This is a genomic window from Bradyrhizobium acaciae (assembly GCF_020889785.1).
GTDB classification, from domain to species: Bacteria; Pseudomonadota; Alphaproteobacteria; order Rhizobiales; family Xanthobacteraceae; genus Bradyrhizobium; species Bradyrhizobium acaciae.
Window position 1 is genome coordinate 1 of record NZ_JACMYK010000024.1, and the last position, 56,586, is coordinate 56,586.

Genomic DNA, 56,586 nt, shown 5'->3' on the forward strand with positions numbered 1-56,586 from the left:
CACCCATAACCACAGGGTCGTGTCGTTGAAGCGAGCTGCGGCCCCAGCTCTGCATAAACAATTCGCATTGGTGGTTATGGGTCCCGGGTCGCGTTTCGCTTGCCCCGGACGACGTGGGGATCAACGCCGATTCACATCCCAAGCAGCGCAGCTCGAGGGTGGGTTGGAGAATCGTAGCCCGCTATCGTTCCGCGATGAGGATGGCGTTGGTGCGTTACGCCTTCCGCCGACCCCACCCTACGCCTCCGCCACGGGAAACACGAGCCTGCACAACAGCCCCGGCGCGTTGTCGCGCAGTTCGATCCGCGCGCCGTGCAGGCTCGCGACCGCAGCAACCAGGCTGAGACCGAGTCCATTTCCCGGCGTATAGCGGCTCTGCTCGAGCCGATAGAAGCGCTTGAAAACCCGATCGTGCTGCTCGGCGGGAATACCGGGGCCGTCATCGGCGACCGAAATCACCGGCCCGCTCTCGTCATTGTCGCAGGTTACCGTCACCCGTCCGCCCGGGCGGCCATGCTTGATGGCGTTGTCGACGAGATTGGCAATGGCATCGAACAGCAGGTCGCGGTCGCCGGTGACCAGCACCGCCGGATCGCCGGCAAGAACGAGGTGCGTGGTGACCTGTTCGGCCGCGGCATCATAGAGCTCGACCACCTCGCCTGCGATCTCGACCAGATTGACCGTGCGAAACGCCCCCTTGCGGGCCCGCGTCTCGATCTCGGAAATCCGCGTGATCGATGCGAACATCCCGAGCACCGCATCGAGATCGGCGATGGTGTCGCCGATCAGCGCCGCATCCCCTTCCCCGTTGCGTGGAGCATGGTAGGCCTTCTCCAACCGGCCGCGCATCCGGGTCAGCGGCGTGCGCAGATCGTGGGCGATGTTCTCGCTGACCTGCTTGACGTCCCCCATCAGGGATTGGATGCGATCCAGCATCAGATTGAGGTTCTCGGCGACGCGATCCCATTCGTCATGGCTGCCGTGGAGCGGGATGCGCTGGTCGAGGCCGGAGAGCATGATGGCGCGACTGGTCGCATTGATCGACTCGATCCGGCTGACCGTTCGCTGCGTGACCCCGATGCTGGCAGCCGCCGCAAGCCCGATGATCAGCACAATAGCCGCGATGCCCGCGGCCCTGATCTGCGCCATGAAACCATCGAGATCGCTGATGTCGCGGCCGACTAGTAACCGATCGCCGTTCGACAGGGTCTCCGTCGCAGCTCGCACCAGAGCGGGTTCCGCGGAGAGCCGTGGCAGCGAGGCGCGGAATTCAGCCCATCCCTGCGCGGCAGCATCGTTTGGCCATTGCCCCAGATTTCCAGCGAGTACCGCGGAGCCGGGGCCAGCCAACAGATAGACATGATCGGCTACGTCCTTGTCCGCAATGCGCTGTTCGATCGACGCGGCCAGGCCATCACGGCCGGATCGCGCATAGGCAGCATCGAGGCTCGCCTGCTCAGTCATGATTGCGCGATCGGACCTGTCGCGCACGTAGGACAGCGTCGACCAGTAGACGTAAGCGAAGATGGCGGACACGATCAGGCCGAAGATGCCGATGGCGATCAAGGCCAGGCGAAACGTCGATGACCCAAGGGTTTTAGCCAGGAGCACGGAGGCAGTACCCGATGCCGCGGATCGTGTGGATCAGCGGATAGGCTTGCTGGTCGTCGACCTTGCGGCGCACGCGCCCGACATAGACGTCGATGATGTTGGTCGAGGGATCGAAGTGCAGATCCCACACGTGCTGCAACAGCATGGCGCGCGACACAACACGGCCTTCATTCCGCGTGAGATATTCGAGCAGCTGGAATTCCTTCGGCAGTAGCGGAATCTTCCGGCCGCGGCGGCTTGCCGTCCGCGCGATCAGATCGACCGCAAGATCGCCGACCCGCAGGATGGTCTCCTTGGCAACGGTCTCGCTGCGGCGACCGAGCGCCTCGAGCCGCGCCAGCAGTTCGACAAAGGAAAACGGCTTGACCAGATAGTCGTCGCCGCCGGCGCGCAAGCCTCGCACGCGGTCGTCGACCTCACCGAGCGCGCTGATGATCAGAAACGGAACTGCGATGCCGTCGTCGCGCATCTGACGCATCACCGTGATGCCGTCGATATCGGGCAGCATGCGATCGATCGTGATCACGGCATAGTCGCGCGCCGCCCCCTGGCTCAGCGCCTCGCGGCCGTTCGCCGCAAGGTCCACGTCATAGCCGCTGGTGGTGAGCTCTTCGACGAGTTGACCCGCGGTCTCCGGATCGTCCTCGACGACGAGAATGCGGCGGTGAACTCCGGTCATTGTGTTCAACTCTCCGAGCGCCCGCCCCGCGACGATCGCCGCCAGACTATCCCATTCCGGGGCTGGATGGAACGTCTGGCGACGACCGCGACAACGGTGCGGTTGGTTGGGCGATCACCAATAGTCACCGCACACATTGACCCATTGCAGACCGTAAGCCGTCCATACCCGGCGGTAACAGCCATCGTAGTAATCGGCATAGACGTAAGGCCCGCCGAAGAATGCGAAGCGATGGAAGCGGTGGTGATGGAAGAAGCCGCCGTGATGGAAGAAGCGTCCGCCATGGAATCCGGCTCCGGCAAATCGCGGTCCGAACGCAGGAGCGCCGGCAAAGCGCGCGCCGCCGAAGTGCCCGCCGGCAAAATGGCCGCCGCCGCCCATCGCGGCGAATGCCATGCTTCCGCCACGCATACCGCCACCGAAACCTCCGCCATGCATTCCGCCGCCAAAGCCGCCACCGTGCATGCCGCCACCCATGGCGCCAGCGAAGCCACCGCCGTGGCCGCCACCGAAGCCACCACCGCCACCATGTCCGCCACCGCCACCGCCGCCACCTCTGGCCAGGGCTGCGGGTGCAAGCGCGACGCTGACCGCGAGCGTCGCCGCCGTGAGACATTTGAGAAGCCTGTTCTTCATGAAATCCTCCCTGATTGGGACCGCGGCAAAATCTCGTATCGCCGCACGCGAGCATGATCAGAAGACGCAAGCGGACCGCCGACTTCAACTTACAAATGCGCCAGATTCTGACAGCGGATTTAGGATCGGCACGAGGCTTTCTACTTGCCGTGGGCCTCGCGTGTCCGGTTCAAATTCCGACGCGATCTTCGTGTCAATCATGACCGCTCGCCTTCAGGCTGTGCACACCGCCGGCGCAGCCCTTGATTTTGCGCGATCCCCGTGATAGCCAAGCGACATGATCAACGTCGTGCGCACCGCGAACCGTAAAAACATGACCCACTTTTGCTGGGCCGTGGAAGGAGTCGTGCACTAGGAATTCGACGACGCGATCTTTCACCAGGCCCCGCCGGCATCGGACGGGGCCTTTTGTTTGGCCACACTCCTGCCGGCACACCAGTAGGAGCGTGCGATGCCACCTCAACAGACGAACTTCATAGCCGAGCCCGGGCGCGCAGGGCTCAGCCGCGCCATCGCCTTGGCGAAAGATACCCCGGGCGATGCTGTGGCCGAGCCGTGCCCCGACGCCTCCATCGCAGCACGGAGAGACGCTTTCTCGGAAAAGCAAGCGGCTGGACCACCCGTCGCATCGACGCGGAGCGTCCCAGGTTTACTTCAGCGGTGCTGGCGTGCGTTCCGCACCTGGCGGCGACGCAAGAGGTTACGCGTGAGTTTGCGCGACCTGAGTGACAGACAACTGATGGATATCGGCCTGACGCCCAGCGACATCGACTACATCGCGGCCCACCGAGCTCTCGAACGGCTCAGGGATAGCACCGCGCACCAATGGCTCTCTCGTGGTCTGACGTAACTGACGGCAGGTCACCAGCAGTTCTGTGGCGTTCCATGGCAGACAACCGGGCGGATCCGCGAAGCGTGATCCGCCACAGTTCTGCAATCGCCGCGAGATGGCCGATGGCGCCAACGCGGCTCAGGTCGGCTTGCCGCGCCCGCTCTTCTCGGCTGCGCGGCGCAGCGCCTCCGCGAGCGCGCCGCCGCCGGACTGCTCCTGCGGGCGGCGCGGGGCCGACGACGTCATCTTGGCCGAACCACGTGAGAAATCGCGCGGCGGACCCGCATTGTCCTTCTTCGGACCGATCTCATCGTCAAGCCGCAAGGTCAGCGCGATGCGCTTGCGTGCGACCTCGACGTCCAGGACCTTGACCTTGACGATGTCGCCGGGCTTCACGACCTCGCGCGGATCCTTGATGAAGTTCCGCGACATTGCCGAGATGTGCACCAGCCCATCCTGATGCACGCCGATGTCGACGAAGGCGCCGAAGGCCGCAACGTTGGTCACGGTACCCTCGAGGATCATGCCCTTCTTGAGATCCTTGACCTCCTCGACGCCCTCCTTGAACACCGCCGCCTTGAACGCCGGGCGCGGGTCGCGGCCGGGCTTTTCCAGCTCGCGCAGAATGTCGGTGACCGTGGGCAGGCCGAACGTGTCGTCGACGAAGGTTTGCGGCTTCAGCCCGCGCACCACATCGGCGTTGCCGATCAACGCCTTGATGTCGCTCTTGGTCGCCTCGAGGATACGGCGCACCACCGGATAGGCTTCCGGATGCACGCCGGACGAATCGAGCGGATCCTCGCCATTGCTGATGCGCAGGAAGCCGGCGCACTGCTCGAACGCCTTAGGTCCGAGCCGCGGCACTTCCTTGAGCGCCTTGCGCGACTTGAACGGGCCGTTGGCGTCGCGATGCTGCACGATGCTCTGCGCCAGCCCCGCGCCGATGCCCGACACCCGCGATAGCAGCGGCACCGAGGCGGTATTGGCATCGACGCCGACCGCGTTCACGCAGTCTTCCACCACGGCATCGAGCGAGCGCGCCAGCTTGGCCTCGCCGAGATCGTGCTGGTATTGGCCGACACCGATCGCCTTCGGATCGATCTTGACGAGCTCGGCCAGCGGATCCTGCAGGCGCCGCGCGATCGAGACCGCGCCGCGAATGGTGACGTCGAGATCAGGCAATTCGTTCGAGGCGAAGGCGGAGGCCGAGTAGACCGACGCGCCGGCTTCGGAAACCACGATCTTGGTCATCTTGCGCTCGGGCAGCCGCTTGACCAGCTCGGCGGCGAGCTTGTCGGTCTCGCGCGAGGCGGTGCCGTTGCCGATCGCGATCAGCTCGACCCCGTGCTCGATCGCGAGCTTGCCCAGAGTAGCGAGTGCCTCGTCCCATCGCCGCTGCGGCTCGTGCGGGAAGATTGCGGTGTGCGCCACCACCTTGCCCGTCGCATCGATCACCGCGACCTTGACGCCGGTACGATAGCCGGGGTCGAGCCCCATTGTGGCACGCGGGCCGGCCGGCGCTGCGAGCAACAGATCGCGCAAATTCGAGGCGAACACCCGCACGGCCTCGGTCTCGGCCGCGGCCCACAGCCGCATCCGCAGATCGATATTGAGGTGAATCTGGATCTTGGTGCGCCAGGCCCAGCGCACCGTCTCGGTCAACCACTTGTCGCCCTTGCGGCCCTGGTTGGAGATCGCAAAGCGGTTCATGATCTTGAGCTCATAGAGGCCGGGTACGCCGACGGCGGGCGCCTCGGCCTCCGGCTTGATCGCCAGGTCGAGAATCTCTTCCTTCTCGCCGCGGAACAGCGCCAGGATGCGGTGCGACGGCAGCTTCGGCAACGGCTCCGAGAAATCGAAATAGTCCTTGAACTTCTCGCCTTCGGTCTTCTTGCCGGCGCGAACCGTCGAGGCCATGATGCCGTTCGACCACATCTCCTCACGCAACGCGCCGATCAGATCGGCATCCTCGGCGAAGCGCTCAACCAGGATCGCGCGCGCGCCGTCCAGCGCGGCGGCAACGTCAGCGACCTGCTTCTCGGCATTGACGAAGGGAGAAGCGGCCTCGTTCGGATCGTTTTGCGGCTGCGTCAACAGCTGATCGGCAAGCGGCTCGAGCCCGGCCTCCTTGGCGATCTCAGCCTTGGTGCGGCGCTTCGGCTTGTACGGCAGATAGATGTCCTCGAGCCGGCCCTTGCTGTCGGCGGCCATGATCTGGGCTTCAAGCGCGGCATCGAGCTTGCCCTGCTCGCGGATCGAATTGAGCACCGCGGTGCGGCGCTCCTCGAGTTCGCGCAAGTACGTCAACCGCTCTTCCAGCGTGCGCAGCTGCGCGTCATCGAGCGCGCCGGTGAGCTCCTTGCGGTATCGCGCGATGAACGGCACCGTGGCGCCGCCGTCAAGCAGCGTCACCGCCGCCTCGACCTGCTCGTCGCGAACCCCCAGCTCCTGCGCAATCTGATGATGAATCTTTGCCACGCCTCTCTCTCTGATCCCGTTGCACCGCCGGACCTGGACAGTGCGGACGCCGCTTATGAACCATCCCGGATTGATTCATCAAGGCGCGCTGTGGATCAAATGAGGCGCCGCCTGCAATCTATTTCCGGGATGTCGGCCGCCCGCGACTTGACAAATAGACCCACGCCGCATTGCCGCCGAAAATCGCAGCTCTTGCCTCACTTGACAAATCAGCCAGCAAGGTCTCCGCCGCCGCGAACCAGTGCGCATAGCCGCCGGCGAGATTGACGACGGGCCAATCGCTGCCCCACAGCATCCGCTCCGGCCCGAAGCAGGCCATCGCGTGATCGACGGCCTCGCGCAAATCCTTGACCTGCCAGTTCGGCGCCGCCTCCGTCGCAAGCCCCGAGAGCTTGCAGACGACGTTGGATCGTGTTGCAAGGTTTGCAATGTCGTCTTTCCAGGCCGCAATGTCGCCGGTGGCGAGCTGTGGCTTGCCGCAATGATCGAGCACGAATTGCAGATCCGAATGCTGATCGACCAGCTGGATGAGCCGCGGAAAATGGCGCGGTAGCACCAGCGCGTCGAACACCAGATCATGCCGCGCCATGGCCTCGAGCGGCGCCGCCAGCTCGGGCCGCAACAGCCAGTCGTCATCGGCGATGTCCTGCACCATCGGGCGCAGGCCGACCAGCAGCTCGCGCCCGGCGACGGCATCGACGCGCGCCGCGGCATCGGGCGCATCGAAATCGATCCAGCCGACCACGCCGCGCACCAGCTCGGTGCCCTTGGCGACGTCGAGCATGAATGCCGTCTCGGCCTCGGTCGGCGCGGCCTGCACCAGGATCGTGCCATCGATCCCGGCTGCGGCGAGATGCGGCGCCAGATCGGCCAGGCCGAAGTCGCGATAGATCGGACCGCGCTCCGGCGTCAGCCAGCCGTAATCGGCGCGCGCCAAGGTCCAGACATGGTGATGGGCGTCGATCCGCATCATGCCGGCACCGGCGCATGCTGGTCGAGCAATCCCTCGGCTTTCAAATCGCGCCATAGCGCGGCGGGCACGGGCAATGACAGGGCGGCGGCGTTGCGCTCGACCTCCTGCGGGGTCTGCGCACCGAGCACCAGGCTCGCGACCGCCGGATGGCCCAGCGCGAAATGCAGCGCAGCGGTCGGCAGCGCTACGCCGTGGGCGCGGCAGACGCGCTCGATCGCGGCGACCTTCTGCATCACGTCGGGCGGCGCGTCCTTGTAGTTGTACTTGGCGCCGGCAACCGCGCCGGTCGCCAGGATGCCGGAGTTGAATACGCCGCCGAGCATCATGCCGATGCCCTGCTTCTCCGCCAGCGGCAGGAACTCGGCGAGCGCCGGCTGCTCCAGCAGCGAGTAGCGGCCGGCGAGCAGCATGGTGTCGAACGAGCCTGCCTTGGCGAAGCGCACGCACATCTCGGCCTCGTTGACGCCGATGCCGATGCCCTTGACCACCCCCTGGGAACGCAGATTGTCGAGCGCGACATAGGCGCCCTCCATCGCCTCGCGAAACCGCGCCTCGATGGCGTCAGCACCATGGGTCCAGACGTCGACGTCGTGGATCAGGAGCAAGTCGATGCGATCGGTGCCGAGCCGCAGCAGCGACTGCTCGACCGAGCGCATGGTGCCGTCATAGGAATAATCGACCACCGCACGGTGCGGCTGCCCGCCCGCGAAATTGGAGCCGTCACCGCGGCCGTGAAACGGGTCCATCCAGCGCCCGACCTTGGTGCAGACGACGATGTCATCGCGGGCCACGCGGCGCAGCGCCGTGCCGCTGCGGTGCTCGGCGAGACCATGGCCGTAGAGCGGAGAGGAATCCAGCAGGTTGACGCCCAGCGCAAACGCCCGCTCCGCCGCTGCGATCGCGGCGGTGTCGTCGAGCCGCGCAAAGAGATCGCCGAGCGGTGCCGTGCCAAAACCGAGAATGGAAACATCGAGCCCGGTGCGACCGAGCCTGCGGCGCGGCAGTGCGGGTGCTGGATCTGAAGATTGGTATTGGTTCACCGTGTTGGCTCCCTGCAGTCTTCTTGCTTGCAGAGAGACTAGCCTCGCGGGCACGCCACGCACAAGCCGAAGCGTGCAGAGCCTCCCGCGAGCGATGCTCGCAATCCGGCCAGTGGTCGAAGGTTCCACAAGGGCCGTAGAGTCCAGTGTTACAGCGCCTTAGCTACGCGTCGGCGAGAATTTGCTCGGCGACGTTGTCGACCACGACAGGACTCTCGAAATAAGTCACCGTCGGATCGGCGCCGTATTTCTCCCGGGCGCGGGCGCGCCATGCGTCGGTGTACAGCGCTTCCGCATCCGGCCTCGAGTTCCAGAAATAGACACCGCCGGCCGTCATCCCGTCCTCGGAAATCATATAGGTCTTCCGAAACAGCCCCGACACGCCGCGATAGAACGGCGCCGTGCTCAGAAAGATGCTGCGCGCTTCCTCGCGGGTGATCGGCTTCGGCAATCTGAACGTCGTGACGGCGGTAATCATCCTGATCTCCTGTGGCATCATCCTTGACATGATTGTTAATCTTGACGATGATGTCAAGAATGAACGGGTGGAGCGAACCGAGATGGCAGGTGTGCGTCAGTTTGATGAGGATGAGGTGGTGGCAACCGCGCTCGACGTGTTCTGGCGCAAGGGCCTGCACGACGCGACCATGCAGGACCTCGCCGCCGCGACCGGCGTCCAGCGCGGCAGCCTTTACAACGCCTATGGCGACAAGGAAGCGATCTTCCTGCGCGCCTTCGATCGATATGCCGAGCAATTCCTCGAAGCGGCCGGCAACGCGCTGGCGCAGGGCGATGCGGCGAGCGGGCTCAAGAGCTTCTTCGACATGATCATCGTCAACATGACCGACGGTTCGCCGCCGCGCGGCTGCCTGACCACCCGTACGGCGCTCGACGCGGCCATCTCAAGCACGGATGTGCAGCAGCGCGTGCAGGGCGTGCTCGCCCGGCTCGAACAGCTGATCGGCAAGGCCATAAACAGGGCCCCAGGCAAGCGGAGTGTTGCCGATGCGAACCGGCTGGCCCGCGTCATCGTGACGTTTACGCGAGGGTTGGCCGTGATGGAGCGAGCCGGCTACAGCCGCAAGCAATTGAGGGAGTCCGCCACGACGTTCATCGAGGCGGTCGTGGGCAACGCCTGAGGCGCCGTTGCGCTGTCGCGGACGCGACGAAAGGCGGTTCAGCCTGGCGGCTTGCGCGACCATGCGCCGACAAAGGTCGGGAGTGCAAAGACGCCCTGCATGCCGACCACCTCGGTGCGCAAGCGTTCGGCAAAACTGTCCAGCGCCAGATCCGCTTCGGTCGCGATGCCGAGCTTGACGATATGCGGCAGATTGCTGCGCAAGCCGCTCGCCATGTAGTCGTAGCCGTCGAAATCCGCTCCACCTCCCGCCGGCGCGAACAGGCTCATGCGCGGCGCGGGAAGCCCGGACGCGACGAAGGCGCCGTGCAGCGACAATCCCATCCGGTTGTTCAGCCCCGCCCGTGCGAACATCTCCTTCACATAGCCCCACGCCTGCGACAGCAGCGGCGACGGCGGAATGGCGATCGGCCCCTCGCCCCAGTCGAGATCCTGGAACGCGACGATGCCACCAGGCTTGACGTGCCCAAGCAATTGCCGAAGCAGCGCGGCTGGGTCCTTCACATAAATCAGCACGAGCCGGCCGATGACCGCATCGAAATCACGCTCCAGCGCGATCGTATTGATGTCGCCGGCCCGAAACGAGACCTGATTCAGGCCGAGCGAGCGCGCCGTGCTTGCGGCTTCTTCGACGATGGCGGGGTTGCTGTCGACGCCGACGACCGCGCCGCTCTCGCCGACAACACCTGCGGCGATAAAGGAGACGTTGCCGGCTCCGCTTCCGACGTCGAGCACTTTCATGCCCGGCGAAAGTCCGGCCTCTTTCAGGAGCTGCCATGTCGACGGGTCGTAGAGCTGGGACTGCCGCCTGAGCCTGTCGGTCTCCGCGGTCGAGCGGCCCATCACGTAGTTCGGATCGTAGCCGGACGTCGCTTGCATGGGTGTACCCGTCTTCGGTTCATGAATGTGCGGTGCCGGATTGCCGGACGTCGTCACGGCATCGTTGTTGCGCGCGCTCATTTCGACCGCAGGCCCGACAGGAAAGCTTCCAGATCCGCCGCGAAGCGTTGCGTGAATGCGATGGCGCGATGAGGTGAATGGCCGCACCCCTCGTAGCGAACGATGTCGGCACGCGGATTGCCGTGTGCGAAGCGCGACTCGTGGCCTTCCAGCAAGGCCGCGCCAGAGCCGGGATCGGCCTGAATAATCTTGACCGGGCACAAGAATTCCCGCTCGGTCGGAATCGCCGCAAGAACCGAGCCCGCAACGTCTCCGTCCGCCCAGCATCGCCCGTCTTGCCGCTGCAGCGCAGACGCATGACTGAGCAGATGGCGGGAGCCGAAATGATCGCTACCGATTCCACCCATCGGCGTTGGAGAGTCCGAAACGAACGCAAGGTACGTCCCGAGCGGCGCGCGCGCTTGCTGCCATGCGGCCTGACGCGCGCTGACGATCGCAAACAGTTTTGGGAATGCCGATTTTTCCCACTCTCCCGGCTGCCCGAGAAACCACGGCGGATCTTCGAGAAAGGCTGCACACACGCTGGCGTCACCGCTCTGCGCCAGCACACCGACAACGCAGCCGCCGAGCGAGTGCCCAACAATCACGGCCGGGCGCCCGATTGCGGCCAATGCCGTCTGCGCGTCCGAAACATAGTCGGCGAGAGCGTAGCTTGCAGCCCGGTCCGAGTGGCCGTGCCCCCGGAAATCAAGGGTCCAGACCCGATAGCGTTCCCTGAGCCGATCGCCGATTTCCTGCCAAGTGTCCCGGCTCAGCGACAGGCCGTGTAGAAACAGGATCGGTTCACCGTCCGTTGGGCCAGCAACGGACGCAGCAAGCCTGATGCCATTATTGTCGAGCGATAGATCGGTCACCGAACATCTCCGTTGTGAAATACGATCAACACCATGCACTGGCCTTCCGGATTGCAGCTCGGCATGACCTGCCGTCCGCCGGTTTCAGCGTCCGATCTGCTTGAACTTGTCTGTGAGGCCATCGAGATAGCCAACCCAGGTCGAATTGATCGGCTGATTCTCGATCAGGGCGTGAAAGCGGATCATCATACAGATCAAGAACAGCGGCTGGATGAACGCCGCGCGCACCGTCACCGCCAGCAGGGTCGCGATGAAGACCGTGACCGAGGCGCCATACTCCCTGACAGCGTCCGGCAACCAGACCGTCACCACGCCCGCGGGGACCAGCAGCAGCAGGCACAGCAGGATACTCAGGACCCGCTCCACGATGACCATCCAGACCGACGTCGTCAGGATCGGCTTGGCGTTCTGGCAATAATAGACCAGGCCGTCCTGGATGTTGCGCCTGGGATCATCGCCGCCGCGCGCCAGATCGTAAGACAGCACCACCTTGTCCAGATAGCGAGTCGCGGCCGACAAGATGGTGTTGAGCAGACCGACGATCGCCTTCATGCCGGGCGCCGGCAGCCATTCGCCAAGCGTATCGAGCGCATTGTGAAACGCACGGAGCACGGCGCGGATCAGCGCATTGAGCCCGAACAGGACCGCGACCTCGCCGAACCGGTTCATCACGATCCGGCGGCCGTAGGCGAACTGCCCTTCGGTGCCGTTGCCGATGCGGCCGTGCATGATCAGTTCGGTCAGCACCGCGACATGGCCGCAGGCGATCATGTGAAGGGTGTAGCGCAGGACGGCGCCCCAGATCCAACCACCGAGCAGCAGGATGCCGAGCAGCCAGCAATAGCCGAACACGCTAGCAACGTGAGTGCCGAGCCACACTGCGCCGCCCACGGCGACAATGGCCCAGACCAAGCAGGCCGCGGCAAAACCCAGCAACACGCCCCATCGCGCCAGCGCGTAAGGCAGGGTCTCGAGCAACAGTTTCAGCGCGGTGCCGAGACCGTGATCGCGCACCAGCAGCGGATAGGAATGCGACGGTCCTTGCGACGGCCCGTTGCCGCGCCATTCGGCTGAACCGCCGCCACCCCGACCGCCGTTATTGGTCAGACTCATGTCAGACATCTGGTGCTCTCTTCGTTTATCGGGATTGATTGCCGGATCGGTTCAACGCGACGGCCCTCAACGCGGATTCCCGGCTCGGCCGTCTTCCCGCTTTGCCGGCAATCGCGCCGGCAGGCGGATCACCGCACTGCCAGGCGTCACAGCGCCAACACCTCGGGGCTGGCAGAGGGTTGATCCGTTGGCGCTGTGAGCCGGCGCAGCCGCGACATCGAACAGGGGAGCGTCGATGTCGCGGCCCAGCGATCATTGACCAGCCGGCAGTTCGGCGTAGTTGCCGTCCTTGTCGCGGCGGTACACGACGTAGTCGATCAGGGTGATGTCACCCTTCGGCGTGTAGCTGATGTTGCCGAGCACGGTGTCCCAGCTGCCGGCCTTGATGGCGGCTGCGACCTTCTTGGCATCCGTGGTTTTGGCACGGGTGACGGCCTGGCTCCAGATCTGGAAGGCCGCATAGCTGTAGAGCGTGTAGCCGTCGGGATCGATGCCCTTGTCCTTGAACTTCTTCAAGGTCGCGGCCGCGGTAACCTTCTTGCGTGGATCGGGCGAGAAGGTAAACAGCGAACCCTCGGCGAGCGGGCCTGCGATCGCCGCGAACTGCTTGTCGACCAAAGCGTCGCCGCCCATCAGCACGGCATTGACGCCCTGCTCGCGCATCTGGCGCAGGATCAACGCGGCTTCGGCATAGTAGCCACCGACATAAACGAAATCGATCGACTCCTTCTTGAAGCGGGACACCAGCGCGGCAAAATCCTTGTCGCCCTTGGTGTAGGCTTCATAGAGCTTCTCTTTCACGCCCGCGGCGTTGATGGCGTTCTTGGTTTCGTCGGCGAGGCCTTTGCCGTAGGTCGTCTTGTCGTGGATGATCGCGACGTTCTTGGTCTTGTAGTTCTTGATGATATAGGCCGCAGCGACCATGCCCTGCTGGTCATCCCGGCCGCAGACGCGGAATGTGTTCCACAGCCCGCGCTCGGTGAACAGCGGGTTGGTCGAGCCCGGCGTGATCTCCAGCACGTTGCCCTCGGCGTAGGCGTCCGAGGCGGGAATCGAGGTCGACGAGCAGAAGTGCCCAACGACGAACGGGATCTTCGCGCCGGCCATCTTCTCGGCGACCGACACGGCCTGCTTCGGATCGCAGGCGTCGTCTCCGACTTCCAGCTTGAGCTTCTTGCCGAGCACGCCGCCCGCCGCGTTGATGTCGGCAATCGCGAGATCGGCGCCGTTCTTGAACTGCTGGCCGAAGCTCGCCTCCGAGCCGGTCATCGGCCCGACCACGGCAACACTGACATCCTGTGCCATGGCAGCACCGGACAACGCCAGGCTCGTGCCGAGCGCAAGAAAATATCCTCGAAGTGCAAACGTCATCACATTCTCCTCGATGGTCTTAAGTCGCCTCAATGCATCGCAATCGACTCATGTCGCCGGCTGCGACGATCACCGGGGGCTGCCTTTTATGCGCGCGGTAGCCGGCAGGCTCGGACTGAGGCGACGGGGGATTGGACATATGCGACATCGTGCAACAATGTGAAACACGTTGCCGTGCATTGGTTTGTGGAATCGTCGACGGGTACGATCGGAGACGATCCTGTGTGCGCGACAGCACATGGCTGATGTATTCGATCACGGCCGCACCAGCGGCTCGGGCTGTGCGGGCTTGGCGTCCGCTCCGACCGGTGCGGCCGCCTCGACAGCGCCTTTCAACTCGATCTCGTAGTAACCACCGACCTTGATCGCGCCCCATTGCGTCGAGACCGCGAGATTTATTCTTTGTCGCGCCGGCAAATCGGCGTCGGTGTGCCGGTGGGCGACGCCGCCCTGAGACAGGACTTCGATATGGGACAGCCGAGCGCCGTCCGCGTTCCAGAAATCGAAGTTGAGATGCTGCGGCAATGGACGGCCGAATACGCCCATCTCCTTGAAAGCGAGCTCGACATCGACATGGCCCGGCCCCGCCATGAACGTGTAGTAGTGTCCGCGGACGTCATTGGTGATGTTGGCACGATTGACGCCAAGGCCAAGCACCGTCGGAAGACGAGGATCGGTGGACTGCGCCGGTGCCCGGCCGGCCAATGCGCCCGTCCAGAGAAGCAGGCAGAGCGCCGGCTTCACGACCAGCACGAGGATGCAGGCGATCGGCCGCTCACTGAGCAGGAGATACGGAACGCGCTTCATTGCGATCATCCGAAAACAGCAAAGGCGTCGACCGCATGTCCGCGCCGAGATACGCCTCACCGGCCATTTGATAGTTGGCCGATGCCAAAGCGAGGTGCTGGACGGCAGCATGGACGTCGCGCATGCAGCGTTCGAGCCCACAACTCACGTCGAGCGAGGCCGAGCCGCCGGCACCGAACATCAGCTCGGTCGCCTGCTTGGCGGCGTTCGCCGCATGGGTCGATGCCAGCCACAGCGTGGCGCGCTCGGCAACGCTGAGCACCTTGCCGGCACTGACGGCCTGCCACGCCTCTCCCAGCGTGCCGTAAAGGAAAGCCCGTCCCGAGCCAAGCAAGGCCTCGGCACGCCCGAGATCGGCCTGGACCAGCGTGTCCTCACGGAGCAGCTTGCGCGAGCGCGACGCGACCTTTCGTCCGACAAGCTCCACCAGAATGTCGATCGCATGGCGGGCGATGCCGAGCGGCACGGCGGCGAGCGCCGCCCCGAACAACGCAATCGTCGGAAACGCATAGAGCGGCCCCTGCTCCACCGGCGGCTCGCGAAACGAAAGTGACAGCGCGGATGGCACGAAAGCGTCCGCGATCGCATAGTCATGGCTGCCCGTGCCGCGCAGCCCGACACTGTGCCAGGTGTCGAGGATCTCGCACTGCGCAGTCGGAAACAGCATGAAGCGTAGCACCGGGGTGCCATCGGGATGCAATCGCGGTTGATCCCCGTCGAAGATCCGGCAATTGCCGATCATCCAGCCGGAATGCTGACAACCGCTTCCGAGCGGCCAGCGGCCCGTGACGCGATAACCACCATCGACGACCCCGGCGGTGCCAAACGGCCGCAGGGCGCCCGCGGTTCGAACCAGCGGATCGCTACCGTAGATATCGCGCGCGGCGTCCTTCCCGAGATAGCCGCCGAACACGCCATGGGCGCCACCGATGGCCATACACCAGCCTGTGGCACCGTCGGCACGCGCGATCTCCTCGACCACCCGGACGAGGGTCATCGGGTCGGCCTCCTCGCCGCCGAATGCGCGCGGAATCCAGAGCCGGAACAGCCCTGCTCGTGCCATCGCTTCGATCAGCGGGACAGGCAGCCGCCGCGAGCGCTCGCTCTCCTGCACGGATGCCTGAACCTGCGGCGCGAGGGCCGCGGCAGCATCGACGAACGATGAAGTGGTGGTGTCAGTCATTGGTGGCCTCGCAGTGTCGCCATCTGTAATTCCCTCCCGCAGCGTGATTCCGCGGGGGCCGCCTTTTAGGCGTCTCAACGATGCGAGGCTCGGACAAATGTGACGGGGAATAGGACGTACGCGACATCACGCAGTCATTTTCGCAATCATTGCATTTCCTGCCCGCGCTAATTCGGGTTCGGAACAAAGATGACTATCTTCAGGTCTCGCGACGGCTTGAAGTTGGTATGCCGAACCTCGAAGCGCGTCGGGCCGGTCTTCTTGACGCCATCGGCGCAGAAGCTGACGAAATTGTTGGGCTCGCCCTTGTCGATGGTGAGGTGAAATTCGCCGATCGGCGCCGCCCAGTTGGCGCCGGTCGAGAGCACATAAGCGATTGACCGTTCACTGAACGGCGGATAGGGAGCGCGCCTCGTCGCGCGCGCCCGCTCGATGCTGCGGATCAGGTCATCGTCGATGCAATAGGATGCGAGAAACGCCGGCGCTTCCGGGTTGCTGCGCCAGTTGTCGGCGCCGATGATCGTCTGCACGGAGCCGCCGACGCTCGGACGATAGGTCTGCTCGAAGATGATCTCGCGGCCCGCGGGAAAGGTCTGCGTCCAGGTATAGGCCGAACGCAGCGTCCAGGTCGGCACCAGATGATCCTGCATCGGGCCGCCCGACCCATAGGTCTCGATGGCGCCGACGCCGAGCTTGACGAGCTCCGGCCAGTTCGACTTCGGCAGCTTGTCCAGCAGCACGCCCGTGGGGCCCCTGATCGGCATCAGCGGAATTCCGAGCTTCCGCAGCAGCGCCGTCTGATCCACGTCATTCGCCAGCGCCGTCTGCTCGAGATGCGGCACGGCCGACTTGCCGTCGACGGTGACGTGGAAGTCAAAGATGTTTTCGGGATCGTCGGTCGGGAGTCCTATGTTTTCGTCATCTTGCTTGCCGGCGATGTCGGGCATCGGGAACGCGATCATGATGGTCTTGTCGGCCGCCGAGGTGTTGAAAAAGCGATAGACGATCCGGACCTGCTTCTCGGAGATGAACAGATCCTCGGAGCGCATCACGATGTCGGGGTCCTGCTTGAAACGGAGGCCCCCGGTTTCCAGCGCAGCGGACGTGTCATTCGCCCGCGCGCACCAGGGCATCAGCCCGGCAAGCAGGACTAGAAAAGCCCCTTTGGCGATCGGAGGCATGGTCATTCCTTCTCTCTTGATTGGGGGCCAAACTCGCGGCAGTCAGTCGCATCCGTCCTTGACCGGGAAGAAATCGGAGACGTCGACGTGCGTCGTCTCGATCGGCAGCACGACCCAACTGTCCATCTCGAGATGACCGCAAAGCTTTACGACAGCGATCGATTTCCGGCCCTGCCAGGCCGTCACCGTGAATCCGATCGGGACAGCACTGCGCTCGAAAACATGCAGCTTGGCAATTCCGGCGGCAGCGCCGGCCGCAAGCGAGACCGTGATTTCTCCGGCGCTGGTGCCACCAGGCCGGATCGGCGATTGCCGCGGTGGCCCAAACGAGAGCTCGCTCCCGGCCGAGACCGCGACGGTCTGTTGGAACCCGTTCTCGATCCTGAGCACAGGTTTCGCACCCGCGGCCTCAGTGGCGATCGGCGCTATTCCCGCCAGAAGGCAGAGAATCACTGATGCTGATCGAGCGGACGAAATCGACATGAGCGCAATCCTTCCTGAATGAGTGCGCGCAGAGCCGAGCAGGTTCGCCGGGTCGTGATCTTTCTCCGACGACAATATTGATGCACGCACACGTGCGCCTTCGCTGCGAACGATATTGAATGGCAAGTACTCTTCCTGTCGCAATCAGACGGAAGCTGCCTTTTATGTGCTTCGCGGATATGCGGCACGGACCGACGCGACACCGATTTGGACATATGCGACATCGGTCGACGACGTGAACCGAATTTGTCGCCGCATGTTGCATCGCTGTCCGGCGGCAAGGTTGTATGCCGGCCGGCCGCCCGTTAATGATTGCCCGCCTCGGACGCTCCTGTGTCGAAGGACGGACAAGCGGCATGCGCGGATCATATCGGCGGATATCCCGACCGCTCCCGTTGATTGGCGCGGCTCTGATCGTGACGGCCGCCACGACATCAGCACCCGAAAGCACGATCCGCTGGGATGCGAAGAACGCCTACCTCAAATGCGACGGCGCGATCGACGGCAGCATCACTTGGCCCGCCGAACCGGAGGCCGCGTGCGTCGCCATGTTGATGTGCGCGAATGAGCGAGCTTTGTCGGCAGAGCGTCAGCAGCGGCTGATCCAACAGATCCGGCGGGTGCGCGGATGCGACGAGCCGTAGGCCACACATCGCGCGACCGCGCGACTAGGGCCGCTCAGGAACGCCGCGGCACCGCGCGGATATCCGATGGCGTCGCGCCGTAGTGCCGGCGGAAGGTACGGTTGAAGTAGGAGAGATCACCAAACCCGACTTCGAACGCAATCGTGCCGATGGTGCTGCGGCTGTGGCGCGGATCGGTCAGCAAATGATGCGCGCGCGCCAGCCGCTGGCCGAGCACGAATTCTGAGAATGTCGAGCCTACGCTCTCGAACAGCCGCTGGATATTGCGCGGCGTGAGCTTCAGCCGCGCCGCCACCGCAGGCAGTGTGAGGTCGCCATAGCTCAGATTCTCGCTGATGTCGGCCTTGACCGCGGCAAGCCGCGCGGCCGCCAGCCCGCCATCCTCCGCGGCAACCGCCGCGTCGCGATTGGCGCCGATGATCAGCGCCCCGAGATCGGTCAGATGCTTGACGACCGCGTTCCGCAGCTCGGGAGTCGAAAGCTGATAGCTGTCGTCGAGTTCCCTGATGTAAAGCGCAAGCAGCCGCATCGCCTCGGTGTTCGCCGGCAACGGGCGGATCAGCATGTCTTCGGGATCGTGAACCAGCGAGGCGAGCGCCTTGCGCGGCAACCGGAGGCCGACGAAGCGGCTCGGCGACACCGGGACCACCATGTTGGCGGCTTCCGCGCTCGACTGCAGTACGGCTTGACCCGGGCTGAGCTCGATGTCGCGGCCACGCTGTGACGCGCGCACGTTGCCGCTCGTGATGATCGTCAGCACGAGGTCGTCATTACCGTCGAGCAATTCGCGCGGCCGCGCGATCTTGAGATTGCTGCACGCCCAGGATCCGATCCCGAGCCCCGACAGTTCGCGCACACTCGCTTCGGCATGGAACGCGCCGTCGTCGAGCGGTTCCGGATCGAGCTTCACGATCATCCGCCCGATCTGCTCGCGGAAGATCGGCAAGCGGTCTCGCGCACCGAAGTGCGCGGTCGAGAATCGGAACCCGGTCATGTCGCCTGACTGCACTGTCATCGGACCGCCTTCATGGCGGCGGAAATCGCCGGTGATATAAGGCCGATTTGTGGCAGCACACACCAATCATGGTGGCCATGCAGCGCGGCTGTAAACGTGAACCTTTCTCGGGTTCCGCCGATACCTCGATCTGACAACTGTCAAGCGCCGCGGATAACCATCGCAAATACGCGGTCTGGTGCAGCGAGCGAAATTGCTTCGATCTTGATGTGTGTTTGTCGCGCCCGAATTCGCGATCGGGACTAGAATTGGCTCCGATCGGCCCGAAGACGCCGCCCGCACTGCCGCATGGATAATTATAATTGACTGACCGGACGGTCAATAGTAATCCGATCGCAGGTCATGCGACCTTCGCTCATAGAAGGCGCAACGGGAGGTCATCATGGTCAGCGATCTGGTGTTGACCGATATCCGCGCCGGATATCGCGTCCTGACGCTCAACAGGCCCGACCGCCTGAATTCCTTCAGTGCCGATCTGCACGCCGCATTGATGGTCGCGCTGATTGCGGCGGAGCAGGACAAGTCCTGCCGCGCGCTGATCCTGACCGGAACTGGGCGCGGCTTTTGTGCCGGGCAGGATCTTTCCGACGGCGTCTTCACGCCGGGCGAAACGCCCGATCTCTCGGCCCCGATCGAAAAATACTACAACCCGCTGGTGCGCAAGCTGCGCAGCATTCCGATGCCGGTCGTGTGCGCCGTCAACGGCGTGGCCGCAGGTGCCGGCGCGAACGTCGCCCTGGCTTGCGATATCGTGATCGCCGCGCGGTCGGCCAAATTCATCCAGGCCTTTGCCAAGCTCGGCCTCGTCCCGGATTCGGGCGGCACCTGGTTCCTGCCGCGGCTCGTCGGCGGGGCACGGGCCCGCGCCCTGGGGATGCTCGCCGAGCCCATCTCGGCGGAACGGGCGGAAGCGTGGGGCATGATCTGGAAGGTGGTCGAGGATTCCGACTTGATGACCGAAGCCCACGCCCTCGCCGCCTCGCTCGCAACGCAGCCGACCGACGGTCTTGCGTTGATCAAGCAGGCACTCGATGCCTCCGAGACCAACACGCTCGATACGCAACTCGAGCTCGAGCGTGACCTGCAGGGCCGCGCAGGCCGGTCGGCGGACTACGCCGAAGGCGTCACCGCGTTCCTCGAAAAGCGCTCGCCACGCTTTGTCGGACGAGTTCAGGATTGAACGTTCTGATTGAACGTTCAGCCGGCACGGCAAGACGCAACATAGATCACAGGTCAAAGGATTCAATTTCGATGACACAGCCTCAATCCGGCGGCGCGCAGACCGCGGACACAGTCATGAAACTCGACAGCTTCGTCCGCGGGAAGTGGAGCGGCGTCGGCGAGCCTGCGGCCGAGATTCGCAGTGCGGTGACCGGCGACGTCGTGGCGCTCACGACCAGGAGTGATCTCGCCATGCGTGAGATCCTCGCCTACGGCCGCACCGTTGGCGGCCAGAATCTCCGAAAACTGTCGTTCCACCAGCGCGCGGGCCTGCTGAAGACGCTGGCCGACACTCTGAGCCAGCACAAGGACCGGCTCTACAAACTGTCATTCCATGCGGGAGCAACCCGCACCGATGCGATGATCGACGTCGATGGCGGCATCGGCACGTTGTTTGCCTATGCCAGCAAGGGCCGCCGCGAGCTTCCGAACACCAAATTCCTGCTGGACGGCAATGTCGAGGGGTTATCCAAGGGCGGCGCGTTCGCCGGCCAGCACATCGTCACGCCGTTGCACGGCATCGGCGTGCACATCAACGCGTTCAACTTTCCGTGCTGGGGCATGCTGGAGAAGCTGGCGCCCGCGCTGCTCGCCGGCGTTCCCGTCGTCACCAAGCCTGCGACGGTCACATCCTATGTCGCCTACGAACTGGTGCGGATGATCACCGAATCCGGCGTGCTGCCGGAAGGCGTCCTGCAATTCATCGTCGGCTCGACCGGCGATCTGTTCGACCATCTCACCTGCCAGGACGTGGTGTCCTTTACGGGCTCGGCCGACACCTCGCAAAAGCTGCAACGGCATCCGGTCATCGCGCGCGAGGCTGTCCGGTTTATCGCCGAGCGGGATTCGCTCAACGCGGCGATTCTCGCACCGGACGCCGTGCCGGGAAGCCCTGAGTTCGACCTCTTCATCAAGGAGGTCGCGAAGGAAATGACGGTCAAGGCGGGCCAGAAATGCACCGCGATCCGCCGTGCGCTGGCGCCATCAGCGCAACTCGATGCCGTCATCACGGCGCTGCGCGACCGTCTCGCAAAGGTTACGATCGGCAATCCTGCGAACGACAAGGTCAGGATGGGACCGCTGGTTGGGCTCGCCCAGCGCAGCGACGTGCTTGCCCATGTGGCCCGGCTTCGCGCCGAGGCTGAACTGGTGGCCGGCGATCCCGACAACGTCCCGCTCGTCGATGCCGACGCCAAGCGCGGTGCCTTCGTGCCGCCGCTGCTGCTGCATTGCGCGAAGCCGCTCGCCGCAACCGCGGTGCACGAGATCGAGGCGTTCGGGCCGGTCTGCACCGTGATGGGCTATGACGATCTGGATCAGGCCATCGCGTTGACCAATCGCGGTGGCGGCAGCCTCGTGGCATCGGTCTACACCCACGACATCCCGACCGCGACCGAGCTCACCTTCGGCATCGGCAGTTTTCACGGCCGTGTCGCGATCATCGATCGCGATTGCGCGACCGAGCACACCGGACACGGCTCGCCGATGCCGCAGATGGTTCATGGCGGCCCGGGCCGCGCCGGCGGCGGCGAGGAACTCGGCGGCATCCGCAGCCTCCAGCACTACATGCAGCGCACCGCCTTGCAGGGCTCGCCTCGCATGCTGAGCGGCGTCACCGGCCGCTGGTTCAAAGGCAGCCCGGTGCTCGAGGGCGACCTGCACCCGTTCCGCTATCACTACGACGATCTCGAGATCGGGCGCACGCTGGTCTCGAAGTCGCGGCAGATCACGCTCGACGACATCGAGCATTTCGCGCACTTCACCGGCGACACTTTCTACGCCCATATGGACGAGGAAGCGACCAAGGGGCATCCGTTCTTCCCGGGCCGCGTGGCGCATGGCTATCTGCTGCTGTCGTTCGCGGCCGGCTTGTTCGTCGATCCCGACTACGGACCGGTGCTGGCGAACTACGGCCTCGACTCGCTGCGCTTCGTCAAACCGGTCCAGCCGGGCGAACAGATCCAGGTGCGGCTGACCGCGAAGGAGAAGACGCCGCGCAACAAGCAGTACGGCGAAGTGCGCTGGGACGTCGAGATCACGACCGGCACCGGCGAGACCGCGGCGACCTACGAGCTGCTGACCATGAATGCGATGCGGACGTAGGCATGATCCGGAAACCTGCGAGCGGCTTCTCCAAGAGATGATGCTCGGAGAACGAGCAAAGCGCGATGACGATGTCATCGTGCTCTAGTGGCCCGCTTCAGAGCAACTCGGCCTGCCGGCTCCGCCGGCCGATTTCGCCTTGCTGCGCGGCCGTATGACGGCCGCGCCCTCGGCACCGGCCAACACCAGCTGCGCGACGAAGTCGGCATATTCGGCGCGGGTCATCGGTCCGCCCTCACGGAACCACATGTAATGCCAGTTCAGCATGCCGAAGACGCTCATCGTCAGCGGCTTGAGAACGCGCTTCCGTTTCGCAGCCGGCACCGCCGCGGCGAGCGCATCCGCCATGATCCCGACCAGGATCCGCTCGCTCGCAAGCAACGGCTGCTGCTTGTCCTTCGGCAACAGCTTGAGGCTTGAGATCTGGACCTGATGCTCGGCGTCGGCGTGCCGGTATAGCTCGAGCAGGGTCGCAACGATCGTCCTGAAGCACTCGACCGGATCGCCGGTCGAGGCACTCGCCTTGCGAACCGCCGCCACCAGCTTTTCGAGATGCGACGACAGGAGATCGAACAGGATCGCTTCCTTGTCGGGATAGTAGTGATACAGCAACGCCTTCGAGACCCCGCACGCATCAGCGATGGTGTTCATCGAAGTGCCGACATATCCCGAGGCGGCGAACAACTCGGCCGAGCGATGCAGCATGGAGAGGCGCTTGTCGTCATAGTCCTTGGCGCGCGATCGGGCCATGTCTTTCCGTTTCCACCAGTCGGCCGTGAAAGTTCTGGAACCACCGCCCTGCCGACGGGCCGCGTCCGAACCGCCATTTATTGACCATCCGGTCGAACAATTCCATGGCTGAGTTGGAATGGCGCCTCTGTCGCCAAGTCGCGCCAGGACGAACGAAGGCCCCCAATGCCAAGCGCATTGAGGGCCGGGTCGCCCGCCTCACATGCCTTTAGCTGTTAAAGCCCGCCGGGATGAACGCCGGCAGCTTCTCCTCGATGAAGTGCTTGACCTCCGGCGAGTTGAAGACCTGGATGAAGGCCTTCAGGCGCGGATCATCCTTCTTGTCCGGCCGCGCGGTGAAGCGCAGCACGAGGCCGTCATCGACCGTGCGGTCGATCAGCAACGCCGACTTGGGATCGCCGCCGGCCGGGATCAGATAGGTGATATTGACCAGCGCAAGCGTGACGTCGTCGAGCGACCGGTAGGTCTGCGCCGGATCGAGCTCGACGATCTTCAAGTTCTTGGGATTGTCGATGACGTCGAACCGGCTGACCGCGAAGCCCTTGCCCGGCGCCAGCTTGATCAACCCGGCGCGTTCGAGCAGGATCAATCCACGCGCGCCGTTGAGCGGTTCGTTCGGGATCGCCACGCTGTCGCCGGACTTGATCTCGTCGAGCGACTTGATCTTTTTCGAGAACAGCCCGACCGGCGCGATCACGCCGACCTTGTCGACCTGGATCAGGTTGAAGCCGCGCTGCTTGTTCTGGATCGCGAGATAGGTGCCGTGCTGGAACAGATTGGCGTCGACGTCGCCGCTGTTGACCACCTCGTTCAACGCGACCCAATCCGATAGCTCGACGATCTTGACGTCCTGGCCCTTGTCCTTGGCGAGCTTGGCGGCAAACGCCGCCAGCTGACCGACCGGTCCGGCGCTGGTCGCGATCTTGAGAGGTTCGTCCGCGACGGCGGCCGCTGTCATCGCAAGCAGCACACCGGCTGCCTGTGCCAGGCGCAATAATGTCTTCATGGTCTCGGTTCCAACTCCGTCTTTCGGTGATCGATCAGGCGGCCTTGCGGCCGCTACCGCTTGCCTCGGCCTGGGCCAATGCCTGGGTGAGGTCGGCGAGGATGTCGTCGGGATGCTCGATGCCGACCGAGAGCCGCACATAGCCCGGCGTCACGCCTGCCGCGAGCTGCTCCGCGGAGCTCAGCTGCTGATGGGTGGTCGACGCCGGGTGGATCGCCAGCGACCGCGCATCGCCGATATTGGCGACGTGATAGAACAGTTTCAGCGCATCGATGAAGCGACGGCCGGCTTCGACGCCGCCCTTCAGCTCGAAACCGACCAGCGCGCCATAGCCACCGTTGAGATACAGATCGGCACGGCGCCGGTTCTCACCGCTTTGCAATCCGGGGAAGATCACATGCGAGACGGCGGGATGCCGTGCCAGGAAATTCGCGACCTTGATCGCGTTCTCATTGTGCTGGCGCAGCCGCAGCGGCAGCGTCTCCAGCCCCTGGATGAACTGGAATGCGTTCTGCGGCGCGATCGCGGCACCGAGATCGCGCAGCAGCTTGACACGCGCGCGCAGGATGTAGGCGATCGGGCCGAGCGGCTTGGCGGCCTCGGTCCAGATCGCGCCGTGATAGGCATCGTCCGGCTGCGTCAGCAGCGGGAAACGCTCGGCATGCGCGGCCCAGTCGAAATTGCCGCCGTCGACGATCGCACCGCCGATCGAGGTGCCGTGGCCGCCGATATATTTCGTGGCGGAATAGACGACGATCGCAGCACCATGGTCGAACGGGCGCGCGATGAGCGGCACGGCTGTGTTGTCGAGAATGAGCGGCACGCCGAGCGAACGCCCGATATCTGCAACCTCCCGGATCGGGAACACGTTGAGCTTGGGATTCGGCAAGGTCTCGGCAAAGTAGGCCCGGGTCTTGGTGTCGGTCGCACGGCGGAAATTCTCCGGATCGGCCGGATCGACAAAGCGAACCTCGATGCCGAATTGCTTCAGCGTCTGCGACAGCAACGTCCAGGTGCCGCCGTAAAGATCGGTCGACGAGACGATGTTGTCGCCGGCTTGCGCGATGTTGAAGATCGCATAGGCCGTCGCCGACTGGCCCGACGCCACGGCCAGCGCAGCAACGCCACCCTCGAGTGCGGCCAAGCGCTCCTCGAATGCGTCAGCCGTCGGGTTCTTGATCCTGGTGTAGATCTGCCCGAGCGCTTCCAGAGCGAACAGCCGCGATGCGTGATCGGTGCTCTCGAACTGGTAGGACGTCGTCTGATAGATCGGAACCGCCACGGCACCGGTCGCCGGGTCGAACCGGTACGAACCGCCATGCAAGGCGAGCGTCTCGACATTCTTGCTTTCGATCGGCATTTCCAAATCTCCTGAAATCCGTGGACGAGCATCAAAGGCAACGAATGATGCGCAGCAGCGTCCGCGGCTGTCGAGACATCGAAGAAAATAGCAATGAGCGTGCTGGCGGTGCATCTGATGGCGTCGCTAATTTTCAGCCCATGCACCGATCGCGTAGCATTTGTTTCGCTGCCCCAGCGCGCGCGGTGGATCAGCGGCACGACCAGCTTCCGGCCGATCGATTTCGCAAATCACCGCACGATGCCGGACACAACAGTCATTCCGAACAGTGCGACGACGTCGAACGAACCAATCTCTGCTGCGCCGGAACAGAGTCGGAGCACGAATTTGATCTTGCCTCGCCGAATAGAAAATAACGCCGCGCAGGTGACGTGATAAATCACCTTGCAGTCCTCAACTGTCGGAAGTGCGCGATGACCAGACCGAAAGAACTTCGCTTCAATGCGTTCAACATGATGGCGCCGAGCCACAACTGGGCCGGCCTGTGGTCGCATCCGCGCGACACGTCGCTAAACTACAACACGCTCGACTACTGGGTGGACTACGCCCGGACGGCCGAACGCGGCCTGCTCGACGGCATCTTCCTGGCCGACGTCTTCGGTATCTATGACGTCTACGGCGATAGCCCCGAGACCGCACTGCGTCATGCCGTTCAGCTGCCGAACGCCGAGCCGACCCTGCTGGTCTCCGCCATGGCACACGTGACGAAACATCTCGGCTTCGGCATCACGTCCAACCTCACCTACGAACATCCTTACCAGCTCGCCCGCCGCTTCTCGACGCTCGATCACCTTTCTGGCGGCCGGATCGGCTGGAACATCGTCACCGGCTACCTCGACAGCGGTGCCCGCGGCATGGGTCTTACGGTTAACCGCGCGCATGATGAGCGCTATGAGGCGGCCGAGGAGTTTCTCACTGCGACCTACAAGCTCTGGGAAGGCAGCTGGGAGGACGGCGCGGTCCGCCGCGACCGGGCCGCGCGCATCTTCACGGATCCGGCAAAGATCCATCCGGTGCGGCATCAGGGACGCCACTACCAGGTCGACGGCATCCACCTAGCCGAGCCGTCACCACAGCGCACACCGCTGTTGTATCAGGCAGGAACCTCAAAGCGCGGGCGCACCTTCGCGGCCAGGCATGCGGAAGCGATCTTCCTCAACGGCCAGACCAAGCCGATCCTGGCCCGCGCCGTGCGCGAGATCAGGGAGGCCGCCCGGGACTTCGGACGCGATCCCTACGACATCCGTCTGTTCGCCGGCGCGACCGTGATCGTTGCGCCGACGCGCGCCGAAGCCAACGACCTGCTCGAGGAGTACGCGGCGCATGTCGATCAGGCCGGCCAGCTCGCCCTGCTGTCGGGATGGACCGGCATCGACTTCTCGAACTATCGCCCCGACCACGCGGTGCAGTATGTCGAGAGCAACGCGATCCAGTCGATGGTCGAGAATTTCACGGTGCGCAGCGACCGGCCGGTCAAGGTCGGCGACCTCGCCACCCTGAGCCGGGTTGGCGCGCGCTCGCCGTTCGTGGTCGGCTCGCCCCAGGATGTGGCCGATGAGCTGATTGCCTGGGTCGATGAAACCGATGTGGACGGCTTCAACCTGTTCCGCCTGGTCGCGCCGGAATCGCTGACCTCATTCGTCGACCTGGTCGTTCCGGAACTGCAATCACGCGGCGTCTACAAGACCGCCTATCGCGAAGGCACGCTGCGTGAAAAGCTGTTTCCCGGCCGCGGCCCCCATCTTGAAGCCACACATCCCGGCGCCGACTTCCGCCGCGCCCCGTCAACAGCGCGTGCTGAGGCCGCCGAATAGACTGAATTGCGGACCTCATCGGTGATGGACGATCAGCCCGTCACCAGGTCGCGATATAGGTGCCCTTGAAGCGCTTCTCGAGGAACGCCTTCACCTCGTCGGAACGATAAGCGTCAGCCAGCTGCTTGACCCAGGGCTTGTCCTTGTCCTCTTCACGCACGGCAAGGATGTTGACCCAGGGACCATCGGCCGCCTCACGCGCGATTGCATCGGTGGCGGGATTGAGCCCGGCCTGAACCGCATAGTTGTTGTTGATCGAGACCAGGTCGACGTCCTGCAGTGAGCGCGGCAGCTGCGCGGCATCGAGCTCGACGAAACGCAGCTTCTTCGGATTGTCAGTGATGTCGGCGATCGTCGAAGCGACGTTATTCGGATCCTTCAATTTGATCACGCCGTGCAGCGCCAGGATCATCAGGCCGCGCGCGCCGTTGGACGGATCGTTGGCAATCGCTACCCGTGCGCCATCCGGAAGATCGGCCAGCTTCTTGTACTTCAAGGAGTAGACGCCCTGCGGCGAGGCAATCGTGCTGGCGACCTTGACGATCTTCCAGCCGGTCTTCGACAGCTGGTTCTTCAGGTAGGGCTCGTGCTGGAACGAATTGGCCTCGAGATCCCCGAGCGCGAGCGCCTGGTTCGGGATCACATAGTCGGTGAATTCGACCACCTTGATGTCGAGCCCGCGGCCGGCGGCAACCTTCTTCACGACATCAAGGATTTCGGCATGGGGTCCAGCCGTGACGCCGACGCGGACGGTCTCGGCCCTGGCCGCGCCGGTCAAAAGCACGACGACGGCAAGCGCGGTCATCAGGATACGCATCAATCTTTCCTCGGCAGTTGAATCGGTGATTACCAGCTCGGCAACACCGCGCCCTTGAACTTGGTCAGGACGAATTCCTTGATCTCGGGCGAGTGGTAACTATCGACCAGGATCTTGACCCAAGGCTTGTCCTTGTCGGCGGAGCGAACCGCGATCAGATTGACGTATGGCCCCTTCGGATCCTCGCGCAGGATCGGATCCTTGACCGGATCAAGGCCGGCTTGCGTCGCATAGTTCGTGTTGATGACCGCAGCATCGACGTCGTCGAGCGCGCGGGGCGCCTGGGCAGCATCGACCTCGATGAATTTCAGCTTCTTGGGATTGTCAGTGATGTCGATAACAGTCGGCTTGAATCCGACGTCGCTCTTCAGCTTGATTGCGCCCTTGTCGCGCAGCAGGAGCAGCGCGCGGCCGCCGTTCGTGGGATCGTTCGGGATCGAGACCTTGGCTCCGTCAGGGAGGTCCGTCCAGCTCTTGTGCTTGCGTGAATAGATGCCGATCGGGAAATTGACAGTCAGTCCCACCTGCTCGATCTTGTAGCCGCGATCGGCTTTCTGGTTGTCCAGATAGGGCTGGTTCTGAAAGGAATTGGCCTGGATGTCGCCGGCGTCGAGCGCGGCGTTGGGCACGACATAGTCCGAGAACTCGATCAGCTGGAGATCGAGCCCGCTCTTGGCCGCGATCGGCTTCACCGCCTCGAGGATTTGCGCATGCGGCCCGGGCGTAACCCCGATCTTGATCATTTCAGCCGCAACTCCGGTCGACCAGATCGCAACAATGCTCGTTAGCGCGAGAAAGGATCGAAACAACATCTTGGTCTCCGTGGAATAAGAATGACTATGGGGTCAGCGATTGCGCAGGCGGCGATTGACCCGGCGCGCCAGATAGTCGCCGGCCGTCTGCACGGTCTGGACCAGCGCGATCAGAACGACGACGACGGCCAGCATCATTTCGGGCATGAAGCGCTGATAGCCGTAGCGAATGCCGAGATCGCCGAGACCTCCGCCGCCGACCGCCCCGACCATCGCGGAGTAGCCGAGCAGGCTGACCACCGCGAGCGTCAAGGCGAGCACCAGGCCCGGCAATGCCTCCGGGATCAGGACCTTGAACACGATCTGCAGCGGGCTCGCACCGAACGAGGATGCCGTCTCGATCAGGCCGGCGTCAACCTCGCGGATCGCGGCCTCGACCAGGCGGGCGATGAACGGCGTCGCCGCGATCGTGAGCGGCACGATGGCTGCGCCCGAGCCGATCGAGGTGCCGGCGATCAGGCGCGTGAACGGAATGATCGCGACGACCAGGATGATGAACGGCGTCGAGCGCGCAGCATTGACGATCACGCCGAGAATGCCGTTGGCCGGCGGTGCGGCGAACAACTCACCCTTGCGGCTGGTGGCCAGGAAGATCCCGAGCGGCAGGCCCAACACGGTCGCAACCAGGGCTGCGACCGAGACCATGAACAGGCTCTCGCCGGTGGCCTGAACGATCAGGTTGATGAGTTCACGCGACATAGCCGAGACGCTCCACCAGAATGTCATGCTGAGACAGATAGGCCAGGGCTTGCCCGGCTGCAGCTTCGCCGCCGGGAATGCCCAGGATCAGCGAGCCGACATGCTGGCCGCCGATCTCGTCGATCCGCGCCGACAGCAACGCCACATCGTGGGACAGCTCGCGCGACAGCCGCGCCACCACCGTGTCGCCGGCTTCGGTGCCTCGCACCTGCACGCGAAGCACCGCCTTCCCACCGGCAACCGGCTGCAGCGAAATGCGGCTTGCCAGCGAGACCGGAACGCTGTCCCCGATCACCTCGGACAGGAAGGCCTGCGTGACCGCATGCCGGGGATGCGTGAAGATGTCGGCGACATGACCGCGTTCGACGACATGGCCACCGTCGATCACCGCGACCTCCTTGGCGAGCTGGCGGACAACCGACATCTCGTGGGTGATCAGCACGATCGTGACACCGAGCTCGCGATTGATGTTGGCCAGAAGGTCCAGGATCGCGCGCGTGGTCTGCGGATCGAGCGCCGAGGTCGCCTCGTCGGACAGCAGCACGTTCGGCCGCGTCGCCAGCGCGCGCGCAATGCCGATCCGCTGCTTCTGGCCGCCGGACAATTCGGAGGGATAACGATCGTATTTGTCGGCGATGCCGACGAGCGCGAGTAACTCCTCGACCCGAACGGCAATGTCAGCCCTGGACCAGCCGGCGATTTCGAGCGGCAGCGCGATATTGTCCGCCGCCGTTCGCGACGACAGCAGGTTGAAATGCTGGAAGATCATGCCGATCGACCGTTGCGCCAGGCGCAGCTCGCGGCCGGCCAGCGCGGAGATCTCACGACCGTCGACGACGACGCGACCGCTCGACGGCTTCTCAAGCCCGTTGATGAGGCGGACCAGGCTCGATTTGCCGGCGCCGGAACGGCCGATCACGCCGGTGATGGAGCCGCGCGCGATCGCGAAATCGATCGCCTGCAAGGCATGCACGCTCGGCTTGTCTCGATAGGCCGGATAGACCTTCGAGACGCCCTCGAAGCGGATCATGGCATCGCTTGCGCCTGATGCGAGCGAGATCGACGGCAGCGGCGCGACAGGCTGCGCCGTCGTCAGGGATTGATGTACGTTCATTCAGTCGGTCCAACTGGGAAATGGCTTCGGTCGCCGGGCACAGCCCGAACTCAATGACCAAAGAGCAGATAGCTGCGGTCGATGCCGCGGAGATCGCGCGTCTCGTCGGTCCAGCCGACCGCGCGGCGGTAACTGCCCAATGCGGCGGTTTCGCGTAGCGCGACTACGTCGGTCGGGCAAGGGGTATCCGCATGGGGCGCGACGTAAAGTGCGTCCTCGGGACAATAGAGTTCGCAGAGAAAGCAGGTCTGGCAATCGCTCTGGCGGGCGATTACCGGAATTCCATCCGTCTTGTCGAACACATTGGTCGGGCAGACATTCACGCAGATGTCGCAGGACGTGCAGCGTTCGGCGTCGATCACCTCGATCATTCCGCAGCCTCTGCGTAGCTGGCGTCAGCATGCGGCCGGACCGCGGTCCAGACCTCGTCCAATCCGCCGCTGGTCACGTAGTGGCGTTGCCGGTCGTCCTGATCCGGATAATCGTCGCGGCGATGCATGCCGCGGCTTTCGTAACGCGCCAGCGCGCTGCGATACATCCAGCGCGACGTCGCGAGCATCGCCGCGCTCTCGCGGGCGCGCAGCAGATCATCCTTGCTCGCCGCGTCGGCCGCCGATACGTCGACCCACGCCGCATCAAGCCGCGCCAGCGCGCCGTCGAGACGCGACGCATGCCGGAAGTAATTCAGCTCATACGGATAGACCTCGTCCTGAACCGCCTTCGCCAGCACGGCCGGCTCAAGCGGGCGGTTCGACCGGCTTCGGAACGCAACGGTCCCCGCGGAGGCCAGGTGTCGTTGCCGGGCCGGGCCAAGCTGCCGGGCAAAGTCTGCAGCGCCCCATCCGGCCCAGGTCCCTGACGACATCGCCCACGCAGCGTTGTGGCTGCCGCCGCCGGTGAAGCCGCCGCAGATCAATTCGCGCGTCGCCGCATCGCCGGCAGCGTAGAGCCCCGGCACGCTGGTGGCGCAGCTGTCGTCGACAATGCGAAGGCCTCCGGTGCCGCGCACGGTGCCTTCGAGCCGCAAGGTGACGGGAAAGCGATCCCTGAAGGGGTCGATAGCGGTGCGATCGAACGGCAAAAAGAAATTCGGCTGCGATGCCCGCATGTCACGCTGCACGTTGCCATCCGCCTTGTCGAGACGGGCATACACCGGCCCCTGCAGCAATGCACGGGCGATCGCCGACCGCCCGCCCTTGGATGCCGCACCGGGAACGACACTGCCGTCCTCGTAGCTGAAGGTTGCCCAGCCGTAGAACAGCGTCTTGGTCACCGATCCAAATGCCGGCGAGATCGCGTAAGCGTTGGAGAACTCCATGCTGCTGAACTCGGCACCGACCTCCGCGGCCATCAGATAGCCGTCGCCGGTCAGCACGTTCGAGCCGAGCGTCCTGCTCAGGAAGGCGCAGCCGCCGGTCGCGATGACGACAGCCTTGGCGCGCACGGTCCAACGATCGTGCTTCTGCCGGCGAACGCCGCTGGCGCCTGCAACCGCGCCGTCATCGTCGACCAACAGCTCGAGCGCAGGGCTGTGATCGAGAATGGTGACGCCGGCCTGCTTGGTGCGCTTGCGCATCAGGCGCATGTATTCGGGCCCTTGCAACGAATTGCGCTGCGGCTTGCCGCTGTCGTCGACCGGGTAAGGGTAACCCCAGGCCGCCAATCGATTGCTGTCCTGATAGGTCTGGTCGAGCACGCGCGCCATCCAGCGGCGATTCTGCAGATGTCCACCCAGCTTCTCGCGATTGGCCATGGCAGCTTCGCGCAACGCCGGATCGGGATCGACATACCAGACGCCGGTGCCGGCCGCCGCAGTGGCGCCTGACGTGCCGCAAAATCCCTTGTCGGCGAGCACGACCCGCGCGCCACGCTCCGCGGCGCTCACCGCAGCCCACGTGCCCGCCGGCCCGCCGCCGATCACCAGGACGTCAGCGTCGAACTCAACCGAGCCGCCCGGTGCGGGTCGTTGTTCGGCGCGTCGATCGTTGGTTGTCATCGTCCAGATTCTCCAAACGGCTCCGATCGCTTGCGATGCGCCGCAGCAACATCGTTACGCACGCAGGCGCCTCTGGCAATTTCAGATATTTGCGTGGACTTGGACGAAGCTTCCCCTGCCGCAGCCAAGGGAAGAATAATTATGCACCGGCGCGGAGGACATTTCGTTCAACGCCGAAGCAGAACACGAGTTTTGCCCGCGAACCGCGCGGTGGAGGCGGATATTTCTTTTTGCATGCACGCTTCGACCGTTCGTTTCCTTGCGACGCGACAAGCGATATCTCGAAAACCAACTCATTTCACCGCGTGGCAAGCATGTCCGATCGTCAGCTTCATCTCAATGTCAATCTGCTGCACTCCGGCGTCTATGCGTCGGCCTGGCGGCTGCCCGAAAGCGATCCGCGCGCCTGCTTCGATGTCTGCCACTACGTGCGCGTTGCGGAGATCGCCGAGCGCGGCAAGCTCGATGCGATCTTTCTTGCCGACACACCGGCGATCACCGACCGCATCGACTATCGGTCCTTCATGTCGATGGAGCCGACGATCGTATTGGCGTCGGTCGCTGCGGCGACGAGCCATATCGGGCTGATCGCGACCGCCTCGACCACCTATAACGAGCCCTACAATATCGCGCGCCGCTTCGCGACCCTGGACCTCGCGAGCGGCGGCCGCGCCGGCTGGAACGCGGTGACCACGGCCGACGCGGCAGCCAGCCGCAATTTCGGCCTCAACAACGTGCTCGAGCACAAGGCCCGCTACGAGCGCGCCAAGGAGTTCGCCGAAGTCGTCCATGCGCTGTGGGACAGCTGGGAGGACGATGCCTTTGTCGGCGACAAGACCACTGCCCGGTTTGTCGACACCGCTAAGGTTCATCCGATCGCGCATCGCGGCGCTCATTACTCCGTGGCCGGTCCGCTCAATGTGCCGCGCTCGCCGCAGGGCAGACCGGTGACCGTTCAGGCCGGCGGCTCGAGCGACGGCCGCGACCTTGCCGCGGCGCAGGCCGAAGCCGTGTTCACGCTGGCGCAGACGATCGAGGAAGGCGTCGCCTATGCGCGCGATCTGCGCGCTCGCGCCGCAGCTTACGGCCGCGCCAGCGACTCCATCGTCATCCTGCCGGGCCTTGCCACCGTCATCGGCAGCACCGAAGCCGAGGCGAAACGGCGGCAGGATGAGCTGTGGGAGCTGGTCCCGATCGAGTACAGCCTTGCCCGCCTCGCCGGCACATTGCAGGTCGATGCTGCAATCCTCGAACTCGACAAGCCGCTGCCCGATCCGCTGCCGCTGCCGGCCAACGCCAACCACACCATGTTCCAGGGCACGGTGAACATCGCGCGGCGCGGCAACCTCACGGTCCGGCAATTGCTGCGAGCACTCGGCGGCGGGGTCGGACATCGGATCATCGTCGGCACGCCCGAGCAGATCGCCGACGATATCGAAGCCTGGTTCAAGGCAGGCGCCGCCGACGGCTTCAATCTGATGCCGGACGTGCTGCCGACGGGATTGGAGGTCTTCGTCGACAACGTGGTGCCGATCCTGCAGCAACGCGGCCTGTTCCGAGCGGATTATGCCGGCACCACCTTGCGTGAGCATTTCGGATTACCGCGGCCGACGAGCCGTTTTGCGCGCCGGATCGAGGCCGCGGCAACCGCGTGACGCAGTTACCGCGAGCCTGCCAGCAGCGCCGGAGCGCTATTCGCGACAGCCGGTGATGCGGCGCGAACGCGCGGGATGATCTCTTTCGCAAAGCGCTCCATCTCGGCCTCGAAGGGCTGGAATTGCAGCATGAACAATTCGATGCCGGCGGCATGGAATGCCCCGATCCGGGCCGCGACCTCGTCATAGCTGCCGACCAGCCCTGCAGCGGTGCCGCCGTTGCTGCCGACCCGTTCCGACTTCTGCATGGTCTGCATCATCACGACCTTCGGATCGGTGTTCTGACGCTGGATCGCCTTCACCGGTGCATCCTTTCGCGACAACTCAAGCAACCGCTCATAGGCAGCTTGCGCCTCGGCCTGCGTCTCGCGCGCGACGACGAAGGCGGACAGTCCGAAGCGAAGTGGCGATGATATCCGCTGCCGCGCAGCGACGTCGGCAATGAGGCCAGCCACATCCCCAAGCGGCTGCCCGTTGATGAACCAGACGTCGCCATGGTCGGCAACCAGCGCGCGCGCCGGCTCCGACTCGCCGCCGACATAGATCAACGGTCGCGGCCGATAGCGGCTCGTGGGGCGCAACAGATAGTCGCGGACGTCGAAATGCTCGCCCTTGTAGGTCAACCGTTCGCCTTGCATCAGGCGCGAGACGATCGTGATCCACTCCCGGCCATAAGCGTAACGGGCGTCGTGCTCGGCAAAGCCGATGCCGGCCTTGTCGAGCTCGGGCCGGTTCCAGGCATTGACCAGATTGATCGCAAAGCGTCCGCGGCTGATGTTCTCGATCCCGAGCGCGAGCTTTGCGAGCACCACCGGGTGATAGAGATACGGCTTGATGGCCGCGATGATCTCGATGCGGCTCGTCAGTGCCGCAACGGCGGCCGCCGCGCTCCAGGCTTCGAGCTGATCGAAATCCTCCTGATGCGGATTGATCGTGTGCTGCGCAATCAGCGTGGAGTCGTAGCCCAGCGCTTCTGCGGCAAGCACGAGATCGCGATTGCGCTCCCACGATGCGTCATACGGCTCCTCCGGATCCTGATAGGCGGCGCGCGAACCATGGACCAGTGCCCAGATGCCAAAGCGAAGCGGTCGTGCCGACATGCCGTTTCTCCGATTTCCCTGACGTTCCACCGTGATCTTTTCGGAGAAGCACGAAGGCAGATCAAGCGGCGACGCATCAAAAGATTTTCCTTGCCGCCGCACGCGCGCGCATGAAGCAGAACAACTCTGCACCCAACGACAATTGGAATACCGCTCTATTTCGGTTCGGCACAAATCGTGGGACAGTTTGCGAAGCATGAACTGCGCGCTCCTTCGATCGACGGGCACCGTCGCTCGAGAGAACGAAGAACCATGTCGCGCAAGATCAATGTCACCGACCATCTTGCACGGCTCGATCAAAAACCGACCAATCAACCAACGCCATTCGGATGACATCCATCAACAAGCCTGTATCCGTCACTTCGCTGGAGTCCTCCGACCGCCTCGGCAGTCACGCGCCCGATATCGACGCGCTGCTCGGTCGCATCGCCGAAGGGGCCAGCGACCGTGAACGCGAGCGCGTGCTGCCGTTCGCGGAGATCGACCTCATTCGCAAGGCCCGCCTTGGCGCTCTGCGGCTTCCGCTCGAGGCCGGCGGCGCCGGCCTGTCGATCCGCGCCCTGTTCGAGATCGTCATCCGCCTCGGCGAGGCCGACGCAAATGTCGCACATATCCTGCGCAACCATTTCAGCGTCGTCGAACGCCTGGTGCGCCGTCCGAAGGACGAACAGCACAGACAGTGGCAGAAGGCGGTCGCCGACGGCGCGATCATCGGGCTCGCCGCCACCGAGCTCGACACGCCGAAGGTCGGCAACGTCACGCCGAACACGACGCTCACCGCCGACGGCGACGATTACCTGCTGAACGGCACCAAATACTACAGCACCGGCACGCTGTATTCGGACTATGTCCTCGTCCGCACCGCCGATGCAACCGCGACCAATGCGGCCGTACTGATTCCGGTCAAGCGCGACGGCATCGAGCTGGTCGACGATTGGGATGGTCTCGGGCAGCGGCTGACAGCGACCGGCACCACGCATTTCCGCAACGTGCGCGTCAAGCGGCAGGAGGTGGTGTTCGATGCACCGGATGCCGGCTACGGCATTCCCTACTCCAACACGTTTGCCCAGCTGTTCCTGACCGCGATCAACGCCGGCATCGCGCGTGCCGTGCTGCGCGACGCCACCGCCCTGGTGCGGGCTCGCAAGCGGACGTTCTACTATGCGCCGAGCGAGGTTCCGGTGGACGATCCGCTGCTGCAGCAGACCGTCGGCCAGATCGCGAGCGGCGCGTTCGCCGCCGAAACGGTCGTGCTCGCGGCAGCTGAAGCGCTCGATGCCGCCACCGACGCCTTCGATGCCGGCGACACAAACGCGGTCGAGGCCGCGCACAGGGCCGCGCTGCTGTCGGCCAAGGCGAAGATCGTTGCGGATGAATTCGCGATCCGGAGCGGCAGCCTGCTGTTCGACGTCGGCGGCGCCTCCGCCACCAAGAAGGCGACCAATTTCGACCGCCACTGGCGCAACGCGCGCACGCTGGCGTCGCACAATCCGAACACCTTCAAGACGCGCTCGATCGGACAATACGAGATCAGCGGCACGCCGCTCCCCGCCAAGGGCTTCTTCTAGCGAGGTCCAGTCCGGCGCGGCAAGAAGGAGACCCCCGATGAACAAGCCGGATATCCACCTTGTCGATGCCGATCACGAGATCGAGCGGCAGTTTCGCCTTGTCATGCGCCGCCTCCCAGGTGGCGTTTGCATCATCACTGCAGGACAGGGCGAAAACATCACCGGCATGACGGTCACCTCGCTGACATCGCTCAGTGCGAGCCCGCCCCGGCTGCTGGTCAGCATCAACCGGCAGGCATCGGCCTTCGCACCGATCGCCCGCCACCGGCAGTTTGGCGTCAACATCCTCGGCTCAGACCAGCAAGCCCTCGCCGAACGTTTCAGCAATGGCCAGCTCAGGGGCAGGGAGCGCTTCGAAGGGACCGACTGGACGTATGGAGCCTCCGGCGTGCCGCTGCTGCGGCGGTCGCTTGCCGTCGTCGAATGCCAGGTCGAGGAGATCATCGAGCGACATTCTCATGGCATCATCGTCGGCCGCCTCTCCAGCATGGAGGTCTCGCATCGGCTTTCCGGGCTCACCTACTGGAACGGACAGTATGTCCAGATCGATCACGAAGCCGATCTCGATCTGTTGGCCGAAGTCAGCATTCCCTTGGCGCATGTCCGCTAACACAGGGAAAGGCACAGCATGAAGCGCGAAACGCCACCACCCTCGCCCGCAGCGTTGGCCGGCGCGGTCGGCAGACGACCGGGCCGCTGGCAGCTGGACCGCATCGTCGCTGAGTTGCGCACGTCCCGTGAGGAGACCCACAGCATCCGGCGTGACGGTGAGCCACGCCGTGCGCCCTCGCGCGACGCGCTCGAGGTGATCCTCGACGGCCTCACCGAGGCGTTGTTTCCGCGTCACTACGGCCAATCTGACCTCGACGGCGAGAACATCGACTATTTCGTCGGCAACACGCTGAGCACGGCACTTGATTCGCTCAGCGCGCAGATTCACCGCGGCGCATTGTTCGTCGGCGACGAGCTGGAGCCGGGCTTTGTCCACGAGGAGGCGATCGAACTGACCCGAGGCTTCGCCACCCAGCTGCCACAGGTCCGCGGACTCCTGATCAACGATCTGCGTGCTGCGTTCGTTGGCGACCCGGCGGCGCGGAATTTTCCGGAGATCCTGATCGGCTATCCCGGAATGACTGCCATCATCCACCATCGCATTGCCCACCTGCTCTACCAGATCGGCGCTCGGCTGGTGGCTCGCCTGATGTCGGAGATCGCTCACACCAGGACCGGCATCGATATTCATCCCGGCGCCCGGATCGGCTCCGGTTTCTTCATCGATCACGGCACAGGCGTCGTGATCGGCGAGACCGCCATCATCGGCAACAACGTCCGGGTCTATCAGGCGGTCACGCTGGGCGCGCGCCACTTCCCGACCGACGACGAGGGCCTTGTGATCAAGGGCGACGCGCGTCACCCGATCGTCGAGGACGACGTCGTGATCTATGCCGGCGCAACCATTCTCGGCCGGATCACGATCGGCCGTGGATCGACCATCGGCGGCAATGTCTGGCTGACCAAGGACGTGCCGCCGAACAGCATTGTAACGCAGGCCACCGCACGAAACAGTTCGAGCGGCGGCTGAACCGCGACCTCACTCCGAGACCGGCGCCTTCCATCGCATCAAGCGCTGCTCCAATGCCTCCAGGACGACATTGAATGCCAGCCCGATGACGGTGATCCCGATTATGCCGAAATACATTTGCGGGATCAGGAAACTGTACTGGCTGTTGATGATGAGATAGCCGAGACCGGCCTTGGCCCCGACCATCTCGGAGGCTACCAGCACCAGCATGGCCGAGGCGCTGGCGAGGCGAATGCCGACAAAGATCGTCGGCAGCGCCGCCGGGAGGATCACCTTGCGGAACAGCTGTTGCGGCGTCGCCCCCATGGTCCGTGCCGACTTGATCAGGAGCGGATCGACCTGCTTCACCGCAGCAATGGTGTTGAGCAGCAACGGCCAGGCGCAGCTGTAGACCACCATCGCGATCTTCGAGAGCTCGCCGATGCCGAGCAGCAGGATGAACACGGGCAACAGCGCGAGCGGTGCGGTATTGCGGCAGATCTCGATGAACTGGTTCAGGAGATCGCCGAGCCGGGTGTACCAGCCCACGGCGAGTCCCAGCGGGACGAACAACACGACCGACAGCAGAAACCCGCTCAGAGCCCGGAGCAGGCTCGCGGAGACGTCGTCATAGAGTTCGCCGGTTTGCGCGAGCTGCCAGCCCGAAGCGATGACATCGGAGAATGGCGGCAGGAACACCGCGTCGATCCAGCCAAGCCTCGGAGCAGCCTCCCAGACGGCCAACAGAACGATCAGCAACAGGGAGCGGCGCCCGAAAGCGGTCAAGCCCGGGATCGCGGCGCGAGCCGCGCTCACGAGCGGTGATGGTCGAGGATCCACCCCCGTGAACGTGTCTCGCCGCCCATGCGTGAGTTCCAGCAATGTCAGCATCTCCAGACTAGACATGAGCGACTTCCTTCACATTGCGGTCGACACGGCTCGCGTCAGCACTCCCGGTCGGTTGCCCCTGCTGCGCTTTCTGCACTTCCTCGCGAAGCAGGCTCCAGATCTCGTGACGCACAAGACCGAATTCCGGCAGCGAGCGTACATCGTCGACTGCGCTGCGCAGGAGTTCTGGAATATCGACAATCTGCTTGATCCGCCCCGGGCGCGACGTCATGACGGCCACACGCTGTCCGAGCACGACCGCCTCATCGATGCCGTGAGTGATGAAGATGATCGTCTTGCCGGTGGCCCGCCAGATCCGGAGCAGCTCGCCCTGCAGCGTTTCGCGCGTTTGGGCGTCGAGCGCAGCGAACGGCTCGTCCATCAGCAGCACCTCCGGATCATAGGCGAGGCTCCGCGCGATCGCGACACGCTGCTTCATGCCACCGGAGAGCTCATGCGGATAGCGGTCGGCAAAACCGGACAGACCCACCAGGTCGAGGAAATGCCGCGCGATGTCGCTGCGCTGCTTCGGCTTGAGGCCGGCGATATCGAGCCCAAACTCGACGTTCTGCGCGGCCGTGCGCCAGGGAAACAACGCGTATTGCTGGAACACGACGCCGCGGTCGCGCCCGGGCCCGACGATCGGGCGCCCATCGAGCAAGATGCGACCGCTCGTCGGCGCCGCGAGCCCGCCGAGCAGATCGAGCAGGGTCGACTTGCCGCAGCCGCTTGGGCCGACCAGGGTCAGGAATTCGCCGGAACGCACGTCGAACGTCATGTCTTCGAGCGCGGTGAAACGTCCCGCCGGGCGGCCCCCTTCGCCTCGCGTGACGAACTCCTTGCGGACGCTCTCGAAGCTGATCTTGACCGAGCTCATCGCGCCTCCGCCGTCTTCCCGGGACGGAAATAGTTGAACTCATTGGTGTAGGTGTCCGAGGCCTTGATCTGGCCCGGCTTGAGCAGGCCATCCTTCACCAGCCAGTCGATCCAGATCTGCAGCTCGGCATCCGAGATCACGCCGCCCTTGGACGCAACGCCTGTGCTCTTCCAGTACTTGATCGATGAAGCATCCTCGTTGCGCTTGCGCTCCGCGATGATCCGGTCGAACCGGGCACGCACCTCATCCGGCGGTGTCGTCTGCGCCCACTGGATGGCACGTGATATCCCCTCCACCAGCTTGCGGGCGGTATTCGGATTGTCCTTGATGAACTTGTCCCGCAGCACATAGGCTCCGCCGGTGAACTGGCCGAACAGATCGGTATCGTTGAAGAGCGAATGGATCCCACCGCGCTCCAACGCCTTGTCGCGCAGCACGCCACTGAGCGCGCTGACCTCGACCTGCCCCTGCCGGAGCGCCTGCTCACCGGTGACAGGCGGGACCGCCACCAACGTCACCTGCTTCGCCTCGCCGGCGCCGAGGCCGTTCCGCGCCAGATACTCACGCAGCACGAACTCCAGATGGGCGCCAAGGGTATTGACCGCGACCTTCTTGCCGATCAGGTCGCGGGCCGTCTTGATCGGGCTGTCGTCCTTCACGAAGTAGCCGTAATAGGTGTTGGCGTCGGAGCCGTAATAGCCGACCACGGCCTTGATCGGTGCCTTCGCCGCGATCAGCTTGATGATGGCGCCATAGAAGGCGCCGCCGATGTCGATGTCGCCGGTGACGACGGTCTGGATGTCCTGGGGTCCGCTGATGGTGTTGCCGACCCATTTGAGCTTGAGCGGCGCCAGATAGCCGAGGTCTTCGGCAAGCTCGGTGAACGTCACCTGCCCGGCCCAGCCTTGATAGCGGATCTCGGTCTTCTCAAGCGGCGGCTCGGCGAAGGCCGGCGCGGCCACACCCAACGCAAGGGCGCCGGCCAGCAGAGATCGCGCGGCCCTGCGCGCGGCGAGAAACCGCGCACGAAGGATCTTCATCATGGCATTCATCCTGGTCACTCCGAAAGCTGAACCGATCAAGCAGCCCTGGCGGTCTGCGGCTTCGGCGATTTGATGCGTGTCACGCTGTGGCGACCGTCAACGCTACGCGGCACGTCGCCGTCGATGGTGGCGCGGCGGACCACGCGGTGCTGGTCACCGTAGTCGTTGACTGCGTAGTGTTGCGTCGCGCGATTGTCCCAGATGGCGACGTCTCCAGCACGCCAGCTCCAGCGCGCGGTGTTTTCGGGCGCCGTGACATAGGACTGGAACAGATCGAACAGCTTCTGGCTGTCGTATTTCGGCAGACCGACGAACCGCTGGACGAAATTTCCGAGCACCAGGGTATGCTCACCCGTTTCTGGATGGACGCGCACGACCGGATGCTCGGTCTCAAAGATCGTTCCGGTGAACACCTCGTCGAAGTGCTTCCGGTCGGCATCGGTTGCGCGAGACTTCACCGCATAGTCATAGGCGTTGCTGTGAACTGCCCAGAGCTCGTCGGCGAGCTTGCGCAGCGGCGCAGGCAGGTCGAGATAGGCAGTCGCCGTGTTCGACCAGACCGTGTCGCCACCGTAGGGCGGGATCACCACACCGCGCAGCACCGAGATCTTCGGGTAGGCATCGACGAATGTGACGTCGGTATGCCACTGGTCGGCGCGGCCACCGCCCCGCCCTGAATCCAGCTCGAGGATCGACGACGTACCCTTGGTTGCGCCGATCGTTGGATGCGGCACCAGCTTGCCGAGCCTGACTGCGAAACGCTCCTGCTCGGCATCATCGAGGTGACCCTGGTCGCGGAAAAAGATCACCTTGTGCTCGAGCAGCAGCTCGTTGATGGCGCGGATGACCTCGTCGGGAAGATCACCCGACAGCTTCACATTTCTGATCTCGGCACCGAGTCGGGCCGTGCGCTTGACGACATCAGCGCGCGGGATGACGTTGTCGATGGTGGTCGTGTTGCTCATGATTAGGCTCTCGTCGCCGCGATCCCCTGGACAAGGCTCCGCCGTGCGCCGGTCGCGGAAGCGACGACGGAGATGAATGATGTGGTGGCGAACCTCGCTATTCCGCCGCGACGTGCTGTGGCGGCCGCCACACGGCCGGTGCATAAAGCTCGGCGGCGAAGTCCTCTGCTATCTCTCCGTTGATACGGGCCTCGTGAGCGGCGAGGTCGGCCAGGAACAGGTCGCGGCTGATCCTGGCCGTGATCCCGGGAATGTCGCGCTTGAAGCTCGGCACGTCGCCGATCGGCATGCCGAAGCTGACAAACGCCGCGGGATTGAAGACGTGGATGTCCCTCAGATACGGCGCGCGGCCCGGCACCTTCTCCAGATATTCGTGGCCGGACCCGAGATACGGATAGGTCGCCAGCGTGTCGTCCTTCTCGCCGTCATGCGGCGTGAAGCGATCCCGCCACAGCAGGATTTCGTCGGTGAAATCGCGCAGCTCCGGCTGCGCACCGAGATCGACGGAATAGCCGGTCCCAGCAATCGCGAAATCGAACGCGAACTCCCCATGCGAGGTAATCGCGGCCGGTCGTCCGCCGTTCAATTGCGTCGAGATCCACGGCGCACCGAGATGCAGATGAAAATTCGGAAAGGCCACCGCGCGCGAGATCGCATCCGGTGGCGGGGTCGAGCCGGCCTGCCGGAATCGGACCGCCTGGTGCCAGCGCACCGCATCGGGCAGACTACCGTAGTTGTCGTAAGCACCAGGGTAGCCACGGATGCGAATGACCGGCAATGAAGCCAGGGTCGCCCTGCGTGCAAACAGACGAACGTCGCGCGCTCCGGCTTCGAGCGCCGTGGCGGCGGCATCGAAGGCCGATGCCGCACTCCCGATCACGGCAACGCTGAGGCCGCGCAACGCCCTGAAATCGATCTTCTCCGATGTGTGCGCATGGAATTGCTTCGGCAGGGCTCGCAGGACATCAGGGACGTAACCACCTCCGCTGCCTGCGAAACCGGTCGCGAGCACCAGCTTGCGTGTGGTCTCGATGGTCGTCGCGCCGTTGCGCTCCAAGTGGAGCCGCAGATGATCGGCCGCGGGTTCGATGCGGAGCAAACGCGTACCGTAGCGGATGGCGGCGCCGGTCGCGCGGCGATACCAGTCGAGATAGGCGGCCCAGTCGAGCCGCGGAATGCGGTCGAGCGCATCGAAGGCCGCCGCGCCATGGCGTGTCTCATACCATGCCTGGAAACCGAGACCGGTCAGGCCGAGTTCCGGACCCTGCAGCGTCTTCGGCGTGCGGAGCTTGTGCATTCGCGCGCTCGTCAACCACACACCGGCCTTGCTGGCGTCGGCCGCGGCATCGATGACCGAAACCTTGCCGATCCCCGCCCGCCGAAGCGCAAACGCGAAGGCCGAGCCGGACTGACCGCCGCCGACCACAACGACGTTGTGATCGATGCCATCGCGATCGGGTACCCAGTTCTGCGGGTCAGGCCCGATCAGCCGAAGGGCTTCGCGGGCGACGCTGTCGGGATCGGATTGCGGCATGAATGGACCACCTCGCTTTGACGGGACAAATCGTAAAAGCGATCGACGTTCAGTCAATGAAACGAAACCAGCTTTGTTTTCGACGCCGGACAATGTTCACGTCGCCGACGACGCTTGCATTGAAATATTTGCGATGATCGTAACCCGATCGACCATCTCGCGCACGTTGTGACCAACGGGATCGACGCGATCGAGCCGGAACAGGCTTCAAATTGCGCGTCGTTCGGATCGGTACGACCGCACTCATCTCCGGTAAACGACGAACTCATCACGTTCATGCTCGCTTGCTGCGCAACAACGCAAATTCATTTCATCGACGTCGACATAGAGTCGGGCGCAACGTACGCGCCTGATGTCAACGCGCGGCGAGAAACGATGGATCTACCGACATGCCGCGAACCGCAGGCGACATCAGTCTTGAGCACGATACTCCAGAGCTTGCCCGCTCCTATGACGAAGCGGGCCTCGTTCAATTCCGCCATGGCAAGTTCCTGATCGGACCGCTCGCCATCAAGTCAGGCGAACATGTGCTCGACATCGGGACAGGAACGGGACGGCTTGCGGAGTTCGTGGCGGGATTGGTCGGCCCGAACGGGCGCGTGATCGGGATCGATCCGCTCGCCGGCCGCATCGAGATCGCGCGCCTTCGGCAGGGGGATAATCTCCAGTTCGCGACCGGGCGGGCCGAAGATCTCGCGCGCTTCGATGACGCGCAGTTCGACGCCGTCTACCTCAACAGCGTCTTCCACTGGATCTCCGACAAGGATCGCGCCCTGCAGGAGGTCCGGCGGGTGCTCAAGCCCGGAGGCCGTCTCGGATTGAATGTGCAGGATCCGTCGCATCCGCACCAATCGCGGGTGCTGCTTCGTCGCGCGATCGCCGAAGCGGGTCTTACCGGCGACCGCCAGGACTCCAACCCGGTACTTGGGTCGACGGACGAGGAGCTCAAATCTCTGTTCGCTGCACACGGCTTCACCGGATACCGCAGCGAGCTACGTGCGCTGATCGATATCCACGACGATGCCACCTCGCTGCTGCAATGGTCCGAGGCAAGCGCATTCGGCAATTTTCTCGAAGCATTCACGACGAGCGAGCGCCAACAGATCCGCGGTGCATTTGCGCGGCTCGTCGAAGAGAAGCGGACACCCGAAGGCTTGAAGCTGGAGCGTTACCTGCGCTTCGCGTTCGCGCACAAGGCGCCGTCCCGTCAATAACAAGCAGCAGAATTTGCGAGCCTCGACATGAACAAACGACAGCTTTCCCTCAATCTCTTCATCTATCCCGGCGGCCATCACGAAGCGGCATGGCGCTACAAGGGGTCCGCCGCGGATCGAATCCTCGACGTGACCTACTATCAGGAGCTGGCGCAGCGCGCCGAGGCGCAGAAGTTCGACGCGATCTTCTTCGCCGACGGACCCGCGCTCGCCGACAACGTCCGCTATGCGCAGCGCTTCCGTTTCGAGCCGATCACCTGGCTGGCCGCGATTGCCGTCGCCACCAAACGCATCGGCCTGATCGCAACCGCATCGACCACCTACACCGAACCCTACAATCTTGCCCGCCTGTTCGCCTCACTCGATCATCTCAGCGGCGGCCGCGCCGGCTGGAACATCGTGACCACGAGCAACGCGCTGGCGGCGCAGAATTTCGGGCTGCCCGAACACCCGCCCCATCACGAACGTTACGAGCGAGCGCGGGAATATCTCGATGTCATCACGCGGCTGTGGGACAGCTGGGAAGACGACGCCGTGGTGAACGATCCCGCGTCCGGCATTTTCGCCGACACCGGAAAGATTCATTCGATCGATCATGTCGGAAAGCATTTCCGGGTGCGCGGCCCGCTCAACATCTCGCGGACGCCGCAGGGACGGCCGGTTTATGTCCAGGCAGGCTCGTCCGATGACGGACGCGCCTTTGCCGCGCGCTTTGCCGAGGCGATCTTCACTGCGCATCAGACGCTCGCGAGTGCCCAGGAGTTCTATGCCGACATCAAGCGGCAGGCACGAGCCTTCGACCGCAGTCCCGATCAGGTCAAGATCCTGCCCGGTATCAGTCCCTTCATCGCCAGCACGCAGGCCGAGGCCGACCGGCTCCAGGACGAATTCAACGAGCTGATCCAACCGGAATACTCGTTGACCCAGCTTCGTCAGATGATCGGGCTCGATCTCTCCGGCTTCGACCTCGACGGCCCCTTCCCGCGCCATCTGATCGACACCGGCAGCGCCCGCGGCGTGGCGAGCCGCTTCAAGCTCGTGGTCGACATCGTCGATCGCGAGAAGCCGACCATTCGCCAGCTCGTGCAGCGGCTGGCCGGTGCGCGCGGCCACTGGGTGATCGCCGGGCCGCCGGAGAAGATCGCCGACAACATCCAGACCTGGTTCGAGAACGGTGCCGCCGACGGCTTCAACGTGATGCCGCCCTGGCTACCCGGCGGCTTCGATATCTTCGCCGAGCAGGTGGTGCCGATCCTGCGCAAGCGCGGCCTGTTCCGCGAAGAGTACACCGGAGCGACGCTGCGCGACCATTACGGCCTGAGCAGACCGGAGAGCCTGTTCTCGGGATCGATCAAGGCGATCGCGTGATCGCCTGACGATGCCGCGGCACGGCCGGCCTCGTGTCGGCCGCGATCGATGTTTGCCTCAGCACCTAAGGATTTGACGGTTCCAATGACGACGATGCGTTCCCTGTTCCGTTCCGCCGTTCTGCTTCTCGGCGCCCTCACCGGCGCTGCCCTGCACGCGGAGACACCAGCCAAAGCCGATCTGAAAGTCGGCTTCGTGCCGGGTCCCTACATCGATGAGTTCAAGGTTGGCGTCGCGCCGGAGCTGGAGAAGAAGGGGTACCGCATCCGCTATCTCGAGTTCTCGACCGGGTTGGAAGCCAACAATGCCGTGTTCAAGGGCGAGATCGACGCCAATGTCATGCAGCATACCATCTTCCTGAACTCGTACAACGAGCGGCAGCAGACCGACCTCGTTGGTATCGTCCACGTGCCGACGCCACCGATGGGGCTCTATTCGAAGAAGCACGCCGTGGGCTCGCCGATCAAACCCGGCTCGACCGTGGCCGTGCCCAACGATCCCGTCAATCTGCAGCGCGCGCTCTGGATCCTGCGCGATCTCGGGCTCGTCGAGATTCGCGACTCCAAGCCGGTCGAAGTCAGCGAACTCGACGTGATCAAGAACCCGGGCGGCATCAAGATCGTGCCACTGGAGGCGGCCCAAGCACCGCGTGCGCTCGACGATGTCGACTTCGCCGCGATCCAGGGCAATTTCGCGATCTACAGCGGTCTGAAACTGACCAATGCGTTCGCCCTGGAGAATATGACGACGCCCTACATCAATGTGGTCGCAGTGAAAAAAGCCAACACGGATGCTCCGTGGGCACAGGACATCGTTGCCGGCTACAAATCGCAGACCTTCAGATCCGCGATCCTGTCGGATCGGTTCTATGACGGATTTACCCTGCCGGATTACCTGAAATGACGATCTGACGGTAGTCCCGCCTGCGAGCGTTAGACCCAGCCGCCATCGACGATGTAGTTCTGGTTGGTGCAGGCGCCGCTGTCGTCGGCGGCAAAGAACAGCACGACGCGGGCGATGTCGTCAGGCACGAGCTTGCGCTTGAGGCATTGCCGCTGCATCAGCTCGGCCACGCCTTCGGGCGTCAACCAGTTGTCCTGCTGCCGTTGGGTCATGATCCATCCGGGCAGAATGGAATTGACCCGCACGTTGCTCGGACCGAGATCGCGGGCGAGCGCGCGGGTGAGCCCCTGAACCGCCGACTTCGCCGTCGTGTAGCAGGGCATGTTGCCCTGGCCGATCACCCAGCTCACCGAGCCGATATTGATGATCGAACCTCCGCCTGCCTGTTTCATGTCCGGTGCGACGGCCTGGGCGCTGAAGAACTGATGCTTCAGATTGGTGGCGAACCGCTCGTCCCAATATTCCGGCGTGACATCCTCGATCGCGTGCCGGTCGTCGCGGGCCGCATTGTTGACCAGGATGGTGATCGGCCCGATCGCTTCGCGGATGCCGGCGACTGCGCGTCGCAGGGCGGCGATGTCGCGCAGATCGGCGCGCTCGAAATGTACGCGGGACTGCGCCGGCAGGCTGGCAAGCAGTTGCTTTGATGCCGCCTCGTCGATGTCGATGAATCCGACCCGCGCGCCCTGGCTGACAAACTGGCGGACGATGGCCTCGCCGATGCCGGAGCCGCCACCGGTTACCAGGACGGTCCGGTCCTTGAGGCTTGGATAGATGGCACCCTGCATTGGCGTTCTCTCGATTTGGCGCCGGAAGCGCGTCGGTTGCGTTGCTGCGGCTCAGTCAAGCGCCGCAGCTCCCGAGATTCACTCGGTCGTCTCCATGTGGTTTCGATCAACGACCCGCAGCGTCCGCCGCACCATGCCGTCGACAATCGTCGCCGACTCGCTTGGACGCACGTATGTCGCCGTGGACTTGAGCAGCCACGGCAACACCGCCTGCTCGAGCCGTTCTTCATAGGCACTGCGCATCATGTCGAACGCCTCCAGGCCGGGACCTGCGAGGATGACATGGTGCGGGCGCAGCACCGATATCGTCGTGGCGACCGCCTCGGCAAGCGCGTGGCCTGCCTGCCGGAATAATTGCTCGAGACGGGGATCGCCGGCGCGCGCCCGCGCGCGCAACAGAGCCATCTGCGCCTCGGACGGCTGCTGCGACACTGCCGGCGGCAGGTCGAGAAAGGTGCGCGCGTCGCGATAGAGCGCATAGTCGGCGAGATGAGCCTCGATGCAGCCGCGCTGACCGCAGCGGCATTGCGGACCGTTCGCCCCCAACTTCACGTGGCCGATCTCGCTGCCCGCCCCGGCCCCCCAGCGCGCTTCACCGTCGACGACGATGCCCATGCCGATGCCGTGCCCGACCATGAGCGTCGCGGTGAGGCCCTGCGCCAGAGCCGGCTCGGCCGCCACGAGGGAGAGCGCGACCGCAACCGCATCGTTCGCCATCACAACCTCGACGCCGAACGCCTCGCGGATCGGCTTCGCCAGATCGACGTCGGTAATCGACAGCGCCGGGCTCCACAGATGCCTGCCAGTGTCGGCGTCGACGATGCCTTGGAGCGCCATCCCGATTCCGAGCAGCCGATGTCGCGGCGTGGCGGTCGCATCAAGCATGGCTTCGATCTGCGCGATCACGAGATCGCACAACGCAGCTGCATCGAGCGCGCGCGTCGTGAGTTCAAGCCGCGATTGCGCCAGGGCAGAGCCGCTGTAATCCGCGATCAATGTCTCGATCAGATTCATGCGGAGCGAGACCGCAACGATGCGGCCGAACTCAGGGTTCAGGGTCAGCAAGACCGCCGGCCGGCCGCGGCGACGGCCGTTCAAGCCATCCGCATCCTCTTCGTCGGCGTCGTCGGGCCACAACGTCGCCGTCTCTGTCTCGGCTTCGCAGAGCAGCTCTTCCGCTATCAGTTTCGATGTGATGGCCGAAATGGCCGGAAAGCTCAGCCCCGTGCTGCGTGCGAGCTCGACGCGCGGCAATGGCCCCTGACGTCGCAAGACTTCGACGAGCCGGCCGCGGTTCGATCCGCGCGCCAAGCTTGAAGCTCGTCTGAGCGGCTCGGACTGTTCATTCATATCGGCTTTTTTAATTCGCTTGCTGAAATTATTCAACTTGGACAACTCAGATACAGGTCAAAAGGCGGCGATAGTGGCAGCAAAACATCACTATCATACTATTCTCGCGTGAGGATGCGCGTTCGAACACCCTTGACTGGACATTTCGTCGCGCTAATTTATTAGTTACGTGAATAAAATAAGGCGTGAAAAGCGCCGGACGTGAAATCCCCTCGGCGGGGGTATCGATAGGGAGGTGCATATGTATGTCTCAACGAAACGATTGATCGTGCCAGTATTGGCGGGCGCAGCCGTGTTCGCAATGGCAATGGGGACGGCGCAGGCCCAGCAGAAGAAGACCATCGCGCTGGTGACCAATGTCGCGGCCGACTTCTGGACCATCGCAGGCCGCGGGCTCGAGAAGGCGCAGAAAGAACACCCGGAATACAATATCGAACTGATCGTCACCAATGAGGGGACGGCGGCCGGCCAGCGCCGCGAGTTGGACGACCTGCTGGTCCGCGGCGTCGCCGGCATCTCGATTTCGGTCGACGATGCCCCGCATGCAACCGAAGAACTCAACAAGGTTGCGGCCAAGACCGTGCTGATCACGACGGATAGCGACGCACCGCAGAGCAATCGTCTCGCCTATATCGGCACCGACAACGTCGCAGCCGGGCGTCAGGCCGGCGAGGAGATCAAGAAAGCGCTGCCGAACGGCGGCAAGATCGCGCTGTTCGTCGGAACGATGGACGCCGACAACGCCCGCGAGCGCGTGCAAGGCATCAAGGAAGCGATCGCCGGCACCAAGGTCGAGCTGGTAGACGTCTTCACCGACCAGGTCGACTTCGCCAAAGCCAAGGCGAACATGGAGAACGTGCTCGTCAAGTACCCCGACATCGCCCTGCTGTCCGGCCTCTGGAGCTACGAGACCCCACTGATCTATGACGCGGTGAAGGCCGCAGGCAAGGCCGGCAAGGTGAAGATCGTCGGCTTCGACGAGGACCAGCGCACGCTGCGCGGCATTTCCGACGGAACGATCGAATCGACGGTCGTGCAGCAGCCCTACGAGTTCGGCTATCTCTCCGCCACCAACATCATCAAGACGCTGAACGGCGACAAGTCCTGGATTCCGAAGGACAGCAAACTGATCGTTCCGACCAAAGTGATCAGCAAGACCAATGTCGCCGAGTTCGCCGGACAGATGAAAGAACTGCTGAAGAAGTAACTTCAGTCGGCGTCACCGCCCGGCCGCTACAGGCCGCCGGGCGGTGTGCAGGAGGACATGCCGAATGGCGGAAACGCTGCTCGAACTCAGCGGAATCAGCAAGACCTATCCCGGCGTCCGGGCGCTCGACGACGTCAATCTGCGCGTCTGCCGTGGCGAGGTGCTGGGCCTGATCGGCGAGAACGGCGCCGGCAAATCGACGCTGATGCGCGTGCTGGCCGGCGTGATCGAACCGAGCGCGGGCGTGATCCGTATCGGCGGCAACGCGCACGCCCGGATGACGGTGACGGAGGCCACGCAATGCGGCATCGCCTTCGTGCACCAGGAACTGAATTTGTTCGAGAATCTCGACGTCGCCGCCAACGTCTTCATCGGGCGCGAGAAGCTTGCCGGCGGCCCGCTCAAGCTGGTGGACAATGCGGGGATGCGCGCCCGCGTGACGCCGCTGCTGGAACGGCTGGGCGCCGATTTCGCGCCGACCACGCTGGTCGACAATTTGTCGATCGCCGAGCGGCAGATGGTGGAGATCGCCAAGGCGCTCTCGATCGACGCCCGCGTGATCATCATGGACGAGCCGACCTCCAGCCTGACGATTTCGGAGACGGAACGGCTGCTGGAGGTGATTGCCGACCTGAAGGCGCACGGCATCTCGGTGATCTACATCTCTCACCGGCTTGGCGAGATCATGAGCTGCGCTGATCGCGTCGTGGTGTTGCGCGACGGGCGCACGGTGGGCGAGCTGGCGCGGGACGAGTTGAGCCATGCGGCCATGATCCGGCTGATGATCGGCCGCGACCTGAAGGCGCTGTATACGCCTCCGGTGCGCGCGCCGGAGCCGGGCGGCTGCGACATTGCCGGCGTTGTCACGTCGGCCTTTCCCGACCGGCAGATCAACCTGTCCGTGCGGCGCGGCGAGATCCTTGGTCTCGCCGGGCTTGTCGGCGCCGGTCGCACCTCCCTTGCCCGCGCGGTGTTCGGCGTTGACCGGCTGCTCGGTGGCGAGATCAGGATCGACAACACGCCGGTCGGCGTCGCCTCGCCACGGGACGCGATCAGGCAAGGGATCTACCTGGTGCCGGAGGACCGCAAGAAATCCGGGCTGGTGCTGGAACTGCCGATCCGGGAGAATGTGACGCTCGCGAGCCTCTTGGATCATGCGCGGATGTGGCTGGTCAACAGCGTCGCCGAGCGCAAGATCGCGAAAGACCAGGCCAGGCGCCTGTCCATCAAGGCGCCGAGCATCGACATCGAAGCAGTGACGCTCTCCGGCGGCAACCAGCAAAAGGTGGTGCTGGGCAAGTGGCTCTCGATGCAGCCGCGCGTGATGTTCTTCGATGAGCCGACCCGGGGTATCGACGTCGGCGCCAAGAGCGAGATCTACGCGCTGATGCGCAGCCTCGCCGACCAGGGCGTCGCGATCGTGATGATTTCCTCGGACATGGAGGAAGTGATCGGCGTCTCCGACCGGGTGGCGGTGATGCACGAAGGCAGCGTCAGCGGCGTGCTCGAGCGCGACCAGTTCAGCGAATACAACGTGTTGAGGCTGGCGGTCGGCCAAGCGCTCGAAACCCTGGAGACCGCTGCGCCATGATGAAGAAGGAACTCGGACTGTTCTTGCTGCTCGCGGTGATCTCCGCCATCACGGGCGCGATCAATCCTGCCTTCCTGTCGTTCGTGAACCTGCTGAACATGGCCAATCTGATCGGCCTGTTCGGTGTGTTCGCGCTGGGCGAAGGGCTCGTCATCATCACCGGAGGCATCGACCTCTCGCTCGGCTCGATGTTCGCGCTGCTCGGCGTCGTCTTCATCGACCTTCTGACGACGTATCAGTGCCATGGCCCTTCGCGCTGCTGCTGGTGCTGATGGGCGGGCTGGCGCTCGGCGGCATCCAGGGCTTCCTGATCACACGGCTGAAGATGCAGCCCTTCATCGTGACGCTGTGCGGGCTTTTGATCTATCGCGGCGCGGCGCGCTACTACACCAGCGATTCGACGCGCGGCTTCGGCTATGGTGACGAGGCCAGCACGCTGAGCAATATCGCATCCGGCAATATCGGGGGCATTCCGAACACCTTCATCTTCCTGATCATCCTTGCGCTGATCCTCGGCGTGCTGTTGCACCGCTCGGTCTACGGACGCTGGCTCTATGCCGTGGGCAAGAACGAGGAAGCGGCGCGCTTCTCCGGTATCAACACCAATCTCGTGATCGCAACCGCCTATGTCATCAGCGGCGGCCTAGCCGGCGTTTCGACCGTGATGTTCGTCTTCTATACCAACTCGGTCTCGCCGAGTTCCTTCGGCAACTTCTACGAACTCTACGCGATTGCGGCGGCCGTGCTCGGCGGCTGCAGCCTGCGCGGCGGCGAAGGCTCCATCCTCGGCATCGTGCTGGGGACAGCGTTGCTGCAAGTGCTGCAGAATCTCGTGAACATCCTGGGCATTCCCAATTCGCTGAACTTCGCGGTGATGGGGACCGTGATTCTGATCGGCGTGCTGGCGGATCAGCAATTGCAGGCCCGGCGGCGGCGCAAGGCAGCGTTGGCCGGCCTCGCCCGCACGGCGCCGAAGAAGGACAGCACCATTCTGCAAAGCGCTACTGCCCTGCCAACGAGGACGGGCGATCAGGCATGACAGCTCGATAAGGATATCCGCAGCCGGGAATATGGTCGCAGCTACGTGAGTAGAGGAACAAGGGGAAGAGTTTGTGCGCGCAGATTCTATCTAAAGTTGACGAGCAGACAAACTGAACCGGAGCACGTTCCAGGCTGAAGGGCTTTGGGCGGGACGTGACAGAAAATGGGACAAAGCCGGGGACGCTGGGAGTGCAGAAAATGTTGCATAGGTCTTTAAACACCGCGCGGGCATGCGGCGTGGGGATCGCTTTGTTATCGCTGTTCGGCAGCGGCGCGCATGCGGCCGATCTGCTCACGAAGGCTCCGCCTGTACCTTACACAGAGACCGATGATTTCTGGACAAGACCGTATCTGTTCGGCGATCTCGGCAGGACGCAGCTGAAGGAGCGGGGCATCTCGCTGGCCCTGACGCTGGGCGACGAAGCCGTCACCAATTTGTCGGGCGGCAGCAGGAACACCGGCGCCAACGCCGGGCAGTTGTTCTTTCAAGCCAAGTTCGACATGGCGAAGCTTGCCGGCATTCAAGGCGGTACGGTTGGCCTCACGCTGGTCGACCGCTTTGGCCGCAACCTGAATGACGAGGCAGGCATCCCGGCCCTGCAGTTGACCAACGAAGTGTTCGGCCGCGGCAATATTCTGCGCCTGACCGAACTCTACTACTCACAGAAGCTGTTCGATGATCGCCTCGAACTCAAGGGCGGCCGTCTTCCAGTCGGTTCCGACTTCTTCTTCGGCCTGTGCGAGTTCATCAACCTGACCTTCTGCGGCGGCCAGCCCGGCAACATCCAGGGTGGCTACATCTATAACTGGCCGGTGAGCCAGTGGGCTGGTGTCGCACACTACAACTTCACCAAGGAATGGCAGCTGTCCATCGGCGTCTACGACGCCAACCCGAACTATCTGACGACCTCGGACTCCGCGACTTACTTCCTGCCTGGTGTCCCTGGCTCGAGCCGCGCCTCAGGCGTGCTGGTGCCGGTCGAGGTGGTCTGGGCGCCGAGCGGTCCCTTGAACGGGACGTGGAGGTTTGGCGGCTGGTACGACAGCGCGTCCACGATTGACGGTGGCTTGCCGGGCATCATTGCAGCTATCCCGGGCGTCGATGGTGTCCCCGGCCAAAATCTGGGCGATCAACGCGGCCGCTATGGCGTCTATGAGTCGATCCTGCAGCGGCTGACCGTTGAGGGTGCAAAGGCACAAGGTTGGTATATGTTCCTCAATACGACCGTCGCCGATCACCGGACGTCGTATCAGGACTACCAGGTCGCCCTGGGCTTCAGGCACACCGGAACCTTCTCCTGGCGCCCCGAAGACGAAGTCGGCTTCGCGGTGGGTACGACCCACGTGAACTCGGCCGCGCTCACCCTGAATGCAGGCGGCAACGAAGTTCCGATCGAAGCCTGGTACGGATGGCAGGCGACCGGCTGGATGAACCTCAAGTTCGACGCGCAGTACGTGATCAATCCCGGCGGGCGCGGCTACAATGCCGCCGGCATCAAGACCGAGAATGCCTGGGTCCTTGGTCTGCGCACGCTGGTGCACTTCTGAACCGGAGGGGTTACCAGCATGCCTGAGCGAGACCAGCCATGGTAACCCCTCACGATGCCGGGCTAGCGGTCCTGGAGTTGAAGGGCATTGGCAAGGAGTTCGGCGCCATTCGCGCGTTGCATGGCGTCGACCTGCGCATTTCTCCCGGCGAGGTAGTCGGCCTGATGGGAGACAACGGCGCCGGCAAGTCCACGCTCGTCAAGATCATCGCCGGCAACTTCCCGCCAAGTCACGGCGAGATCCGCTTTGACGGCAAGCCGGTTCATTTCGGCCGTCCGATCGATGCCCGCGCGGTCGGCATAGAGGTGGTCTATCAGGATCTCGCGCTCGCCGACAATCTCACGGCAGCGGCCAATGTCTTCCTCGGCCGTGAACTCAAGCGCAAGCTTGGACCGTTCGCCTTGCTCGATCACAAGGCAATGGCGGCGCGCGCGCTGGAGCTGTTCGGCGAGCTGCGCTCGGAAACCCGTCCGCACGATCTCGTCAAGCAGATGTCGGGAGGCCAACGCCAGGCGGTTGCGATCGCGCGGACGCGGCTATCCAATGCCAAGCTCGTGATGATGGACGAGCCGACGGCCGCGATCTCGGTCCGCCAGGTCGAGCAGGTCCTGAGCCTGATCCATCGCCTGAAGGAACAGGGCGTCGCGGTCATGTTGATCTCGCACCGCATGCCGGACGTGTTCGCGGTCTGCGACCGCGTCGTCGTCATGCGTCGCGGCGAGAAGCGTGCCGACAAGGCGATCGGCGACACCAGCCCCGAGGAAGTCACCTCCCTGATCACGGGAGCGAAGGAGGCTGCGTGATGGCCACGCCCCTGGACTCTTCCCTCACCTTCTCCAATGTCGGCAAGGACAAATGGTGGCGGAGCGGCTTCTTTGCCTCGCAGACCGGCTACGTCCTGCTGGCGCTGGTGGCGCTGTTCGTGGTGATGAACTTCGCCAGCCCCTACTTCCTGACCGAAGGCAACATGCAGAATGTGGCGAAGAACTTTTCCTTCATCGCCATTGCGACGCTCGGCGTGACCTTCGTCATTATCACCGGCGGCATCGATCTTTCGGTCGGCTCGGTGATGTGCTTTTCGGCGATGATCACCTCGATGGTTATGACGCACATTTCGACACCCGGCATGCCTGGAGCGGACTGGTTTGTGCATTTGGCCCCTGACGGCAAGACCGTGATCGCCAATATGCCCGGCTTGATCCTGCTCGTCTCGGTCCTGGCCGGCCTCGGTGTTGCGCTGGTGGTTGGCCTCGTCAACGGCTTCTGCATCGCGGTGCTCGGATTATCACCTTTCGTCACCACGCTCGGCATGCTCTCGATCGTGCGCGGCCTCGGCTACGTCGTCTCCAACGGCCGCGGCAGCTTTCCCAGCGGCCCCGAAGCCAGTTATCTCTACACGCTGACATCGGGCGTCGTGTTCGGCATGCCGGCGCCGTTCATCTACCTCGTGGTCCTCGCGGTCGCGATGGCGGTCGTGCTGCATCACACCGGCTTCGGCCGCCACGTCTTTGCCGTCGGCGGCAATGAGAAGGCGGCCGCCCTGACCGGCATTCCGGTCGTGCGGGTGAAGATCGAGATCTACGTGATCTGCGCGCTCGCGGCAGGTCTGCAGGGCATCATCATCTCCGGCTGGCTGGGATCGGCACCGGCAAACATGGCGACGTCCTACGAGCTCAACGTGATTGCAGCCGCCGT

53 protein-coding genes and 1 pseudogene (1 of these 54 only partly in view) are annotated in these 56,586 nt (G+C 64.0%); 20 read left to right on the forward strand and 34 right to left on the reverse strand.

Going from position 1 to position 56,586, the window contains the following annotated elements:
* Window positions 1–237: 237 nt before the first annotated feature.
* The 3 genes from H8A92_RS12795 to H8A92_RS12805 form a co-directional block, all read right to left on the reverse strand.
* Window positions 238–1,566 (reverse strand): sensor histidine kinase, encoded by a 1,329-nt coding sequence (locus tag H8A92_RS12795; protein ID WP_233285421.1) that lies wholly within the window; start codon window positions 1,564–1,566, stop codon window positions 238–240.
* A 31-nt stretch (window positions 1,567–1,597) separates the two neighbouring features.
* Complete coding sequence (locus tag H8A92_RS12800; protein ID WP_229196135.1) at window positions 1,598–2,290, reverse strand: response regulator transcription factor; 693 nt, start codon at window positions 2,288–2,290, stop codon at window positions 1,598–1,600.
* A 114-nt stretch (window positions 2,291–2,404) separates the two neighbouring features.
* On the reverse strand, window positions 2,405–2,926 hold the full coding sequence (locus H8A92_RS12805; protein WP_229196136.1) for a hypothetical protein: 522 nt from the start codon (window positions 2,924–2,926) through the stop codon (window positions 2,405–2,407).
* Window positions 2,927–3,377: 451 nt separating this feature from the next.
* Between H8A92_RS12805 and H8A92_RS12810 the strand changes: the two genes are divergently transcribed.
* Window positions 3,378–3,776 (forward strand): DUF1127 domain-containing protein, encoded by a 399-nt coding sequence (locus H8A92_RS12810; protein WP_229196137.1) that lies wholly within the window; start codon window positions 3,378–3,380, stop codon window positions 3,774–3,776.
* A 120-nt stretch (window positions 3,777–3,896) separates the two neighbouring features.
* Here H8A92_RS12810 and H8A92_RS12815 read toward each other — a convergent pair whose 3' ends face one another.
* The 4 genes from H8A92_RS12815 to H8A92_RS12830 all read right to left on the reverse strand — a co-directional run bounded on the left by H8A92_RS12815 (window position 3,897) and on the right by H8A92_RS12830 (window position 8,700).
* Window positions 3,897–6,236, reverse strand: a complete 2,340-nt coding sequence (locus H8A92_RS12815; RefSeq protein ID WP_229196138.1) for a Tex family protein — start codon at window positions 6,234–6,236, stop codon at window positions 3,897–3,899.
* Window positions 6,237–6,354: 118 nt separating this feature from the next.
* A complete protein-coding gene (locus H8A92_RS12820) occupies window positions 6,355–7,209 on the reverse strand; it encodes an amidohydrolase family protein (RefSeq protein WP_229196139.1) in 855 nt (284 codons plus the stop codon).
* A complete protein-coding gene (locus tag H8A92_RS12825) occupies window positions 7,206–8,249 on the reverse strand; it encodes an aldo/keto reductase (protein WP_229196140.1) in 1,044 nt (347 codons plus the stop codon). Before H8A92_RS12825 ends, H8A92_RS12820 begins: the two co-directional genes overlap by 4 nt.
* 163 nt (window positions 8,250–8,412) lie before the next feature.
* The gene (locus H8A92_RS12830) at window positions 8,413–8,700 is read right to left on the reverse strand and encodes a monooxygenase (protein WP_229196141.1); all 288 of its coding nucleotides are present in this window, start codon (window positions 8,698–8,700) and stop codon (window positions 8,413–8,415) included.
* Here H8A92_RS12830 and H8A92_RS12835 point away from each other — a divergent pair.
* Window positions 8,663–9,388, forward strand: coding sequence for a TetR/AcrR family transcriptional regulator (locus H8A92_RS12835; RefSeq protein ID WP_229196142.1), 726 nt, complete (start codon window positions 8,663–8,665; stop codon window positions 9,386–9,388). The genes H8A92_RS12830 and H8A92_RS12835 overlap by 38 nt on opposite strands.
* A 38-nt stretch (window positions 9,389–9,426) precedes the next feature.
* Here H8A92_RS12835 and H8A92_RS12840 read toward each other — a convergent pair whose 3' ends face one another.
* The 8 genes from H8A92_RS12840 to H8A92_RS12875 all read right to left on the reverse strand — a co-directional run bounded on the left by H8A92_RS12840 (window position 9,427) and on the right by H8A92_RS12875 (window position 17,339).
* The gene (locus H8A92_RS12840) at window positions 9,427–10,266 is read right to left on the reverse strand and encodes a class I SAM-dependent methyltransferase (RefSeq protein WP_229196143.1); all 840 of its coding nucleotides are present in this window, start codon (window positions 10,264–10,266) and stop codon (window positions 9,427–9,429) included.
* A 77-nt stretch (window positions 10,267–10,343) separates the two neighbouring features.
* Window positions 10,344–11,201: an alpha/beta fold hydrolase gene (locus H8A92_RS12845; protein ID WP_229196144.1), complete on the reverse strand. Its 858-nt coding sequence runs from the start codon at window positions 11,199–11,201 to the stop codon at window positions 10,344–10,346.
* Window positions 11,202–11,285: 84 nt separating this feature from the next.
* Window positions 11,286–12,323 carry a hypothetical protein gene (locus H8A92_RS12850; protein ID WP_229196145.1) on the reverse strand — a complete coding sequence of 346 codons (1,038 nt, stop codon included), beginning with the start codon at window positions 12,321–12,323 and terminating at the stop codon, window positions 11,286–11,288.
* A gap of 243 nt (window positions 12,324–12,566) precedes the next feature.
* On the reverse strand, window positions 12,567–13,685 hold the full coding sequence (locus H8A92_RS12855; protein ID WP_229196146.1) for a branched-chain amino acid ABC transporter substrate-binding protein: 1,119 nt from the start codon (window positions 13,683–13,685) through the stop codon (window positions 12,567–12,569).
* A 255-nt stretch (window positions 13,686–13,940) separates the two neighbouring features.
* Window positions 13,941–14,492 carry a hypothetical protein gene (locus tag H8A92_RS12860; RefSeq protein WP_229196147.1) on the reverse strand — a complete coding sequence of 184 codons (552 nt, stop codon included), beginning with the start codon at window positions 14,490–14,492 and terminating at the stop codon, window positions 13,941–13,943.
* Window positions 14,461–15,675 (reverse strand): acyl-CoA dehydrogenase family protein, encoded by a 1,215-nt coding sequence (locus tag H8A92_RS12865; RefSeq protein WP_229196148.1) that lies wholly within the window; start codon window positions 15,673–15,675, stop codon window positions 14,461–14,463. The genes H8A92_RS12860 and H8A92_RS12865 overlap by 32 nt, the downstream gene beginning before the upstream one ends.
* A gap of 167 nt (window positions 15,676–15,842) precedes the next feature.
* Window positions 15,843–16,862: a DUF4424 domain-containing protein gene (locus H8A92_RS12870; RefSeq protein ID WP_229196149.1), complete on the reverse strand. Its 1,020-nt coding sequence runs from the start codon at window positions 16,860–16,862 to the stop codon at window positions 15,843–15,845.
* A 36-nt stretch (window positions 16,863–16,898) separates the two neighbouring features.
* A complete protein-coding gene (locus H8A92_RS12875; RefSeq protein ID WP_229196150.1) occupies window positions 16,899–17,339 on the reverse strand; it encodes a hypothetical protein in 441 nt (146 codons plus the stop codon).
* Window positions 17,340–17,755: 416 nt separating this feature from the next.
* Here H8A92_RS12875 and H8A92_RS12880 point away from each other — a divergent pair, with 416 nt between their 5' ends.
* Window positions 17,756–17,983 carry a hypothetical protein gene (locus H8A92_RS12880; protein WP_229196151.1) on the forward strand — a complete coding sequence of 76 codons (228 nt, stop codon included), beginning with the start codon at window positions 17,756–17,758 and terminating at the stop codon, window positions 17,981–17,983.
* Between the two features lie 34 nt (window positions 17,984–18,017).
* Here the strand turns inward: H8A92_RS12880 and H8A92_RS12885 are convergent, their stop codons facing one another.
* Window positions 18,018–18,977, reverse strand: a complete 960-nt coding sequence (locus H8A92_RS12885) for an AraC family transcriptional regulator (RefSeq protein WP_229196152.1) — start codon at window positions 18,975–18,977, stop codon at window positions 18,018–18,020.
* 403 nt (window positions 18,978–19,380) lie between these two features.
* On the opposite strand from H8A92_RS12885, the gene paaG reads away from it, so the two are divergent.
* A complete protein-coding gene (paaG, locus tag H8A92_RS12890) occupies window positions 19,381–20,178 on the forward strand; it encodes a 2-(1,2-epoxy-1,2-dihydrophenyl)acetyl-CoA isomerase PaaG (RefSeq protein ID WP_229196153.1) in 798 nt (265 codons plus the stop codon).
* 116 nt (window positions 20,179–20,294) lie between these two features.
* On the forward strand, window positions 20,295–22,322 hold the full coding sequence (gene paaZ / locus H8A92_RS12895) for a phenylacetic acid degradation bifunctional protein PaaZ (protein WP_229196154.1): 2,028 nt from the start codon (window positions 20,295–20,297) through the stop codon (window positions 22,320–22,322).
* An 84-nt stretch (window positions 22,323–22,406) separates the two neighbouring features.
* On the opposite strand, the gene H8A92_RS12900 is transcribed toward paaZ, so the two are convergent.
* The 3 genes from H8A92_RS12900 to H8A92_RS12910 form a co-directional block, all read right to left on the reverse strand.
* The gene (locus tag H8A92_RS12900; RefSeq protein ID WP_229196155.1) at window positions 22,407–23,072 is read right to left on the reverse strand and encodes a TetR/AcrR family transcriptional regulator; all 666 of its coding nucleotides are present in this window, start codon (window positions 23,070–23,072) and stop codon (window positions 22,407–22,409) included.
* A 208-nt stretch (window positions 23,073–23,280) separates the two neighbouring features.
* Entirely contained in the window at window positions 23,281–24,078 is a 798-nt protein-coding gene (locus H8A92_RS12905; protein WP_229196156.1) for a MetQ/NlpA family ABC transporter substrate-binding protein, read from the reverse strand.
* A gap of 34 nt (window positions 24,079–24,112) precedes the next feature.
* Complete coding sequence (locus H8A92_RS12910; protein ID WP_229196157.1) at window positions 24,113–25,438, reverse strand: O-acetylhomoserine aminocarboxypropyltransferase/cysteine synthase family protein; 1,326 nt, start codon at window positions 25,436–25,438, stop codon at window positions 24,113–24,115.
* A 93-nt stretch (window positions 25,439–25,531) separates the two neighbouring features.
* Between H8A92_RS12910 and H8A92_RS12915 the strand changes: the two genes are divergently transcribed.
* Complete coding sequence (locus tag H8A92_RS12915) at window positions 25,532–25,813, forward strand: hypothetical protein (protein WP_229196158.1); 282 nt, start codon at window positions 25,532–25,534, stop codon at window positions 25,811–25,813.
* Window positions 25,814–25,851: 38 nt separating this feature from the next.
* The gene (locus H8A92_RS12920; RefSeq protein WP_229196159.1) at window positions 25,852–27,252 is read left to right on the forward strand and encodes an LLM class flavin-dependent oxidoreductase; all 1,401 of its coding nucleotides are present in this window, start codon (window positions 25,852–25,854) and stop codon (window positions 27,250–27,252) included.
* 40 nt (window positions 27,253–27,292) lie between these two features.
* Here H8A92_RS12920 and H8A92_RS12925 read toward each other — a convergent pair whose 3' ends face one another.
* From H8A92_RS12925 to H8A92_RS12950, 6 genes are read right to left on the reverse strand one after another with little or no spacing between them, the layout of a single operon-like run.
* Window positions 27,293–28,069, reverse strand: coding sequence for a MetQ/NlpA family ABC transporter substrate-binding protein (locus H8A92_RS12925; RefSeq protein WP_229196160.1), 777 nt, complete (start codon window positions 28,067–28,069; stop codon window positions 27,293–27,295).
* A gap of 29 nt (window positions 28,070–28,098) precedes the next feature.
* Window positions 28,099–28,881, reverse strand: a complete 783-nt coding sequence (locus H8A92_RS12930; RefSeq protein ID WP_229196161.1) for a MetQ/NlpA family ABC transporter substrate-binding protein — start codon at window positions 28,879–28,881, stop codon at window positions 28,099–28,101.
* 33 nt (window positions 28,882–28,914) lie between these two features.
* A complete protein-coding gene (locus tag H8A92_RS12935) occupies window positions 28,915–29,580 on the reverse strand; it encodes a methionine ABC transporter permease (RefSeq protein ID WP_163157073.1) in 666 nt (221 codons plus the stop codon).
* Window positions 29,570–30,694, reverse strand: a complete 1,125-nt coding sequence (locus H8A92_RS12940; protein WP_229196162.1) for a methionine ABC transporter ATP-binding protein — start codon at window positions 30,692–30,694, stop codon at window positions 29,570–29,572. The genes H8A92_RS12935 and H8A92_RS12940 overlap by 11 nt, the downstream gene beginning before the upstream one ends.
* Before the next feature lie 50 nt (window positions 30,695–30,744).
* Complete coding sequence (locus H8A92_RS12945) at window positions 30,745–31,065, reverse strand: 4Fe-4S dicluster domain-containing protein (protein WP_229196163.1); 321 nt, start codon at window positions 31,063–31,065, stop codon at window positions 30,745–30,747.
* On the reverse strand, window positions 31,062–32,690 hold the full coding sequence (locus H8A92_RS12950) for an FAD-dependent oxidoreductase (protein WP_229196164.1): 1,629 nt from the start codon (window positions 32,688–32,690) through the stop codon (window positions 31,062–31,064). Before H8A92_RS12950 ends, H8A92_RS12945 begins: the two co-directional genes overlap by 4 nt.
* Before the next feature lie 314 nt (window positions 32,691–33,004).
* On the opposite strand from H8A92_RS12950, the gene H8A92_RS12955 reads away from it, so the two are divergent.
* The gene (locus H8A92_RS12955; protein WP_229196165.1) at window positions 33,005–34,345 is read left to right on the forward strand and encodes an LLM class flavin-dependent oxidoreductase; all 1,341 of its coding nucleotides are present in this window, start codon (window positions 33,005–33,007) and stop codon (window positions 34,343–34,345) included.
* Window positions 34,346–34,350: 5 nt separating this feature from the next.
* Here H8A92_RS12955 and H8A92_RS12960 read toward each other — a convergent pair whose 3' ends face one another.
* Complete coding sequence (locus tag H8A92_RS12960; RefSeq protein ID WP_229196166.1) at window positions 34,351–35,445, reverse strand: LLM class flavin-dependent oxidoreductase; 1,095 nt, start codon at window positions 35,443–35,445, stop codon at window positions 34,351–34,353.
* 338 nt (window positions 35,446–35,783) lie between these two features.
* Here H8A92_RS12960 and H8A92_RS12965 point away from each other — a divergent pair, with 338 nt between their 5' ends.
* The 3 genes from H8A92_RS12965 to epsC are packed head-to-tail and all read left to right on the forward strand — an operon-like array spanning window position 35,784 to window position 38,595.
* On the forward strand, window positions 35,784–37,013 hold the full coding sequence (locus H8A92_RS12965) for an acyl-CoA dehydrogenase family protein (protein WP_420831319.1): 1,230 nt from the start codon (window positions 35,784–35,786) through the stop codon (window positions 37,011–37,013).
* A 37-nt stretch (window positions 37,014–37,050) separates the two neighbouring features.
* Window positions 37,051–37,623, forward strand: coding sequence for a flavin reductase family protein (locus tag H8A92_RS12970; RefSeq protein ID WP_229196168.1), 573 nt, complete (start codon window positions 37,051–37,053; stop codon window positions 37,621–37,623).
* 18 nt (window positions 37,624–37,641) lie between these two features.
* Complete coding sequence (gene epsC / locus H8A92_RS12975) at window positions 37,642–38,595, forward strand: serine O-acetyltransferase EpsC (protein ID WP_229196169.1); 954 nt, start codon at window positions 37,642–37,644, stop codon at window positions 38,593–38,595.
* Between the two features lie 9 nt (window positions 38,596–38,604).
* On the opposite strand, the gene H8A92_RS12980 is transcribed toward epsC, so the two are convergent.
* From H8A92_RS12980 to H8A92_RS13005, 6 genes are all read right to left on the reverse strand, one after another.
* Window positions 38,605–39,390 carry an ABC transporter permease gene (locus H8A92_RS12980; protein WP_229196170.1) on the reverse strand — a complete coding sequence of 262 codons (786 nt, stop codon included), beginning with the start codon at window positions 39,388–39,390 and terminating at the stop codon, window positions 38,605–38,607.
* A gap of 82 nt (window positions 39,391–39,472) precedes the next feature.
* Window positions 39,473–40,339, reverse strand: a complete 867-nt coding sequence (locus H8A92_RS12985; RefSeq protein WP_229196171.1) for an ABC transporter ATP-binding protein — start codon at window positions 40,337–40,339, stop codon at window positions 39,473–39,475.
* Window positions 40,336–41,382: an ABC transporter substrate-binding protein gene (locus H8A92_RS12990; protein WP_229196172.1), complete on the reverse strand. Its 1,047-nt coding sequence runs from the start codon at window positions 41,380–41,382 to the stop codon at window positions 40,336–40,338. Before H8A92_RS12990 ends, H8A92_RS12985 begins: the two co-directional genes overlap by 4 nt.
* A gap of 35 nt (window positions 41,383–41,417) precedes the next feature.
* Window positions 41,418–42,347 (reverse strand): TauD/TfdA dioxygenase family protein, encoded by a 930-nt coding sequence (locus tag H8A92_RS12995; protein ID WP_229196173.1) that lies wholly within the window; start codon window positions 42,345–42,347, stop codon window positions 41,418–41,420.
* Window positions 42,348–42,444: 97 nt separating this feature from the next.
* Window positions 42,445–43,881, reverse strand: a complete 1,437-nt coding sequence (locus tag H8A92_RS13000) for an FAD-dependent oxidoreductase (RefSeq protein WP_229196174.1) — start codon at window positions 43,879–43,881, stop codon at window positions 42,445–42,447.
* A gap of 305 nt (window positions 43,882–44,186) precedes the next feature.
* Window positions 44,187–44,363 (reverse strand): hypothetical protein, encoded by a 177-nt coding sequence (locus H8A92_RS13005; RefSeq protein WP_229196199.1) that lies wholly within the window; start codon window positions 44,361–44,363, stop codon window positions 44,187–44,189.
* A 27-nt stretch (window positions 44,364–44,390) separates the two neighbouring features.
* Here H8A92_RS13005 and H8A92_RS13010 point away from each other — a divergent pair, with 27 nt between their 5' ends.
* From H8A92_RS13010 to H8A92_RS13020, 3 genes are all read left to right on the forward strand, one after another.
* Window positions 44,391–45,095 carry a class I SAM-dependent methyltransferase gene (locus tag H8A92_RS13010; RefSeq protein WP_338026538.1) on the forward strand — a complete coding sequence of 235 codons (705 nt, stop codon included), beginning with the start codon at window positions 44,391–44,393 and terminating at the stop codon, window positions 45,093–45,095.
* 27 nt (window positions 45,096–45,122) lie between these two features.
* The gene (locus H8A92_RS13015) at window positions 45,123–46,463 is read left to right on the forward strand and encodes an LLM class flavin-dependent oxidoreductase (RefSeq protein WP_229196175.1); all 1,341 of its coding nucleotides are present in this window, start codon (window positions 45,123–45,125) and stop codon (window positions 46,461–46,463) included.
* Between the two features lie 84 nt (window positions 46,464–46,547).
* Complete coding sequence (locus H8A92_RS13020; protein ID WP_229196176.1) at window positions 46,548–47,366, forward strand: MetQ/NlpA family ABC transporter substrate-binding protein; 819 nt, start codon at window positions 46,548–46,550, stop codon at window positions 47,364–47,366.
* A gap of 29 nt (window positions 47,367–47,395) precedes the next feature.
* Here the strand turns inward: H8A92_RS13020 and H8A92_RS13025 are convergent, their stop codons facing one another.
* Together H8A92_RS13025 and H8A92_RS13030 are read right to left on the reverse strand one after the other, a co-directional pair.
* Window positions 47,396–48,154 (reverse strand): SDR family NAD(P)-dependent oxidoreductase, encoded by a 759-nt coding sequence (locus H8A92_RS13025; RefSeq protein ID WP_229196177.1) that lies wholly within the window; start codon window positions 48,152–48,154, stop codon window positions 47,396–47,398.
* A 78-nt stretch (window positions 48,155–48,232) separates the two neighbouring features.
* Window positions 48,233–49,504 carry an ROK family protein gene (locus tag H8A92_RS13030; protein ID WP_229196197.1) on the reverse strand — a complete coding sequence of 424 codons (1,272 nt, stop codon included), beginning with the start codon at window positions 49,502–49,504 and terminating at the stop codon, window positions 48,233–48,235.
* Between the two features lie 241 nt (window positions 49,505–49,745).
* On the opposite strand from H8A92_RS13030, the gene H8A92_RS13035 reads away from it, so the two are divergent.
* From H8A92_RS13035 to H8A92_RS13060, 6 genes and pseudogenes are all read left to right on the forward strand, one after another.
* On the forward strand, window positions 49,746–50,711 hold the full coding sequence (locus H8A92_RS13035) for a sugar-binding protein (RefSeq protein ID WP_163157033.1): 966 nt from the start codon (window positions 49,746–49,748) through the stop codon (window positions 50,709–50,711).
* A gap of 64 nt (window positions 50,712–50,775) precedes the next feature.
* Window positions 50,776–52,302 (forward strand): sugar ABC transporter ATP-binding protein, encoded by a 1,527-nt coding sequence (locus H8A92_RS13040; protein ID WP_229196178.1) that lies wholly within the window; start codon window positions 50,776–50,778, stop codon window positions 52,300–52,302.
* Window positions 52,299–53,341, forward strand: a pseudogene (locus H8A92_RS13045) (ABC transporter permease). The gene H8A92_RS13040 and the pseudogene H8A92_RS13045 overlap by 4 nt, the downstream one beginning before the upstream one ends.
* Window positions 53,342–53,541: 200 nt before the next feature.
* On the forward strand, window positions 53,542–54,891 hold the full coding sequence (locus H8A92_RS13050; protein WP_229196198.1) for a carbohydrate porin: 1,350 nt from the start codon (window positions 53,542–53,544) through the stop codon (window positions 54,889–54,891).
* Between the two features lie 38 nt (window positions 54,892–54,929).
* Window positions 54,930–55,694, forward strand: coding sequence for an ATP-binding cassette domain-containing protein (locus H8A92_RS13055; protein ID WP_229183275.1), 765 nt, complete (start codon window positions 54,930–54,932; stop codon window positions 55,692–55,694).
* On the forward strand, window positions 55,694–56,586 hold the 5' portion of the coding sequence (locus H8A92_RS13060) for an ABC transporter permease (protein WP_229196179.1). 190 nt of this gene lie beyond the right edge of the window; 893 of the gene's 1,083 nt are visible here — the first part of the coding sequence; the start codon lies at window positions 55,694–55,696; its stop codon lies beyond the right edge, outside the window. The genes H8A92_RS13055 and H8A92_RS13060 overlap by 1 nt, the downstream gene beginning before the upstream one ends.

Excerpts from the sequence above, each read along its gene's own strand:
- H8A92_RS12800 (WP_229196135.1), bottom strand. The coding sequence starts at position 2,290 with ATGACCGGAGTTCACCGCCGCATTCTCGTCGTCGAGGACGATCCGGAG.
- H8A92_RS12805 (WP_229196136.1), bottom strand. The coding sequence starts at position 2,926 with ATGAAGAACAGGCTTCTCAAATGTCTCACGGCGGCGACGCTCGCGGTC.
- H8A92_RS12810 (WP_229196137.1), top strand. The coding sequence starts at position 3,378 with ATGCCACCTCAACAGACGAACTTCATAGCCGAGCCCGGGCGCGCAGGG.
- H8A92_RS12820 (WP_229196139.1), bottom strand. The coding sequence starts at position 7,209 with ATGATGCGGATCGACGCCCATCACCATGTCTGGACCTTGGCGCGCGCC.
- H8A92_RS12835 (WP_229196142.1), top strand. The coding sequence starts at position 8,663 with ATGCTGCGCGCTTCCTCGCGGGTGATCGGCTTCGGCAATCTGAACGTC.
- H8A92_RS12840 (WP_229196143.1), bottom strand. The coding sequence starts at position 10,266 with ATGCAAGCGACGTCCGGCTACGATCCGAACTACGTGATGGGCCGCTCG.
- H8A92_RS12850 (WP_229196145.1), bottom strand. The coding sequence starts at position 12,323 with ATGTCTGACATGAGTCTGACCAATAACGGCGGTCGGGGTGGCGGCGGT.
- H8A92_RS12855 (WP_229196146.1), bottom strand. The coding sequence starts at position 13,685 with ATGACGTTTGCACTTCGAGGATATTTTCTTGCGCTCGGCACGAGCCTG.
- H8A92_RS12860 (WP_229196147.1), bottom strand. The coding sequence starts at position 14,492 with ATGAAGCGCGTTCCGTATCTCCTGCTCAGTGAGCGGCCGATCGCCTGC.
- H8A92_RS12865 (WP_229196148.1), bottom strand. The coding sequence starts at position 15,675 with ATGACTGACACCACCACTTCATCGTTCGTCGATGCTGCCGCGGCCCTC.
- H8A92_RS12870 (WP_229196149.1), bottom strand. The coding sequence starts at position 16,862 with ATGACCATGCCTCCGATCGCCAAAGGGGCTTTTCTAGTCCTGCTTGCC.
- H8A92_RS12875 (WP_229196150.1), bottom strand. The coding sequence starts at position 17,339 with ATGTCGATTTCGTCCGCTCGATCAGCATCAGTGATTCTCTGCCTTCTG.
- H8A92_RS12885 (WP_229196152.1), bottom strand. The coding sequence starts at position 18,977 with ATGACCGGGTTCCGATTCTCGACCGCGCACTTCGGTGCGCGAGACCGC.
- paaG (WP_229196153.1), top strand. The coding sequence starts at position 19,381 with ATGGTCAGCGATCTGGTGTTGACCGATATCCGCGCCGGATATCGCGTC.
- paaZ (WP_229196154.1), top strand. The coding sequence starts at position 20,295 with ATGAAACTCGACAGCTTCGTCCGCGGGAAGTGGAGCGGCGTCGGCGAG.
- H8A92_RS12900 (WP_229196155.1), bottom strand. The coding sequence starts at position 23,072 with ATGGCCCGATCGCGCGCCAAGGACTATGACGACAAGCGCCTCTCCATG.
- H8A92_RS12905 (WP_229196156.1), bottom strand. The coding sequence starts at position 24,078 with ATGAAGACATTATTGCGCCTGGCACAGGCAGCCGGTGTGCTGCTTGCG.
- H8A92_RS12910 (WP_229196157.1), bottom strand. The coding sequence starts at position 25,438 with ATGCCGATCGAAAGCAAGAATGTCGAGACGCTCGCCTTGCATGGCGGT.
- H8A92_RS12915 (WP_229196158.1), top strand. The coding sequence starts at position 25,532 with ATGAGCGTGCTGGCGGTGCATCTGATGGCGTCGCTAATTTTCAGCCCA.
- H8A92_RS12920 (WP_229196159.1), top strand. The coding sequence starts at position 25,852 with ATGACCAGACCGAAAGAACTTCGCTTCAATGCGTTCAACATGATGGCG.
- H8A92_RS12925 (WP_229196160.1), bottom strand. The coding sequence starts at position 28,069 with ATGCGTATCCTGATGACCGCGCTTGCCGTCGTCGTGCTTTTGACCGGC.
- H8A92_RS12930 (WP_229196161.1), bottom strand. The coding sequence starts at position 28,881 with ATGTTGTTTCGATCCTTTCTCGCGCTAACGAGCATTGTTGCGATCTGG.
- H8A92_RS12935 (WP_163157073.1), bottom strand. The coding sequence starts at position 29,580 with ATGTCGCGTGAACTCATCAACCTGATCGTTCAGGCCACCGGCGAGAGC.
- H8A92_RS12940 (WP_229196162.1), bottom strand. The coding sequence starts at position 30,694 with ATGAACGTACATCAATCCCTGACGACGGCGCAGCCTGTCGCGCCGCTG.
- H8A92_RS12945 (WP_229196163.1), bottom strand. The coding sequence starts at position 31,065 with ATGATCGAGGTGATCGACGCCGAACGCTGCACGTCCTGCGACATCTGC.
- H8A92_RS12950 (WP_229196164.1), bottom strand. The coding sequence starts at position 32,690 with ATGACAACCAACGATCGACGCGCCGAACAACGACCCGCACCGGGCGGC.
- H8A92_RS12955 (WP_229196165.1), top strand. The coding sequence starts at position 33,005 with ATGTCCGATCGTCAGCTTCATCTCAATGTCAATCTGCTGCACTCCGGC.
- H8A92_RS12960 (WP_229196166.1), bottom strand. The coding sequence starts at position 35,445 with ATGTCGGCACGACCGCTTCGCTTTGGCATCTGGGCACTGGTCCATGGT.
- H8A92_RS12970 (WP_229196168.1), top strand. The coding sequence starts at position 37,051 with ATGAACAAGCCGGATATCCACCTTGTCGATGCCGATCACGAGATCGAG.
- epsC (WP_229196169.1), top strand. The coding sequence starts at position 37,642 with ATGAAGCGCGAAACGCCACCACCCTCGCCCGCAGCGTTGGCCGGCGCG.
- H8A92_RS12985 (WP_229196171.1), bottom strand. The coding sequence starts at position 40,339 with ATGAGCTCGGTCAAGATCAGCTTCGAGAGCGTCCGCAAGGAGTTCGTC.
- H8A92_RS12990 (WP_229196172.1), bottom strand. The coding sequence starts at position 41,382 with ATGATGAAGATCCTTCGTGCGCGGTTTCTCGCCGCGCGCAGGGCCGCG.
- H8A92_RS12995 (WP_229196173.1), bottom strand. The coding sequence starts at position 42,347 with ATGAGCAACACGACCACCATCGACAACGTCATCCCGCGCGCTGATGTC.
- H8A92_RS13000 (WP_229196174.1), bottom strand. The coding sequence starts at position 43,881 with ATGCCGCAATCCGATCCCGACAGCGTCGCCCGCGAAGCCCTTCGGCTG.
- H8A92_RS13005 (WP_229196199.1), bottom strand. The coding sequence starts at position 44,363 with ATGGCGGAATTGAACGAGGCCCGCTTCGTCATAGGAGCGGGCAAGCTC.
- H8A92_RS13015 (WP_229196175.1), top strand. The coding sequence starts at position 45,123 with ATGAACAAACGACAGCTTTCCCTCAATCTCTTCATCTATCCCGGCGGC.
- H8A92_RS13020 (WP_229196176.1), top strand. The coding sequence starts at position 46,548 with ATGACGACGATGCGTTCCCTGTTCCGTTCCGCCGTTCTGCTTCTCGGC.
- H8A92_RS13025 (WP_229196177.1), bottom strand. The coding sequence starts at position 48,154 with ATGCAGGGTGCCATCTATCCAAGCCTCAAGGACCGGACCGTCCTGGTA.
- H8A92_RS13030 (WP_229196197.1), bottom strand. The coding sequence starts at position 49,504 with ATGAATGAACAGTCCGAGCCGCTCAGACGAGCTTCAAGCTTGGCGCGC.
- H8A92_RS13035 (WP_163157033.1), top strand. The coding sequence starts at position 49,746 with ATGTATGTCTCAACGAAACGATTGATCGTGCCAGTATTGGCGGGCGCA.
- H8A92_RS13040 (WP_229196178.1), top strand. The coding sequence starts at position 50,776 with ATGGCGGAAACGCTGCTCGAACTCAGCGGAATCAGCAAGACCTATCCC.
- H8A92_RS13050 (WP_229196198.1), top strand. The coding sequence starts at position 53,542 with ATGTTGCATAGGTCTTTAAACACCGCGCGGGCATGCGGCGTGGGGATC.
- H8A92_RS13055 (WP_229183275.1), top strand. The coding sequence starts at position 54,930 with ATGGTAACCCCTCACGATGCCGGGCTAGCGGTCCTGGAGTTGAAGGGC.